At 58.6% G+C, this 49,958-nt stretch carries 52 protein-coding genes, 1 tRNA gene and 1 pseudogene; 18 read left to right on the plus strand and 36 right to left on the minus strand.

Annotated features, from left to right (window positions below):
- Nucleotides 1-562 (plus strand): IS66 family transposase (tnpC, locus tag F8N21_RS20660; protein ID WP_150642691.1); only part of this gene is annotated, 562 nt, incomplete at its 5' end.
- Between the two features lie 224 nt (nt 563-786).
- On the opposite strand, the gene F8N21_RS20665 is transcribed toward tnpC, so the two are convergent.
- The 11 genes from F8N21_RS20665 to F8N21_RS20720 form a co-directional block, all read right to left on the minus strand.
- On the minus strand, nt 787-1,008 hold the full coding sequence (locus F8N21_RS20665) for a hypothetical protein (protein ID WP_150643867.1): 222 nt from the start codon (nt 1,006-1,008) through the stop codon (nt 787-789).
- Between the two features lie 15 nt (nt 1,009-1,023).
- The gene (locus tag F8N21_RS20670) at nt 1,024-1,572 is read right to left on the minus strand and encodes a hypothetical protein (RefSeq protein WP_150643868.1); all 549 of its coding nucleotides are present in this window, start codon (nt 1,570-1,572) and stop codon (nt 1,024-1,026) included.
- Nucleotides 1,573-1,699: 127 nt separating this feature from the next.
- Nucleotides 1,700-1,978: a WYL domain-containing protein gene (locus F8N21_RS31520; RefSeq protein WP_224788261.1), complete on the minus strand. Its 279-nt coding sequence runs from the start codon at nt 1,976-1,978 to the stop codon at nt 1,700-1,702.
- Between the two features lie 904 nt (nt 1,979-2,882).
- Entirely contained in the window at nt 2,883-3,218 is a 336-nt protein-coding gene (locus F8N21_RS20685; RefSeq protein ID WP_150643871.1) for a hypothetical protein, read from the minus strand.
- A gap of 62 nt (nt 3,219-3,280) precedes the next feature.
- On the minus strand, nt 3,281-3,640 hold the full coding sequence (locus tag F8N21_RS20690) for a hypothetical protein (RefSeq protein ID WP_150643872.1): 360 nt from the start codon (nt 3,638-3,640) through the stop codon (nt 3,281-3,283).
- Between the two features lie 143 nt (nt 3,641-3,783).
- The gene (locus F8N21_RS20695; protein ID WP_150643873.1) at nt 3,784-4,083 is read right to left on the minus strand and encodes a hypothetical protein; all 300 of its coding nucleotides are present in this window, start codon (nt 4,081-4,083) and stop codon (nt 3,784-3,786) included.
- A 148-nt stretch (nt 4,084-4,231) separates the two neighbouring features.
- Complete coding sequence (locus F8N21_RS20700) at nt 4,232-4,555, minus strand: hypothetical protein (RefSeq protein ID WP_150643874.1); 324 nt, start codon at nt 4,553-4,555, stop codon at nt 4,232-4,234.
- Between the two features lie 66 nt (nt 4,556-4,621).
- Complete coding sequence (locus tag F8N21_RS20705; protein ID WP_224788260.1) at nt 4,622-5,422, minus strand: hypothetical protein; 801 nt, start codon at nt 5,420-5,422, stop codon at nt 4,622-4,624.
- A gap of 464 nt (nt 5,423-5,886) precedes the next feature.
- Nucleotides 5,887-6,123, minus strand: a complete 237-nt coding sequence (locus F8N21_RS20710) for a hypothetical protein (RefSeq protein WP_119737007.1) — start codon at nt 6,121-6,123, stop codon at nt 5,887-5,889.
- A gap of 20 nt (nt 6,124-6,143) precedes the next feature.
- A complete protein-coding gene (locus F8N21_RS20715; RefSeq protein WP_150643876.1) occupies nt 6,144-6,746 on the minus strand; it encodes a hypothetical protein in 603 nt (200 codons plus the stop codon).
- Nucleotides 6,747-6,930: 184 nt separating this feature from the next.
- Nucleotides 6,931-7,611 carry a site-specific integrase gene (locus F8N21_RS20720; RefSeq protein WP_150643877.1) on the minus strand — a complete coding sequence of 227 codons (681 nt, stop codon included), beginning with the start codon at nt 7,609-7,611 and terminating at the stop codon, nt 6,931-6,933.
- A 140-nt stretch (nt 7,612-7,751) separates the two neighbouring features.
- Here F8N21_RS20720 and F8N21_RS20725 point away from each other — a divergent pair, with 140 nt between their 5' ends.
- The 3 genes from F8N21_RS20725 (at nt 7,752) to F8N21_RS20735 (ending at nt 9,270) form a co-directional block, all read left to right on the plus strand.
- Nucleotides 7,752-7,991 (plus strand): hypothetical protein, encoded by a 240-nt coding sequence (locus tag F8N21_RS20725; RefSeq protein WP_150643878.1) that lies wholly within the window; start codon nt 7,752-7,754, stop codon nt 7,989-7,991.
- Between the two features lie 153 nt (nt 7,992-8,144).
- Nucleotides 8,145-8,408, plus strand: a complete 264-nt coding sequence (locus F8N21_RS20730) for a hypothetical protein (RefSeq protein WP_150643879.1) — start codon at nt 8,145-8,147, stop codon at nt 8,406-8,408.
- Nucleotides 8,409-8,781: 373 nt separating this feature from the next.
- On the plus strand, nt 8,782-9,270 hold the full coding sequence (locus F8N21_RS20735; protein WP_150643880.1) for a hypothetical protein: 489 nt from the start codon (nt 8,782-8,784) through the stop codon (nt 9,268-9,270).
- A 108-nt stretch (nt 9,271-9,378) separates the two neighbouring features.
- Here F8N21_RS20735 and F8N21_RS20740 read toward each other — a convergent pair.
- Nucleotides 9,379-9,455, minus strand: a tRNA-Arg gene (locus tag F8N21_RS20740).
- Nucleotides 9,456-9,749: 294 nt separating this feature from the next.
- Here F8N21_RS20740 and F8N21_RS20750 point away from each other — a divergent pair.
- Together F8N21_RS20750 and F8N21_RS20755 are read left to right on the plus strand one after the other, a co-directional pair.
- Nucleotides 9,750-9,986 carry a hypothetical protein gene (locus F8N21_RS20750; protein WP_150643881.1) on the plus strand — a complete coding sequence of 79 codons (237 nt, stop codon included), beginning with the start codon at nt 9,750-9,752 and terminating at the stop codon, nt 9,984-9,986.
- 22 nt (nt 9,987-10,008) lie between these two features.
- Nucleotides 10,009-10,188, plus strand: coding sequence for a PA3371 family protein (locus F8N21_RS20755; RefSeq protein ID WP_150643882.1), 180 nt, complete (start codon nt 10,009-10,011; stop codon nt 10,186-10,188).
- Here the strand turns inward: F8N21_RS20755 and phnN are convergent.
- Nucleotides 10,163-10,792 (minus strand): phosphonate metabolism protein/1,5-bisphosphokinase (PRPP-forming) PhnN, encoded by a 630-nt coding sequence (gene phnN / locus F8N21_RS20760; protein ID WP_150643883.1) that lies wholly within the window; start codon nt 10,790-10,792, stop codon nt 10,163-10,165. The two genes, F8N21_RS20755 and phnN, sit on opposite strands and share 26 nt — an antisense overlap.
- Before the next feature lie 339 nt (nt 10,793-11,131).
- On the opposite strand from phnN, the gene F8N21_RS20765 reads away from it, so the two are divergent.
- Nucleotides 11,132-11,458 (plus strand): Arc family DNA-binding protein, encoded by a 327-nt coding sequence (locus tag F8N21_RS20765; RefSeq protein WP_150643884.1) that lies wholly within the window; start codon nt 11,132-11,134, stop codon nt 11,456-11,458.
- Between the two features lie 145 nt (nt 11,459-11,603).
- On the opposite strand, the gene mgtE is transcribed toward F8N21_RS20765, so the two are convergent.
- The 3 genes from mgtE to fadD2 form a co-directional block, all read right to left on the minus strand.
- Complete coding sequence (gene mgtE, locus F8N21_RS20770) at nt 11,604-13,046, minus strand: magnesium transporter (protein ID WP_150643885.1); 1,443 nt, start codon at nt 13,044-13,046, stop codon at nt 11,604-11,606.
- A gap of 422 nt (nt 13,047-13,468) precedes the next feature.
- Nucleotides 13,469-15,160, minus strand: coding sequence for a long-chain-fatty-acid--CoA ligase FadD1 (gene fadD1 / locus F8N21_RS20775; protein ID WP_150643886.1), 1,692 nt, complete (start codon nt 15,158-15,160; stop codon nt 13,469-13,471).
- Nucleotides 15,161-15,559: 399 nt separating this feature from the next.
- Nucleotides 15,560-17,248, minus strand: a complete 1,689-nt coding sequence (gene fadD2 / locus F8N21_RS20780) for a long-chain-fatty-acid--CoA ligase FadD2 (protein WP_150643887.1) — start codon at nt 17,246-17,248, stop codon at nt 15,560-15,562.
- A 213-nt stretch (nt 17,249-17,461) separates the two neighbouring features.
- On the opposite strand from fadD2, the gene F8N21_RS20785 reads away from it, so the two are divergent.
- Nucleotides 17,462-18,406 carry an alpha/beta hydrolase gene (locus F8N21_RS20785; RefSeq protein ID WP_150643888.1) on the plus strand — a complete coding sequence of 315 codons (945 nt, stop codon included), beginning with the start codon at nt 17,462-17,464 and terminating at the stop codon, nt 18,404-18,406.
- 51 nt (nt 18,407-18,457) lie between these two features.
- A complete protein-coding gene (locus tag F8N21_RS20790) occupies nt 18,458-18,928 on the plus strand; it encodes a MaoC family dehydratase (RefSeq protein ID WP_150643889.1) in 471 nt (156 codons plus the stop codon).
- Nucleotides 18,929-19,165: 237 nt separating this feature from the next.
- Here the strand turns inward: F8N21_RS20790 and F8N21_RS20795 are convergent, their stop codons facing one another.
- From F8N21_RS20795 to F8N21_RS20810, 4 genes are all read right to left on the minus strand, one after another.
- Complete coding sequence (locus F8N21_RS20795) at nt 19,166-20,029, minus strand: HlyD family secretion protein (RefSeq protein WP_150643890.1); 864 nt, start codon at nt 20,027-20,029, stop codon at nt 19,166-19,168.
- Nucleotides 20,030-20,039: 10 nt separating this feature from the next.
- A complete protein-coding gene (locus F8N21_RS20800) occupies nt 20,040-20,246 on the minus strand; it encodes a DUF1656 domain-containing protein (protein WP_150643891.1) in 207 nt (68 codons plus the stop codon).
- Nucleotides 20,233-22,230, minus strand: coding sequence for an FUSC family protein (locus F8N21_RS20805; protein WP_150643892.1), 1,998 nt, complete (start codon nt 22,228-22,230; stop codon nt 20,233-20,235). Before F8N21_RS20805 ends, F8N21_RS20800 begins: the two co-directional genes overlap by 14 nt.
- Nucleotides 22,231-22,389: 159 nt before the next feature.
- Nucleotides 22,390-22,857, minus strand: coding sequence for a ferritin-like domain-containing protein (locus F8N21_RS20810; RefSeq protein ID WP_150643893.1), 468 nt, complete (start codon nt 22,855-22,857; stop codon nt 22,390-22,392).
- Between the two features lie 200 nt (nt 22,858-23,057).
- On the opposite strand from F8N21_RS20810, the gene F8N21_RS20815 reads away from it, so the two are divergent.
- Together F8N21_RS20815 and F8N21_RS20820 are read left to right on the plus strand one after the other, a co-directional pair.
- Nucleotides 23,058-23,294, plus strand: coding sequence for a DUF3820 family protein (locus tag F8N21_RS20815; protein ID WP_150643894.1), 237 nt, complete (start codon nt 23,058-23,060; stop codon nt 23,292-23,294).
- A gap of 11 nt (nt 23,295-23,305) precedes the next feature.
- On the plus strand, nt 23,306-24,487 hold the full coding sequence (locus tag F8N21_RS20820; RefSeq protein WP_150643895.1) for an aminotransferase class V-fold PLP-dependent enzyme: 1,182 nt from the start codon (nt 23,306-23,308) through the stop codon (nt 24,485-24,487).
- Between the two features lie 276 nt (nt 24,488-24,763).
- Here F8N21_RS20820 and F8N21_RS20825 read toward each other — a convergent pair whose 3' ends face one another.
- Genes F8N21_RS20825 through zwf form a run of 3 tightly spaced genes read right to left on the minus strand, consistent with a single transcriptional unit; the run spans nt 24,764 to nt 27,616 of the window.
- Entirely contained in the window at nt 24,764-25,429 is a 666-nt protein-coding gene (locus F8N21_RS20825) for a bifunctional 4-hydroxy-2-oxoglutarate aldolase/2-dehydro-3-deoxy-phosphogluconate aldolase (protein ID WP_150643896.1), read from the minus strand.
- A 17-nt stretch (nt 25,430-25,446) separates the two neighbouring features.
- The gene (gene pgl / locus F8N21_RS20830) at nt 25,447-26,160 is read right to left on the minus strand and encodes a 6-phosphogluconolactonase (protein WP_150643897.1); all 714 of its coding nucleotides are present in this window, start codon (nt 26,158-26,160) and stop codon (nt 25,447-25,449) included.
- Nucleotides 26,147-27,616 carry a glucose-6-phosphate dehydrogenase gene (gene zwf / locus F8N21_RS20835; RefSeq protein WP_150643898.1) on the minus strand — a complete coding sequence of 490 codons (1,470 nt, stop codon included), beginning with the start codon at nt 27,614-27,616 and terminating at the stop codon, nt 26,147-26,149. The genes pgl and zwf overlap by 14 nt, the downstream gene beginning before the upstream one ends.
- 206 nt (nt 27,617-27,822) lie before the next feature.
- On the opposite strand from zwf, the gene F8N21_RS20840 reads away from it, so the two are divergent.
- A complete protein-coding gene (locus F8N21_RS20840; RefSeq protein ID WP_191624367.1) occupies nt 27,823-28,683 on the plus strand; it encodes a MurR/RpiR family transcriptional regulator in 861 nt (286 codons plus the stop codon).
- A 98-nt stretch (nt 28,684-28,781) separates the two neighbouring features.
- Here the strand turns inward: F8N21_RS20840 and F8N21_RS20845 are convergent, their stop codons facing one another.
- From F8N21_RS20845 to edd, 11 genes are all read right to left on the minus strand, one after another.
- The gene (locus F8N21_RS20845) at nt 28,782-29,636 is read right to left on the minus strand and encodes a D-hexose-6-phosphate mutarotase (RefSeq protein WP_150643900.1); all 855 of its coding nucleotides are present in this window, start codon (nt 29,634-29,636) and stop codon (nt 28,782-28,784) included.
- Nucleotides 29,637-29,824: 188 nt separating this feature from the next.
- Nucleotides 29,825-31,171, minus strand: a complete 1,347-nt coding sequence (locus F8N21_RS20850) for a carbohydrate porin (RefSeq protein WP_150643901.1) — start codon at nt 31,169-31,171, stop codon at nt 29,825-29,827.
- A gap of 171 nt (nt 31,172-31,342) precedes the next feature.
- Nucleotides 31,343-32,503 (minus strand): ABC transporter ATP-binding protein, encoded by a 1,161-nt coding sequence (locus F8N21_RS20855; RefSeq protein ID WP_150643902.1) that lies wholly within the window; start codon nt 32,501-32,503, stop codon nt 31,343-31,345.
- Nucleotides 32,504-32,506: 3 nt separating this feature from the next.
- The gene (locus F8N21_RS20860; protein WP_150643903.1) at nt 32,507-33,352 is read right to left on the minus strand and encodes a carbohydrate ABC transporter permease; all 846 of its coding nucleotides are present in this window, start codon (nt 33,350-33,352) and stop codon (nt 32,507-32,509) included.
- Complete coding sequence (locus tag F8N21_RS20865) at nt 33,345-34,253, minus strand: carbohydrate ABC transporter permease (RefSeq protein WP_150643904.1); 909 nt, start codon at nt 34,251-34,253, stop codon at nt 33,345-33,347. The genes F8N21_RS20860 and F8N21_RS20865 overlap by 8 nt, the downstream gene beginning before the upstream one ends.
- A 124-nt stretch (nt 34,254-34,377) precedes the next feature.
- Entirely contained in the window at nt 34,378-35,658 is a 1,281-nt protein-coding gene (locus tag F8N21_RS20870) for an ABC transporter substrate-binding protein (RefSeq protein ID WP_150643905.1), read from the minus strand.
- 116 nt (nt 35,659-35,774) lie between these two features.
- Nucleotides 35,775-37,034, minus strand: coding sequence for an AGE family epimerase/isomerase (locus F8N21_RS20875; protein ID WP_150643906.1), 1,260 nt, complete (start codon nt 37,032-37,034; stop codon nt 35,775-35,777).
- 211 nt (nt 37,035-37,245) lie between these two features.
- On the minus strand, nt 37,246-38,673 hold the full coding sequence (locus F8N21_RS20880) for an ATP-binding protein (RefSeq protein ID WP_224788262.1): 1,428 nt from the start codon (nt 38,671-38,673) through the stop codon (nt 37,246-37,248).
- A 31-nt stretch (nt 38,674-38,704) separates the two neighbouring features.
- On the minus strand, nt 38,705-39,436 hold the full coding sequence (locus F8N21_RS20885) for a response regulator (RefSeq protein ID WP_150643908.1): 732 nt from the start codon (nt 39,434-39,436) through the stop codon (nt 38,705-38,707).
- A 259-nt stretch (nt 39,437-39,695) separates the two neighbouring features.
- On the minus strand, nt 39,696-40,652 hold the full coding sequence (locus F8N21_RS20895; RefSeq protein ID WP_150643909.1) for a glucokinase: 957 nt from the start codon (nt 40,650-40,652) through the stop codon (nt 39,696-39,698).
- On the minus strand, nt 40,649-42,475 hold the full coding sequence (edd, locus tag F8N21_RS20900; RefSeq protein ID WP_150643910.1) for a phosphogluconate dehydratase: 1,827 nt from the start codon (nt 42,473-42,475) through the stop codon (nt 40,649-40,651). Before edd ends, F8N21_RS20895 begins: the two co-directional genes overlap by 4 nt.
- A 222-nt stretch (nt 42,476-42,697) precedes the next feature.
- On the opposite strand from edd, the gene gap reads away from it, so the two are divergent.
- The 3 genes from gap (at nt 42,698) to F8N21_RS20915 (ending at nt 45,797) form a co-directional block, all read left to right on the plus strand.
- On the plus strand, nt 42,698-43,699 hold the full coding sequence (gene gap, locus F8N21_RS20905; protein WP_150643911.1) for a type I glyceraldehyde-3-phosphate dehydrogenase: 1,002 nt from the start codon (nt 42,698-42,700) through the stop codon (nt 43,697-43,699).
- 211 nt (nt 43,700-43,910) lie between these two features.
- Nucleotides 43,911-44,375 (plus strand): methylglyoxal synthase, encoded by a 465-nt coding sequence (locus F8N21_RS20910; protein ID WP_150643917.1) that lies wholly within the window; start codon nt 43,911-43,913, stop codon nt 44,373-44,375.
- Nucleotides 44,376-44,444: 69 nt separating this feature from the next.
- Nucleotides 44,445-45,797, plus strand: coding sequence for a CoA transferase (locus F8N21_RS20915; protein ID WP_150643912.1), 1,353 nt, complete (start codon nt 44,445-44,447; stop codon nt 45,795-45,797).
- A gap of 187 nt (nt 45,798-45,984) precedes the next feature.
- Here the strand turns inward: F8N21_RS20915 and F8N21_RS20920 are convergent, their stop codons facing one another.
- Both F8N21_RS20920 and F8N21_RS20925 read right to left on the minus strand, forming a co-directional pair.
- Nucleotides 45,985-46,881, minus strand: coding sequence for a DNA-3-methyladenine glycosylase family protein (locus F8N21_RS20920; RefSeq protein ID WP_150643918.1), 897 nt, complete (start codon nt 46,879-46,881; stop codon nt 45,985-45,987).
- A 119-nt stretch (nt 46,882-47,000) separates the two neighbouring features.
- Nucleotides 47,001-47,183, minus strand: a complete 183-nt coding sequence (locus F8N21_RS20925) for a hypothetical protein (RefSeq protein WP_150643913.1) — start codon at nt 47,181-47,183, stop codon at nt 47,001-47,003.
- Nucleotides 47,184-47,243: 60 nt separating this feature from the next.
- On the opposite strand from F8N21_RS20925, the pseudogene F8N21_RS20930 reads away from it, so the two are divergent.
- From F8N21_RS20930 to F8N21_RS20940, 3 genes and pseudogenes are all read left to right on the plus strand, one after another.
- Nucleotides 47,244-47,527: pseudogene (locus tag F8N21_RS20930) on the plus strand (carbamate kinase); the annotation flags it as partial.
- 65 nt (nt 47,528-47,592) lie between these two features.
- The gene (locus tag F8N21_RS20935; RefSeq protein ID WP_150643914.1) at nt 47,593-47,955 is read left to right on the plus strand and encodes a DUF5064 family protein; all 363 of its coding nucleotides are present in this window, start codon (nt 47,593-47,595) and stop codon (nt 47,953-47,955) included.
- Nucleotides 47,956-48,220: 265 nt separating this feature from the next.
- The gene (locus F8N21_RS20940; protein WP_150643915.1) at nt 48,221-49,729 is read left to right on the plus strand and encodes a sigma-54-dependent transcriptional regulator; all 1,509 of its coding nucleotides are present in this window, start codon (nt 48,221-48,223) and stop codon (nt 49,727-49,729) included.
- Nucleotides 49,730-49,958 lie beyond the last annotated feature (229 nt).

Here is a 49,958-nt window from a genome sequence, read left to right on the forward strand (position 1 = left end):
CATCACCGAGATCGGCTGCATGGCCCATGCTCGCCGCAAGTTCTTCGACCTGCACGCGACCAACAAGAGCCAAATCGCCGAAAAAGCGCTGCATTACATCGCCGCGCTTTACGAAATAGAGCGTGAAGTAAAAGAGCTAGAGCCGGACGTGCGGCACCGAATACGGCAGGAAAAAGCGGCACCGATAATCGATGCGTTGCACACCTGGATGATCGCCCAGCGCGAACTCGTGCCCGAAGGGTCGGCCATCGCCAAAGCCCTGGATTACAGCCTTAAACGCTGGACTGCGTTGACTCGATATCTTGAGGACGGCGCGGTACCTATAGACAATAACTGGTGTGAAAATCAAATCCGGCCATGGGCTCTCGGGCGTTCAAACTGGCTGTTCGCCGGGTCACTGCGCAGCGGCAAACGTGCGGCTGCGATCATGAGTTTGATCCAGTCGGCACGGCTTAACGGCCATGATCCGTATGCCTATCTGAAGGACGTACTCACGCGCCTGCCGACGCAGCGGGCGAGTGAAATTGACGAGTTGCTGCCGCATAGATGGAAGCCCGTTTAACCATGCAAGGTGTGTTGGGCGGACGCTTACGCTGAAGCCGCAAGCAACGACATTAAAAAGTCCCCGTGGAAAGTTTCGCCAGGATTTTCAGCCATTTCCTCATCTCATCATTCCTTCGATTGGTGGTTCGAGCGCCGCCCCTACTAACGCGGCCCCCTTTTTTCGGCGAGGCTTGGGAAGAACCTGGTGTGCTTTTCCTTTCACTCAATCGTCAGTAGCAGGGGTCAGTATTCTTCCCAAGGGTAGTCATCCCCTTTGGCGTCTAGCAGCAGATCACGTACTTGATCAAAAGTAGCGGACTCGTCTGCACCAATCGAAAAATTACCTTCATCGCATCTGACCCAGGTGTCGCCAACTACCCATAGAATAGATAGAGGAAACGCTCCCACCATCTGCATGACAGGTGCCAGTAACAATGGATGTTCATCCAAAACCGATGGGCTCATGCGATTTTTCCTTGATCATATGGAGACGTCGCTGGAAACTTGGAAAACCATCTGCATTGCTGCTTTTTGAGCAGACCGAGCATGCGCGGTTGCGTCTGCCAGTAGGTGCTCATGAAAGCGGCTCAAGGCATCAACGAACTCCGTCGTGAGCCAGTGGTAGTCCACAATCACGACTTGGCTGCGAGTGATACCATGCGCCGCCAGTACGGGATTGAGCATGCTTTCATCCGGTTGTGATTCGCCGACAACGTAATAGACCAGCTTCGCTCTACCGTCCCTGTAGAGATCGGACTCTGCTGCTCCGGTATGAAGGAGCCCGCATCTTGCCGCCCACAGGTCCTCAGCGTTGAAATCGAAAGTGTTGCCATTGAACAGAAAACGATTCACCCAATCCTTAAAACCTCGGCCGCCAGGTTCGCCTGCTGCGTTCAGCCAGGACATGTGGTCGATCGCCGAATAAATTAAGGCAATTGCATGGGTATGGTGCCCTGCCTCCATCAGCGTGGTGATTGCTGAAAGGTTGGAACTGAACGTGCTGAAAATTCTTCTATCAAGCTGGCTCATAGTCGTACTCATATGCGCATGGTCATAGCGGAGGATTCCTCTAGCTGGTGATCAGCCTGCGAACTTTTCCCTTAACTCAGTATCGATCATGCTGGAGCGATCAGCGCGCCCCATGCGAAGTGGCCGGTTAACGCTCTAGCCTCTCTGTGATGCTCAATATCTGGCGTAAGGTTCCGATCTCCCCCGTGGCCACGTCTTCAACCTTGTTTCGATAGCGGACTCGATCTAATCGGAACGTTCGCTCTTCTTTTCGCAGATGACATAGGCCGTAAAAGTACAGGTCATCATTCCAGCCCGAACCGGCGCTGTTTACTTGATACACGGTCACTTCGCGTGTCGTTGCTGATCCGTCTCCGCTGCGGTAAGCGAAGCGAATTCGCTTCTCCCCGTCCCAAAGCACGATCATATGATCAGCGCTTTCGGCGTCACTCAAAGGGAAAGGCTCATTTCTACTCAGGGTCGATTCGACCGTCCTGGGAGGCGCGTTGTCTCTCGCAGATGTCTTGATATCCGGCTTAATTGTTTGGCCTTTTTGCGGTGCCTGATGTACCTAATGGTTTCGAAAGCAGCCCATGCGAAGTAGATCATGGCAATCGCAGATCCCCAGCTTTGGCCAGGTGCAACGAGCGCAAGGAAAATGCTAAAACCCAAATAACCGCCCCACACATAAAGGGGACGGATGGGTGTCGAAAAGGGAAGGCTCATTAGATTTTTCCTTGATTCTGTCCGTAGTAATCAGGTTTGAAATCGGGCTCGTCCAGAAGCTCCAGCCAGCGCTCGCACTCTCTCGGTTGGTTGGAGAAGAGCTTTACAAGTCCAGGCGTCCACAGATCACCACGGTTTGGGTCTTCCTCTGTGATCGCGTCACACAAAAGCTTGAGTGAGTCGTGAAGGGCGATGTGCACATCTGCGTGCTGATTCTCGTCAAGATCAGTGAGAAGTAGGCGACAGATAGCCTTTACAGTGCTTGATGACTTCTCGTATCTCCAGTCAGGTGTTGGCATTAGGCATTATCTCAACTCAGCAGACGCGAAAGTCGCGCCTCTTCTAATGACTCAGCCCCGGTTTTTAGGCCTGGGCTTGGGGTGAGGGTGGATCTGAGCGATTTACCTACGAATTCACCTGATGGAACAGTTGCTGAAGAGACTCAGCCACAGTGGGTGTCGGTTCACCCTCCCACCAAACGCGGTGACCACATGGTTCCCCAGCCTGCGGCTGGCTTGGGCATCTTCAATGCCCGAATTTCTTCAGCCTGATCGTTGCAGTTTGGCTAACCTGGCCTGCTCACGTTGAGCTGCATTGTTTGGTGATCAAGTGTTTCTCAATGCACGTTCAATCCGATCCCTCATCCATGGATGGGTGACAAACTCAACGTGTTCATTATCAATGTACAGCCCACCCTCGACATTCGGCAGGGCGCACTCAGTTCCGAACAGTAGGTAAGCCTTGCTGGATAATTTTTCGAGCATCCATCCGGATCTTAAAAGGCGTGCAGACATCTGCTCGACTTCAAGTAAATCTTTTGAAAGAGCGAAGCCCTGCCGCTCAGTATCTCCATAGCCCGACAAGTAGTCATGCATGCTATCAATTGTCGCGAACTCACCTCCGATAGCGTCGTAGGCTTCGCGATATTCATCAGTGTCCATGTTCGGTCTCCCTGCACTTTGAGCGCGTGAAACTCACGCCTCATGTACGGCCTCGGATTTTCCTACGGCTTAACGCCATTAGCTAGTCGAGAAAACCGCGCCATTATTTCTGCGGCTTCACCTTGGGTCTGCATGTCACTAGCCTGCGCGGCAATCACCCATAGGCCAAACAAATCGGCTCCCAGCTTAGTTTCAGCATGATCTTGGAGCTGCGATAACCGAGTCAGGTATTGGCCTTGTTCGGACTTAGGTCGCTTGCAAAATTCAGATAGGTTTCCAAACTCCTCCATGAAGCCAGAATTGATTACGTCGACAATCAAACCTGCCTGGATTTGATCGGCTGGGTGAGCCTTAAGACATTGAGGCTTCAGCCTTCCGAGCGCTTTTTGCGTAAATGTTTTTCTCCTGAAAATGTCGAACATGGGTCCTTTTCCTTGAACTGATCAGATGAACCAGTAGCGAATACCTACAATCATGCAGCAGATCACTAAAGCGGCTAGCAAAGCCCACATAAGTGCTTCATTCCTGCGTCGTGCTTTCCGATCCACTGGTTTGGATATTGGGCTCACGGCTTCACCACGGTCAGGGTGGGCCTGGCGCGGGCACGCTCAGCTGCATGCTCGGCCAAGGCTATCTTGGCGGCATCGCCGCAGCCCTTGGCGATCGCATACAGCAGCGCCTGGGCATGCTCGGCACCGATACCGCCGGTCATTTCACCAGCCGCCGCAGCCATAAATCCAAACCATAGCTGAGCTTTATCAGCATCTGTGGTTATAAAGTTATCGGCGGCGGCTTGGTGAAACGTATCGGAAAATGCCAGCCACGCATCAGCGCCAAGCTGTATGTTTGGGGACTTCGCATGCATGACCGCACCCTTCTCGTCTGTTTTCGCGGACGCAAAAATGGGCGTCCTTCTACTGACCCAACCCCGCGTTTTAAGGCGAGGTTGGGTGTGTACCTGGGCGGAAAATTCCTAGATCAGATCGCGATTACTAAAGGGACGCTAATTCGGCCTATCCGCAACAATGCTCAACGGCGCTGTAGAGCCCCAGACCGGCGGCAATCCAGACTGGCAAAATTAGCCAACTCCAAGCATTGCCATCCATGAATGCAAATTCGTTTTTAGCTTGAGTGCCTCGAATACGGCGATAAAGCCTCGCTGCCAAAACACGAACTGAAATCAACAGAGCTATTGCTGCGATCGTGACGAAAATGCTCGGCACGATCAGGACATAAACCCTGAGTGATTGACTCATTCCGTGCCAGCCATCAAGGATCAAGAAAATCGAATACAGCAGGCTCGCTATCCCTAGCAGTGCACCAAACGCTTTCGCCATTGCCAATCTCCCAGGTTGCCATGCGTTTCCTAAATCAATTCATCAATTGCCATTCCGACATTGTCGTCAGAAATTTCCAGGAAGCGCTGCTTGCTGGCCCCATGCGTAGCATTCATCACCCAAAACGTCCTTTAAGAATTTATGGGTCGTATGAAACTTGATAGCCACGGGACTAGTGAAGTCTTGGATTGCCGCATATGACTCCGCTTTTACCCGAATGAATTTGAGAGCAAGAATGTCGTTGGGAAATTCAGGGGCGTCCCATTTTGAGTATGGCTTTTCGACCTCCCCCATCCCAGCGAGACCATACCAGCCACGTAGCTTGATCAACGGATTTAAGAGCAAAACCCCATCGGCCCTGCGCAGCCATACTTTTTCGCGCGCGAAAGCATCAATCATTCCCGGATTGGCAGCCTCGTAGGGCTCCCATGCGGAAGGTAGGACCGTTATCCCGATCCACTTCTCCTGTTGCTCTGCCTTGTAGGCTTCGATCAGTGCCTTACCGAAATACACCTGATGGCGGCCTGACGAGTCGAGCTCGACCTCAAATTCTCCGAACGATATTGCGCCTCGCGCGGCGATTCCTGCTGCTAGCATCGCGGACAAAACCATTGAGCCGATGGCGTAGACGTCCAAGAATGCCCAATTGCCATAGCCTTTGGGGTCTTGATAGAAAAGGAAGGTATCCGAAAAATAAATGGTCTTGAACAGGCCATTCAGCTTTTCCCACCGCCCGAACGCATTTAGTGCACTGTCGATGACATCGTAAATTTCTTTGGTAGGCCTGGTCTCTACTAGATCGCTGAAGCCAAGGATGTCGAGAAACAGGAGATAGCGGCCTTCATTCAAACTGTTACTTCTATTCATGTTCACCAACATGTCAGTTAGCTTGAAGCCCCATCAGAAATCTCGGAGCGCCGGTTTGATAATCAGGTCCATGATTCTTTTCCCTTAACAGATTGTTCGTTTTGCACTCAGTCTTCGCCGGGGCGCTACGGTGCGTCATACACCGGCACGACATTTAGCACCTTCAACGCCACCGACTATCTCTGCACCGGGTCCACCACCAACAGCCCGTGCTCCAATCGCGCCGCCAGGGCCTTAGCCACCATCTGCGGTACGTCCGGTACGTTCTTCAACTGGCCGTCCTCGATTTCCAGCGCTAACTGCCTCCTGGTACACCGACGCAATGTGTGTGAGATGGTATCGGTGCTTCGAGCAGCAGCGCTACCGGGCAATCACCTCAACCTGGTGACCGCCGCTATTGTGCTGTGGAACATGGTCTACCTGGACGTGCGACTCAGGGGCTGACTGACGCCGGTTTTCCTAGGTCAATCGTCCGCGCTGGAACTCAACGTCCAACCCGGAGCATACAAGATGGATTTTTCCTTCTCTTGATCGGCCGTTGTCTGCGAATCGAGAACGACTTCATCACGCTTTATTTTTTTCGGTTTGAAAGACGACTCCAAGCCCAAGCCAATTCTGCCTCCCTCTCCTTTGGTTTTCTTCTTGTACTGGCGGATCTGCTTCGCAAAGTCGCTCATTGCCTGATTTCGCTTTCTGCCCATGGGCCTTTTTTCCTATACGTTTAACCACCATTTTTCCCGGCGTCCCGACTCATATACTTAGCACGTAGCGCGAGCATCTCCTCTGACCTCCTCAGTGCAGGCTCAGCCTTCTCGGCAGATACGAAGCGCTGAAGGTCCTCCAATAAACGATCAATACGGTGATCATGCTCTGAAAGTTCTGCTTTCTTGCCCAACCTTTTTCGCTCGTACCATTCAAACGCTGTAATGACGAGTTTAACCGGCAACAATACCGTTAGCAGCGCAATAGCCAAGGCCAGAACACAGAGCGCCCGACCATAGACTAGAGCCCAATGGAACTCTCCTGCCCGGCCGAGGAATGTTACTTTCTGCACCCTCAGCCATGTTTTGAAAGCCTGCCTCCAAGAATAGTTATCATCAAGTCCGAGCACGTCTCGGAAGTACAATTCGGACTGCCCATTGCCAGCCAATGGGAAATCCGCATTGCGACTGAATCGCCCGAATGCACTTCTGTCCGAAAAGTGAGCGTGTAAATCACCTTCTGCTCCACCGGCATCACTCATCTGCCTGAACAAAAGCACCTCATCAATAAGGCGGTAATCCTGGTTTCCTCCATAGCTCATGCGCTCGTTTACCGAGGCCATTGCGGTGAAGCCAATCTTATAGAGTGGCCCATACGCAGATCTGATACGTACGTAGTAGAGGTTGCCAGCCTTCCCGTCCTGGCGGATACGGCTAAGACTGTTGTGCACCCGCCTGCTACCCATTGGATATGGCCATTGTGATTTCCATATTAATGCTGACTAGCGGATAGAGTCACCGATGTCACTATGCCAGTGCAAGCTCGAAAGCGCGGCGGATAACCTCGATGTCAACAGTTAGATACGGCTTGCTGTGGTCGAGACAGGCATGCCCGAGAATGATCTGAACTGTCTCAACGTCGCCGGTTGCGGCCAGGACTTTTGCAGCAAGCGAGCGTCTGCCGCTGTGGGATGATCCCAGCTTGATACCGGCCTGTCGGTAGAGCCTGCTGATGGTCTGTTGAAGCGAATCGCACGCCCGGTAAACCTCTGGCCCACTGTCCAGCTCCCGATGCTTGAAGGCCAGTTCAAAAGCCTGGCCCTTGTGTGTCGTGACCAGCTTCGATGCAGGCCGCAACCCTCGATACTCATCAGTGCCGGAAAGCCCCCAGCGGCGCCGAGATCGCACCGCTATCCAGTCATTCAGGGCGGCAAGGCATCGAGCATGGGTCAGGTACACGTTTCGCGGTCGGCAGCCCTTCGTGATATCGGCACGCAGGTAGACTTCGGGCTTAATGGTGCCACTCGGGTACATCACGTCTGCGACCTCCAGCAAGGCCAGTTCGGTCACGCGGATGCCGGTTGTATGAGTAAGCCAAAGTAAAAGCACGTCCCGCTCAGGCATTCGGCCCGTGACGGATGCAACGCGAATCAGGTGCCAAAATTGTCCAGGGCGAAGGGATGTGGCGCGGCGGATTGCGGTGACCATGGGTACTCTCTATCAGGATTGGCGGTGATTTGTGATTGATCCTGAGAGAGTCGGGCCATAGCCTCCTGAAAAGCATACCAGCAGGCCCGACAAGGTGTTCACAGAAAATCGTTCCCCACCTGGCCGGGCTGGCGGGCCGAATGCGCCTTACACACGATTATCCAAATAGCCCGAAGACTCTGCCGACCAAGCAGCCAAAAAAGCCACTGCTAAAGGACATGACCGAGCTGCGCCGCGCGCTGGACGAAGCTGTCATCGCCGGTAAGGTCACGGACACCGATGCCCGGGACATCTACCACCAGCTCCCCGCTAGCCAGGAGCTGCCGGATGACTTGACAGCCAAGCTAGCGTCAGCCCTCAAGAGCAAGCGCACGCTGTAAGTGCGTGAGCACGCTGTTAGCTCAGTCGTGATTTTAACGTGGTCACGCCCCCACAGCGTGATCACCGAGATATGACTTTTGAGCATCCCCAAAACCCCGAAGCAGCGCCAGACAAAGCGTCGAGACAGCCTGAAAACCGCAGGGATAACCCGAATGACCCTGTCCCTGGACAACGCCACCGCCAAGATCCTGCGATCGCTGGCAGTTGAGCACAAGGTGACCCAGCCCGAAGTACTTAAGATGGGCATGTTGCTGACCCGCAATGCCCTAATGGCGGCTGAGGAACACCAAGACACTCTTAGCACTTCACTCGCACCTGCGATCGCACTGGATGCCCAAGGCAATGATCTGCCGCCAATGCGCGCATCAGAAGCACGGGCCGTCAGGCTCGGCCTCGCTGTTGAGGCGTATCCGTGAGTACCGCGACTCAACCCATTGGGTGCCAGGCAAGAGACATTTCCGCTGCGAGAAGCTGAGCGCCACCATGAGCAGCGACGACTGCTCTGATCGGTACATACGGGCCGTAGCCGGTGATGAGCGGGCATCGGTTTGCCGCTTCTGCCCGATCGGAGCCGTGCACGCTGGCAAAGTCGATCCCCTCCAGACCGCATCGGCTTCTGCCAAGATAAAGATCACGAGACATCCGGATCAGGGCACCAGATGCACTCGCTGTGGCCGGTCCGATCTTCGACTCATTCATGCTAGTAGCGACATCTGTGTGAGCTGCTGGAACCGGCAGCGCGAGTGGAAGCTTGGCAGGAATGCCAGAGGGAAGGCTCCAAAGACATACGTGCCACTCCGTGCACGTCGCGTCGGCATTATCGTCAATGGCAAGCCTGATTATCGGTTAGTTGCTGAATCTCAGAATGACACCGAGGTGCTGGCCAGGTGCATTCGAGAGATGCCGGACGGCTTGGCCTTTCACGATGAGCAGCCGGGTATCACCGCCTGGAACGAACAGGCGCAGCGCTTCGAGTACCGTGATCGAAACGACTCACGTAACGTGATGCTTGAGCTGAAGCATGATGGTCTGATCCACTATGTCTCCGTAAAAGCGGACAGCCTACGCCCTGACGGAGGTCGCGGTACCGTGCATGTCCACGGTATGCATGAGCGTGCACAACGCAGCGACTTGGCTTGCGCTGGATCAGGATGGCAATGGCGCTGCAATCACCAGCGAATGGCGTCCGCAAGCGATCGTGTGCTCGGCCTGCGGCGTCGCTCAGATTCAAGCTCGGGCCATTGCCGGCCGCGTCGACTGCCGCTGCCCGGCTTGTGAGGCAAAATCACTCTTCACTTAGGATATCGATGCAGAGTGCCGCGCTAGCCCAGTGATAGCCAGCGAAGCAAAGGCAGAAGGCATAGAGTGGTAAGTGCTTGAATTATATGGTGTCCCAGGGCAGGTTCGAACTGCCAACCTTCCCCTTAGGAGGGGGATGCTCTATCCAATTGAGCTACTGAGACAAATGGCGACCGCTGTAAACTGTGCGGCGCAAGGGACGGCGAGCATGTTAACGGCCAGAGCTGCTTTTGTCATGTCGTCCTTGGGCTTTTTAAGTGTAGGCCAGCGGTAACGTGGACCACCCCATCGGCGATCGTGCAAATTGCATCACCCCAAAAGGCCATCATTGCAAAATGCAATGGCCAGATTTCCAATAAAACAAGCTAAGTCATTGTTTTTAAAGGGTTTAATAGTGGTTAAACTCTTGGCATAAGCGCTGCTTTACTACTTTCCCAAGAAACAGCGGAGATATCGCCATGAACAGCGCCCTATTATTGCTCCTGAATGCGCTCGCATTGGCTGTCGTGGTGGTTTTTCACTTTCAAACGGATGACAGCACGGTTCAGCTGGCCTCTACCACCCCACATTACATTCAACATCAAGCACCGAAACCGGCAGTGGTGAGCGACGACGCGGTTGAATCAGCCTGGATTGCGCGAGATACCCAGGTCGGGCAACCGAGCCAACAGTCTTCGCCCAGCTGGGTATTCTGAATCACTTCATCAGGAGCACCGCATGTCAAAACCAGCCGCAGTATTCTTGATTCTGGCCCTGCTCAGCGCTGCCATGACGCTCATCCTGACGGGGAAAGACGCCAGTCCTCTGCCGATGATTGCTTTCGGAGCATTTGCCGGTTTGTTCATTCTGGCGCTGATTGCCGGACGCAAAATCAAGTTCGATCCGGTTTTACGCTGATCCCCTGCTGCTCCAACAGCCCGAGGAAATGTTCGACAGTGACGGACAACTCCTCCGAGTTATCCAGGCGCAGGACTGCGCTTGCGTCACCCAAAGAGCCACTGGCGAGAAACAGCTCGTTGCGCCGCAGCCTCGCTTCAATTTCATCGGCACTTTCACGCCCGCGCCGCACCAGGCGCTGGCGCAAGACCTCGCTCTGCACTGTCAGCAAGACAGGTAACACGTTCGGGTAACGCTTACGCGCTTCGGGCAGATGCTCTCGGGAGCCATTGACCAGCACATGGCGCCCGCTGTCCAGCCACTGATCAATTTGCACCGGTATTCCGTAGTCCAGACTATTGGCGTGCCAGTGCAAGGCAAAACCTCCTTGTTCGCACAGTCGCTCGAATTCCGCCTGAGAGACCCCTGCGGCATCTTCCCCCACGGACTCGGCCGAGCGGGTGATGACCCGTCGCACCACCTCACAGCCGAGCCTGCGCAAAGGCTCGCGGGATGCGTCTATCAGGCTGTCCTTGCCTGCCCCTGACGGGCCCATCAAATAGATCAGTCTGCCCGGTGCTCCGGTAACGTCTCTTGTCGCTGGAATGCCTAGTAAATCGGCCATTTGCCACTATCCTATAAAAAGAAGGATAAACGATCGTATCCGCACAAAGTGCGCGCTCCAGGGGCATCAAACACCTCCTGGCGGGCAAGAGGAAGCGGTTAGAGGTGCGGGACGGGGCCAACTTTTCAAACCAGTCCGCATTTCTGATAATTGGTGCTGGCATAACGCCTTTAGCCAGTTCAATATTTGTCACAGAATTGACGCCAACGATCTGGCATTTGGAGGCATGATGCGGGCCTCCTAACAATTCAGGTTGAACATTTGGCAAGAAAGCTTGTCCTAACAGACATCTTGCGGCCAATTCCGAAAACCGCTCCCCTGAACTAACCGGTTAAATATATGCGCCCATTGAAACAGGCAATTTATTCCAGCCGTACGGCTGACAAGTTCGTCGTGCGTCTGCCCGATGGAATGCGTGAACGCATCGCCGAGGTGGCTCGCAATCATCATCGCAGCATGAACTCTGAAATCATCGCACGCATGGAGCAAAGTCTCATTCAGGAAGGCGCGTTGGGCGAAGAGTTGAGCATGCGTCTGGACAGCCCCGAGCTGTCGTTGCATGAACGCGAACTGCTTCAACGTTTCCGCCAGCTCTCCCACCGTCAGCAAAACGCATTGGTGTCGCTGATCGCTCATGACGCCGAAATGGCAACTGACGCTTCCTGATTCCATCCTGAAAGCTCAGCCAGCCCAGTGCTGGCTTTTTTTTGCCCGACATTTGACTCGGCGACAGCCTTGCCGAAGAGACATCAATCGAGGGTAGAAGGGAATTCGCGCAGCTCGCCAACTGGCCAGGCTGCGCAAAGAAGACTCAGAGCAGGAAAATCGTTGCCAGCCCGAGAAAGATAAAGAAACCGCCACTGTCGGTCACGGCGGTAATCATCACGCTCGCGCCCATCGCCGGATCTCGACCGACCCGTGCCAGGGTCATGGGGATCAAGACCCCCATCAATGCCGCCAGTAACAGATTGAGGGTCATCGCCGCGGTCATCACCACTCCCAGCGACCAGCTGCCGTACAGCAGATAAGCCACCACACCGATCACCCCACCCCAGACCAGGCCATTGATCAAGCCGACCGCCAACTCTTTGCGCATCAGCCGCGAAGTGTTGCCGGTGCTGACCTGATCCAGCGCCATGGCGCGCACGATCATGGTGATGGTCTGGTTACCGGAGTTGCCGCCAATCCCGGCAACAATCGGCATCAATGCGGCCAGGGCCACCAGTTTCTCGATGGAGCCTTCGAACAGCCCGATCACCCGGGAGGCAATAAACGCGGTAATCAGGTTGATCGCCAGCCAGGCCCAACGGTTGCGCAGGGATCTCCAGACAGAAGCAAAAATATCTTCCTCCTCACGCAGACCCGCCATGTTGAGGACTTCGTTTTCGCTCTCTTCACGAATCAGGTCGACCATTTCATCAATGGTCAGACGGCCGATCAGCTTGCCGTTCTTGTCGACTACCGGTGCCGAAATCAAGTCATAACGTTCGAACGCCTGGGCGGCATCGTACCCATCTTCGTCCGGGTGGAAGCTCACCGTATCGCTGGCCATCACCTCCGACACTTGCTTGTCCGGGTCATTGACCAGCAACCGCTTGATTGGCAGCACGCCCTTGAGCACGCCGTCGTAGTCGACCACGAACAGTTTGTCGGTATGGCTCGGCAGCTCCTTGAGCCGGCGCAGGTAACGCAATACCACTTCGAGACTGACATCCTCGCGGATCGTCACCATCTCGAAGTCCATCAATGCGCCGACTTGATCCTCGTCATAGGACAACGCCGAGCGAACCCGCTCACGTTGCTGGCTATCGAGGGTTTCCATCAGTTCATGGACGACGTCTCGCGGCAGCTCGGGCGCCAGGTCAGCGAGTTCGTCGGCATCCATTTCCTTGGCGGCCGCGAGGATCTCGTGATCCTCCATGTCGGCGATCAGGGTTTCCCGAACGGAGTCGGAGACCTCAAGAAGGATGTCGCCATCGCGCTCGGCCTTGACCAGTTGCCAGACCATCAGACGCTCTTCGAGCGGCAAGGCTTCAAGGATGTAGGCGATGTCGGCGGAGTGCAGGTCGTCGAGTTTGCGCTGCAACTCGACCAGGTTCTGCCGGTGGACCAGGTTCTCGACCCGGTCTTGATGATGACCTTCCTGACGATGAGTCAGGTCTTCGATCACTCGCTGGCGCTGCAGCAGGTCAACGACTTGAGCGAGGCGGTCTTGCAGGCTTTCTTGGGTTTTCTTTACTTCAACTTCAGACATAGGCGAACTCCACTCCCAGCAGCGGGGCACGCCGGAAGATCAATCAGTCAATTCATGATTGTAAAAACGAGGTACTGAGTAACTACTGGGTAAGTCCATGGAGGTATTCCACAAGCCCCGGCGGGGCTGACGGGCGCAATGATACACCGCTTGCCGTCTTTTAACGCTAAAAAATCTTGGCAAGAACAAGCGCTTGCGAGGCAAACCTGAGCGCTGTCCGAATGTGTAAAGCTGCGACGACTTATCCAGAAGAGAAAACACACCCAAGGTCAAAAAATCCCCGAATATCTATCTTCCACCCCATTGTTACGGCACCAGTACAGGTCGTAGTGCGCAAATCCTGTCCGACATATCAGACGCCAACCCCATCCGCCAGACAGCAAAAAGCCCGCACAGGGCGGGCTTGATGCTTACATCCGGTTTCACTTCATCGTGACGAGCTTCTTCAGCTCTTGATCGCGCAACTCACGGCGCAGGATCTTGCCGACGTTGGTGGTCGGCAGCGCGTCGCGGAACTCCACGGCTCTTGGCACTTTGTAACCGGTGACGTTGGCGCGCATGTGCTCCATGACCTGCTCCTTGGTCAAGGTCACGCCCGGCTTGGCGACGATGAAAATCTTGATCGCTTCGCCCGACTTCTCGTCCGGCACGCCGATCGCTGCGCACTGCAACACGCCGGGCAGAGTCGCCAGCACGTCTTCCAGTTCGTTCGGATAAACGTTGAAACCAGAGACCAGAATCATGTCTTTCTTGCGATCGACGATGCGCATGAAGCCGTCTGGCTGGATGAGCGCGATGTCGCCGGTCTTCAACCAGCCTTGGCTGTCGAGGATTTCGTCGGTGGCGTCCTGACGCTGCCAGTAGCCCTTCATGACTTGCGGGCCCTTGACGCACAGTTCGCCAATTTCGCCCAACGCCAGCTCGGCACCAGCGTCATCGATGACTTTGCAGACGGTCGAAGGCACTGGAATGCCGATGGTGCCGATCTGGATGTTCTGGATCGGATTGACCGTGGCCACCGGGCTGGTTTCGGTCATGCCGTAACCTTCGCAGATCGAGCAACCGGTTACCGCTTTCCAGCGCTCGGCAGCGGCCAGTTGCAGGGCCATGCCGCCAGACAGGGTGATTTTCAGCGCCGAGAAGTCCAGCTTGCGGAATGCCTCGTTGTTGCACAGCGCGACAAATAGGGTGTTCAGGCCGACAAAGCCGCTGAACTTCCAGTTGGACAGTTCCTTGACCATTGCTGTCAGGTCGCGCGGATTGCTGATCAGGATGTTGTGGTTGCCGATCAGCATCATTGCCATGCAATGAAAGGTGAAGGCATAGATGTGGTACAGCGGCAACGGGGTGATCAGAATCTCGCAGCCTTCATTGAGATTGGAGCCCATCAGCGCCTTGCATTGCAGCATGTTCGCCACCAGATTGCGGTGGGTGAGCATCGCGCCCTTGGCCACGCCGGTGGTACCGCCAGTGTATTGCAGCACCGCGACGTCGCTGCTGGCAGGGCTGGCATCGTTGACCGGGCGGCCATGGCCTTTGCTCAACACGTCGTTGAACTTGATGGCCTTGGGCAGGTGATAGGCCGGGACCATCTTCTTCACATACTTGATGACACTATTGACCAGCAGGCGTTTGAGCGGTGGCAGCAGGTCGCCTACTTCGGTAACGATCACATGCTTGACCGAGGTCCTGGGCACCACGGTTTGCGCCAGGTGCGCCATATTGGCCAGGCATACCAGCGCCTTGGCACCGGAATCGTTGAATTGGTGTTCCATTTCCCGCGCGGTGTACAGCGGGTTGGTATTGACCACGATCAACCCGGCGCGAATGGCACCAAACACGGCGATAGGGTATTGCAACAGGTTCGGCAGCTGCACGGCAATTCGATCGCCGGGTTGCAAGTCGGTATGCTGTTGCAGATAAGCGGCAAAAGCGCCTGACAGTTCGTACAGTTCACCATAGGTGAGCGTCTTGCCGAGGTTGCTAAAGGCCGGTTTGTCGGCAAAGCGTTGGCACGATTGCTTCAACACCGCCTGAATGTTCGGATACTCGTCTGGATTGATATCAGCAGCAATTCCAGCCGGGTACTTATCCTTCCAAAAGTTTTCGTTCATGGAAGCCCACTCCTCAGCAACGCGAATTCATCACCGCATTTGATGCGATTATTATTGGTGTGTGTTTTATTGGTGAATCTGGCTTTTACTTAGGCCGAGAAGTCACAAAAGCGGGCCGAGAGTAGCAGCTTTGCCAAGGGTCGACTAGAGCCAAAGAAGGCCTATACAGTCACATTGATGACCAAAGATAATTCAATGGTCACTTTTAGAGTAAAGATTCTATAAAGCCTTGAAACCTTCTGAAATGGGCCGTTAAGAGCAAAAGATCGCAGCCTGCGGCAGCTCCTACGGGATTTGTGTTCACCCTGAATGGGCGAGGTGAACCCGGTCGGCGTAGGAGCTGCCGCAGGCTGCGATCTTTTAAAGGCGCCGCGAAAATCCGATCTCAACAACACCTCATCAAGCGATACCGCGCAACTCCCGCCGCAATATCTTGCCCACCGGAGTCATCGGCAGCGAATCACGCAGCACGATATGTTTCGGCACTTTGTAACCGGTGAAGTTTTCCTTGCAGTAAGCCTTCAGCTCTTCAAGGCTGACACCCGATTCGCGCGCGACCACAAACAACTTCACCGCCTCCCCCGAACGATCGTCCGGCACACCGATGACTGCGCAGTTGGCGACTTTCGGGTGGGCCATGACCACATCTTCGATTTCATTCGGATACACATTGAAGCCCGAGACAATGATCATGTCTTTCTTGCGATCGACGATGCGCACAAATCCGTCCGGATCGATTACCGCAATGTCGCCGGACTTGAACCAGCCTTCGGCATCCAGGACCTGCGCCGTGGCTTCGGCTTGTTGCCAGTAACCCTTCATGATCTGCGGGCCCTTGATGCAGAGTTCGCCGCGCTCACCCATCGCCTGCTCGACGCCCTCATCGTCAATGACCTTCAAGGTCGTACCCGGCACTGGCAGCCCCACCGTGCCCAGCCGCGATTTGTCGCCGTAAGGATTGGTGCAGGCCACCGGCGAAGTTTCGGTCAGCCCGTAACCTTCGGTAATGCGGCAACCGGTCATGGCCAGCCAACGCTCTGCAGTCGCCTTGACCAGCGCAGTACCACCGGAGTTGGTGAGTTTCAGGCTGGAGAAGTCCAGGGTCTTGAAGTCCGGGTGATCCATCAGCGCGACAAACAAGGTGTTGAGCCCCAGCAACGCCGAGAATCGCCAGTTTTTCAGCTCCTTGATAAAGCCGCCGATGTCCCGCGGATTGGTGATCAGTACGTTGTGGTTACCGGTGACCATCATGCACATGCAATTCGCGGTGAAGGCATAGATATGGTACAGCGGCAGCGGCGCGATCATCACCTCGCGGCCTTCCTTGAGCAGCGGCTGGCCATCAGTCCCAAGCTGGGACAGGCACGCCCGCGCTTGCTGCATGTTCGCCACCAGGTTGCCATGGGTGAGCATCGCGCCCTTGGCCAGGCCAGTGGTGCCGCCGGTGTATTGCAGCACCGCGATATCGTCGAGGCTGACCTTCAGCGGCCTGATGCCCCGCCCTCGACCCAGACGTAGCGCGCTCCTGAAAGAAATGACCTGGGGCAGCTGGTAGGCCGGTACCATCTTTTTCACTTTTTCGACCATGGTGTCGACCAGCCAGCCCTTGGCGGCGGGCATCAGGTCGCCCATCTTCGCTTCGATCAGGTATTGGATATCGGTATCGGCCAGCACTTCCTGGACTTTCTGGCCGAACATATTCAGGTAGACCAGCGCCCGGGCGCCAGAATCCTTGAACTGGTGACGCATCTCGCGCGGGGTGTACAGCGGATTGGTGTTGACCACGATCAAGCCGGCACGCAAGGCTCCGAACACGGCAATCGGGTAATGCAGGACGTTGGGCATCTGCACCGCGATACGATCGCCAGCCACCAGATCGGTGTGCGCTTGCAGATAACCGGCGAACGCTGCGCTGTAGCGCTCCAGCTCAGCGTAGGTCAGGGTGACTCCCATATTGCTGAATGCCGGGCGGTCAGCGAATTTCTTGCAGGAACGCTCGAAAACCTCGATCACCGACTTGTAGGCACCCAGATCGATATCCAGGGGGACGCCGGCCGGGCGTTTGTCATTCCAGAAATCAGGTTGCATTATTTTTGTTCCTCTTTACCTGAGCGTGTCCGGGCCGCATCTCTGTCTCTTTGAAAGGCGGGGCTCTCCGGACGTTAGCAGCTATGGCGATTCAGGCAAATATGCCGAACAGCGTCATTGACCGTGTGAATCTTCCCGCCGTGGCGTGGCCTGATCAGACGTTAAGCAAAGGATGCGCTATACAATGCAGCGACCCCGTGCAAAGGAATCGCCATGATCCACGATACTTTCTGGCTGACCGCGAGTGACCGCTGTCGCCTTTTCGTCAACCAGTGGTTACCCGAAGGCCAACCCAAGGCATTGATCCTGCTGGCCCACGGCATGGCTGAACACAGTGGTCGTTATGCCCGTCTGGCCGAGGTGCTCTGCGCCAATGGCTACGGGCTGTACGCCATGGACCTGCGCGGTCACGGCAAAACCGCCGAGCACGGCATGCTGGGGTATTACGCGGACAAGGATGGCTGGCAAAAAGTGCTCGGTGACCTGGCCTGTCTCAACCAGCACATTGGCCAGCAGCATCCAGGAACACCTATTGTGCTGCTCGGCCACAGCATGGGCAGCTACCTCGCCCAGGCCTACCTGCTGCACCACAGTGCCAGCCTGCACGGGGCGATTCTCAGTGGTTCGAACTTTCAGCCCATTGCGCTCTACCGCGCTGCCCGTCTGATCGCGCGATTCGAACGCCTGCGCCAGGGTGCTACCGGCCGCAGTGCGCTGATCGAATGGTTGTCATTCGGATCGTTTAATAAAGCTTTCAAACCCAATCGGACACCTTTTGACTGGCTTAGTCGAGATCCCGACGAAGTCGATAAGTACGCCAAAGACCCGCTCTGCGGCTTCCGCTGCACGAATCAGCTATGGATCGACCTGCTAGGTGGCTTGCAGCAAATCAGCAAAGCGTCCAATCTCGCGCAGATCGATCCGGGCCTGCCCCTGTTGGTGATGGGTGGCGAATGTGATCCGGTAAGCAATGGCACACGTCTCAAGGACCTGGCCGCCGCATTGCGCGCGGCCGGGAGTCAATGCCTGCAACTGAATATCTACCCGCAGGCGCGGCATGAACTGTTCAATGAAAGCAACCGCGATGAAGTGATTGCCGACCTGCTGGCCTGGCTCGCGCAAGCGCTGAACAATCGCCGGCCAGCCAAAACCGAATAACTTTCAAAAATCGAAGCAAGTTAATTTAATTCGTCACAGGACTCGAGACAGATGACCCAGGTTACCAACACCCCTTACGAAGCCCTCGAAGTCGGGCAGACCGCCAGCTACAGTAAAACTGTCGAAGAGCGTGATATTCAGCTGTTTGCCGCGATGTCCGGCGATCACAACCCGGTGCACCTGGACGCCGAGTTCGCCGCAGCGACCATGTTCAAGGAGCGCATCGCTCACGGTATGTTCAGCGGCGCCCTGATCAGCGCTGCCGTTGCCTGCGAATTACCTGGGCCGGGCACTATCTATCTGAGTCAGCAAATGAGCTTCCAGAAACCGGTGAAGATCGGCGATATCCTGACTGTGCGCCTGGAAATCCTGGAGAAGCTGCCGAAATTCCGCGTGCGCATCGCCACCCGGGTATTCAACCAGCGTGATGAGTTGGTGGTGGATGGCGAGGCCGAGATCCTCGCGCCGCGCAAGCAGCAGGCCGTGACGTTGCCGACTTTGCCGACGATCAGTATCGGCTGATTTTTTGGGGGCAAGCGTCAATGCCGGTCAGTTAAGGAACTTGTGGCTTCGCACATTCCCCCGTAGCAGCTGCCGAAGGCTGCGTTCGGCTGCGAAGCAGTCGTAAATCTTGCGTCCACGGTTTGTCTGGAATACCACAGTGCCTGATTTTACGACTGCTGCGCAGCCGAACGCAGCCTTCGGCAGCTGCCACGTGCTGGGGCAAGCCCCCTCGCCACAACTGCCTCAGCGCGTCAACTACCTGCTCCCCTCCTGCACCTGCACACTCGCGGTCATCCCCGCGCTCAGGTTGATGCCTTCGGGCAGTTTGTCGAACTTGATCCGCACCGGAATCCGCTGCGCCAGACGTACCCAGTTAAAGGTCGGCTCCACCTCTGCCAGCAGTTGCGCGTCCGGCGTCGCGTTGCGGTCGGTGATGCCGCGGCTGACGCTTTCGACATGCCCTTGCAACGCTTCGCCGGCGCTCATCAGCCACACCTTGACCGGGTCACCGACCTGAATCCGCGGTAATTTTGTCTCTTCGAAATAGGCTTGCACGTAGAAGGTCGAATCATCGATCAAGGCCATCACCGGCTCCCCGGCATTCACGTAGTTGCCTTCAGCCAGACGCAGGTTGGTGATGTGCCCGCTGCGTGGGGCATGCACCTCACTGCGGGCCAGGTTGAGTTCGGCGACCTTGGCTTCAGCCTGGGCCTGGCGCAGTTCGCCACGGGCAATCCCGGCGTTGATCTGCGCGTTCTCCCGCAGTTCGGCACTGATCGCCTGCGGGCCGAGACTGGCGCGGCGACTCGCTTCATGCTCGCGCAAACTGAGTTGCTGTTGACGGGTCTGCACCACCGCCTGGGCTTTTTCCAAGGCCGCTTCGAAACGCTCGCGGTCGATGCTCAACAGTAAATCCCCGGCTTTTACCTGCTGGTTATCGTAGGCCTTGAGCTGGCGCACCCATCCAGAAACGTCCGGCGCGACAATCACTACGTCGGCACGAATCTTCGCATCCCGGGTCCAGGGCGTGAGCATGTAGTACTGCCACAGATGGAAGCCGGCGAACACCGCCACTGCCACCAGGCACAGGGTAATAGCGACACGTACCGATGTACGCATGGGCAACTCCTTATAAGGGTCCGAGGACGACGGTGACCAGGGTCAATATGCAGACGTACAAGGCACAATCGAACAGTGCTTCGTGCCAGATCCAGCGTCCCAACGGCGTGACGCGCAGCAACATGCGCAACGCTCCGGTCAGCAGCAAGGCCAGCACGACATAAATCAGAAACGGACTGAGCAAAACCCCGCCCAGCGACCATTCACGCAACCCCATGGTGTTCCTCCTGCTGGCGACACCAGCTGCGCCAACTGTTGTGCAATTGCAGCACCGCGCCTTCGGCCAGTTTCAGTGCATCGCTGGGCGGCAAGGCTTGCAGGGTTTTGAGCAACGCCGCAGTGGGTTGCGCGAGTGCATCGGCGCGGCTGACGGCCGGCCCTTGCTCCAGCACCTGTTCCAACTGCTGAAGATAGTTGCGCTGCTGTCTGCTGACCGGCACCTGCGCGACAGCCAGGCTCAAGCGCAAATGCAGCAGTTCATCGCCAATGTCCAACCCGAGCAAGCCATCATCCCAGTGGCTGCGGGCCCGCTGCGGCAATTCCGGATAATACCCCGCCAGTTGCAGCAGCCGATCGGCCATGCGCCCGCCAAACCAGCTTTCCGCGCCGCGCAGGTTGCGCCGGGTCAACCGCACCAGATCGTCGAGGGTCGCGGCCAGCAATCGGCGACCGTGCCACGCCGGGTCCCGCAGGATCAGCAAATGGAAGGCCAGCACTGCTGCGCCGACTCCGAGCACTATCGCCTGGGCGCTGTTGAGGAAGATCGCGACGTCAAACTTCATCGCGTTCAACGGCGACACCAGCACCACAAAGTGCAGACAAAAGGAGGTGGCCGTCGCGCCGATCTGTGGCTTGGCCATGCCCAGCGCGCCGAAGAACAACGGCACGCCCATGGCCATGCAGAGCATTGGAAAGCCGCTCCATTGCGGCAACAGGATTTCACCGACGACAAACGCCACGGGGATCGCCAGCAGGATCCCGCGCAAAAAACTCATGCCGATCTGCGCGCCATTTTCACGGCTGGCAAACAGACTGCAGACCACGCCGGTCAGCAGCATCGCCCCCGATGCAGCCGGCCAGGCGGTCGCCAGCCAGAAGCAGGCGACGGTTAAAAAGGCCAAGGCACTCCGAGCACCAAACACCAGCGCCAACCCGAGGTCGCGATGGGGGGCCAGGGTATTGGGTTGCTCACTCGGCCTGCTGCCCTCCTCCACCGAACGCAAGGCCAGCCCCGCCCCTAAAGCGGTATCCAGCAGCAGGGCCAGACGCGCCAGACAATAACTTTGTGCCGGGCTGAACTGCGGGTCATGGGCGGCGTCCTGCGCCCGCGGGCGCAAGGCTTGCAGAGCCGAGGCATCCGAGGCATCCGAGGCATCCAGCGCCTGCTGCACTTCATTCAACCAGGGCGCCAGTTGCGCGGCCTCGTGCTCGTCCAGTTGCCGCCATTGGCGGCGCGCCGAACGGGCAACCCGCAGCAGCATCAACAGTTTCTGACTCAAGCCGCTGATGGCCCGGGCGCGCAGACGACCCCGGCCACCCTCGAACCAGGCATGCTCGCGCTGAGCATCCACCGCGACGATCCGCCCGAGAATTTCCAGCAGTCCTTTACGCGCCTGAGCATGGCCGGCCAGCGTTGCACGAGCGGCGTGCAAGCCACTCTGCCAGGCGGTGCGCGCTTGGTCGGCCAGTTGCCGTTCGACTCGCATTGGCCAGAGCAAAGCACTGCTGGCGGTGGCGCAGACGATCCCGAGGCTGATTTCCGTGCAGCGCGCCACGGCCTGATCGAACACCGTCAGTGGATGAGTCAGTGCCGGCAAGGCAATGATCGCCACGGTGTATCCGGCCAGCACAAAAGAATAGGACCAGGCGCTGCGCAGCAAGGTCGAACTGGCCGTGCACAGCCCCAGCCACAGCGCCAGAGCCAGCAAGAACAACCAGGGAGTCTGGGCAAACAGGCCCATGAACACCACGGACATGAAAGTTCCCACCAGGGTGCCCACCAGCCGGGCCAGCCCCTTCTGCACCACCATGCCAGACAGCGGCTGCGCGACGATAATTGCCGTCATCAAAGCCCAGGCCGGTTGCTCCAGCCCCCAGCGCAATGCCAGCCACAGCGCCAGGCCAGCGCCGAGCACAGTCTTGATCGCGAATTGCAGCGCGGGAAGGTCGGGTGCAAGCAGAGCCTGCAAGGTCATACGCACGGAAGGAACCCTTGAAACGACAACGTAACGATAGTCGGGATAATGCGGGGGGATGAGCGGGGCAGAATTATTAGCTAGCTAACTAATATTAGTCCAGCGCTAAATCCGATTCATAAAAAAACGCCAGACTGGCTGGCGTTTTTGCTGGGCGAGCGGCGCTCAAGAACGGGCGCGCGCCTGATTGCGCAGGGCTTTTACCTGGTCGTGATTGCGTTGCACGCCATGGTATTGGCGTTCTACCAGATCACGAATACTCACCAGGTTATGCTTGTTGATGGTTTCCAGCGCGCTTTTATAAGCTTTCAACGCGTGGTCTTCACCGCGTTCGGCTTCATTCAGCACAGCTTCTTCGTCCTTGCCGGTGACCAGCGACTTGAGGTCAACCCAGCGACGGTGCAGATCCCCGCTGACGCTGGTAGACATTTCCGGATCGCCACCCATCGAACGCACCTCGGTCTGCAGCTCAGCTGCGGCAGCGGCGCAGTCGTCCGATCGTTTGATGAACAGTGCTTTGAGCTCAGGATGCTTGATGTCTTTTGCACAGGTCTTGAAACCTTCCTGTCCGTCCTTGCAAGTCTCGATCAAATCGTTCAGGACTGAGATCGCTTCTTTATTCAAGTCAGTCATTTTTCAATTCCTCCAGGTTGAGAGCGTTGCAATAGCTGTTGCACCTCGCATGCCAGTCTGGATCTGAAACATTATCGTTATTTTTCAAATAGTTAACTTTTAAAGGCAAATCTGTATCCGCGTTATTTGCATGATCTGTCATTTGGCCTGCATGCAGAATGCCTGTATTTTCCAGAACGAAGAATCAAGACGGCTGTGCCATGAATCCCGAAAAGCTCGAACTGCTGGTCACTCGCGAAATGCCCTTTGGCAAATACAAGGGCCGCATCATTGCCGACCTGCCCGGCCAATACCTCAACTGGTTCGCTCGCCAGGGTTTCCCTCACGGTGAATTAGGCGGATTGCTGGCGTTGATGCAGGAGATCGATCACAACGGGTTGTCCGACCTGCTCGACCCGTTGCGCGCCAAGCACGGCAAACCCAAACCGCGACACTGAGCGAGTCAACCATGCCCGAGAACTCTTACCACGCCTACGATGAAGCTTTTTGGCAGATGTTCGCCGACCGCTACGAAGTCGAGCCAGGCCCCATCAACCTGGAAAACGGTTACTTCGGCCGCATGAGCCGCACCGTGGTGGATGAATACGAGCGCAATATCGCCTTCATCAACCGCAGCAACTCGGTGTATGTGCGCCAGCATTTCGAACAAGTCGATAGTGTGCGGATTCGCGGGCAACTGGCCGATTTGTTGGGGGTCGACGCCAACGCAGTCGCCTTCACCCGTTGCGCCTCGGATGCCCTGCAATCGCTGATTCGTAACTACAACGGCTTGCAACCGGGCGATCAAGTGCTGCTCAGCGACCTGGAGTACGGCACGGTCAAAGGCGCGATGCGCTGGCTGGCGCGCCAGCGCGGGGTAGAAGTGATCGAGATCGAACATCCCCACCCCGCCAGCTTCGACAGCCTGCTGGCAAGCTACCGCGAGGCTTTTGTGCGCTACCCGCGCCTGAAGCTGATGGCACTGACCCACGTAACCCACCGCACCGGGCTGGTGATGCCGGTCCAGGCGATTGCCGCGGCGGCGCGGGGACATGGGGTCGATGTGATCCTCGACGGCGCCCACGCCCTCGGCCAAATCGAGTTCGACCTCGAAGAGCTGGGTATTTCCTTTGCCGGTTTCAATCTGCAGAAATGGATCGGCGCGCCGCTGACCCTGGGCTTTCTCTATATCGCCCCGCGGCGTCTGGCCGACATTGATCCGGACATGGGAGAAAGTCATTTCCCGATCACCGACATTCGCTCGCGCACGGCCCACAGCACGCCGAACATTCCGGCGCTGCTGACCTTGCCGCTGGTGTTTGAGGAGCATCGGGTCATGGGCGGTTCGGCCGCCAAAGGCGCGCGACTGAATTATTTGCGCAATCTGTGGGTGAACGAAGTTCAAAAACTGCCGGGCATCGAAGTGATGACCCCGGACGACCCGCGACTGTACTGCGGCATCACCTCGATGCGCTTCACCCGGCACGTCGATCAGCAGGTGATGGCCGAGCGGCTGCTCAACGACTACAACCTGTTTACCGTGGTGCGCAGTGGCTCGGCGTGCGGGCCGTGCATTCGGATTACCCCGGGGTTTACCACCAGCGCGGCGGATATGCGGTTATTGGCCAAGGCGCTGATTGAACTGAGCTGAGTCAGTAAAGGAATTTCTGGCTTCGCACATTCCCCCGTAACAGCTGCCGCAGGCTGCGTTCGGCTGCGAAGCAGTCGCAGATCCTGCCTCCACGGTTAACCTGAAAAACCGCGGTGCCTGATTTTACGACTGCTGCGCAGCCGAACGCAGCCTGCGGCAGCTGCTACGGATGGCAGTACATCAGGCATACCTGTTTCTTACAGGCAAAAAAAAACGGCGCACTGACCAAGTGCGCCGTAAAGCCGTAGAACAACAACGATTTTCAGTAAAATCAAATCAGTCCAGCAGAGCCAATGCCTCGGCGGTGCATTCCTGGATCCGGGCCCAGTCGCCATTTTTGATCCACTCCGGATCCAGCATCCAGCTGCCGCCGACGCACATCACATTCTTCAACGCCATGTAGCTCTTGATATTGGCCGGAGTGACGCCGCCAGTCGGGCAGAAACGCACTTCGCCGAACGGACCGCCAAGGGCTTTGATCGCCGCGACGCCGCCGCTGACTTCCGCCGGGAACAGCTTGAAGCGGCGGTAACCCAGTGCGTAGCCTTCCATGATCCCGGACGCATTGCTGATCCCTGGCAACAGCGGAATCGGGCTGTCGGCACTGGCTTCAAGCAAGTCGCGAGTAATGCCTGGAGTGACGATGAACTGCGAGCCGGCCGCTTCAGCAGCGGCAAGCATGCTGCGATCAAGCACGGTACCGGCACCGGTGACCAGCTCCGGGCGTTGTTCACGCAGCACACGAATCGCCTGCAGGCCAAACTGTGAACGCAGGGTCACTTCCAGGGCAGTCAAACCACCAGCGGCCAGCGCATCGGCCAGCGGCAGAATGTCTTGCTCGCGGGCGATGGTGATCACCGGCAGAATCCGCGCCTTGGCGCAGAGACTGTCGATCAGGGCAACTTTGTCCGCCATGGAAACGGTCGGGAGTGGATTTGTCATAGCGGCTGATCCTTGGCTCATGGGCACCAGTAAATCTCTAACGTAGGTTGCAAAAACGCGCGAATCGGCATTTCGGCGACAGAGTCGCCGGCCAGTGCGGCACTCAGGGTGGTCAGTTTGGACTGACCGGAAATCGACAGAACGGTGGTCTTGGCCGAGGCCAGTAGCGCACGGCTCATGCTCAGGCGCTGATGGGGCACGGTTGGCGCCAGCATTGGCCAGCAACGGCGCGAGCCATCGGCCTTGAGCGCTTCTTCAAGGTTCGGGCTCTTTGGAAATAGCGAGGCGGTATGCCCATCGTCGCCCATGCCCAAAATCAGTACGTCGATCGAAGGCAACTCAGCCAGCAGGCGATCGGCGTGCTCGGCAGCCCGTTCAATGTTGGCGGCAGCGCTGTAAAGGCTGAGGAACTGCGCGTTGGCCGCCGGGCCTTGCAACAGGTAGCGTTTGAGCAGGCCGGCATTGCTGTCGGGATGCTCCACCGGGACCCAGCGCTCATCAGCCAGGCTGACCACCACATTCGCCCAATCCAGCGTCTGCTTGGCCAGGTGCTGGAAAAAAGCCACCGGGCTACGCCCACCGGACACCACCAGCACCGCAGTGCCGCGCTCGCTGATAGCGTCGCTTAACTGCTTGGCCACTTTCAGGGCCAGGCCTTCGGCCAGCAGCACCGGGCTGCGGAACTCATGGGCGCTGACGCCCTGAGGCAGTTTCAATTCAGATATCGCCATACCACGACCTCCCATCTCGCGTAATCAGTGCAATCGAGCTCATCGGCCCCCAGGACCCGGCCGCGTACGGCTTGGGCGCATCACCGGATTTCTTCCAACCGGCGATCAACTGGTCACACCATTTCCACGCGGCTTCGATTTCATCTTTACGGACAAACAGGTTCTGATTGCCACGCATGACTTCCAGCAACAACCGCTCGTAGGCATCGGGAATCCGTGCGCTGCGGTAGGTATCGGAAAAATTCAGCTGCAACGGACCGCTGCGCAGCTGCATGCCCTTGTCCAGGCCTTGTTCCTTGGTCATCACCCGCAGGGAAATACCTTCGTCCGGTTGCAGGCGGATGATCAGCTTGTTGCTGATCTGCAGGCGCTGCTCGGGGGCGAAGATGTAGTGCGACGGTTCCTTGAAGTGGATGACGATTTGCGACAGTTTCTGCGGCATGCGCTTGCCGGTGCGCAGGTAAAACGGCACCCCGGCCCAACGCCAGTTGCGAATGTCGGCACGCAGCGCGACGAAGGTTTCGGTGTCGCTTTGGGTGTTGGAGTTTTCTTCCTCCAGATAACCCGGTACCGACTTGCCTTCGCTGTAACCGGCGATGTACTGGCCGCGCACCACTTGGGTGGTCAGGCCTTCCGGGCTGATCGGCGCCAGTGCCTTGAGCACCTTTACTTTTTCGTCACGGATGCTGTCGGCGGACAGGTCGGCCGGCGGGTCCATGGCGATCAGGCAGAGCAGCTGCAGCAGGTGATTCTGAATCATGTCCCGCAGCTGGCCAGCCTTGTCGAAGTAGCCCCAACGACCTTCGATACCGACCTTCTCGGCCACAGTGATTTCCACGTGGGAGATATAATTCTGGTTCCACTGGGTTTCGAACAGGCTGTTGGCAAAGCGCAGGGCGATCAGGTTCTGTACCGTCTCTTTGCCCAGGTAGTGGTCGATCCGGTAGGTGCGGTTTTCCGGAAAGTACTGCGCCACCGCATCGTTGACCTTGCGCGACGACTCGAGGTCGGAGCCGATGGGTTTTTCCAGCACCACACGGGTGTTCTCGGTCAGGCCGACCTTCGACAGGTTCTCGCAGATCGCACCGTAGACCGCCGCTGGCGTGGCGAAGTAGGCAATCACCCGCTGCTTGCTTCCGGCCTGCTCGGCCAGGGCGACATAATCGTCAGCCTTGAGGAAGTCGACATGCAGATAGCTCAGGCGCGCCAGGAAGCGTTCAGCCAGCGCTTCGTCGAACTCCTTGGCACCTACATAACGGCGCAGTTCGGTCGCGATAAAGGCCAGATGCTGCTGCTCGCTGCCAGGCTCACGGGCCAATGCGATAATTCGCGTGTCCTCGTGCAGCAGGCCAGCGCCATCGAGTTGATACAAAGCAGGAAACAACTTGCGAAGCGCCAGATCGCCAAGGGCGCCGAACAGGGCAAAGGTGCAAGGTTCAACCGTAATCGAAGGCATGATGTTTGTTCTTTTATCAAGTTAAGCTACAAATACCTTTTTCCAAGGCATCATTCAAGGGAAAATGTAGTAATAACCACAACATTTGCTCAAAATATAGATTCCGAGTGGTGGTAGGTCGAGGCCATCAGTAGGATAGGCCACCGCCACGGGCCGATTCAAAGGCCCAATTTGCATAGCCGACCAAGGAAATCCGAATGGACCGCGTGCGAAACCTTCTGGAAACGATCCAGAAACGCCTCGAAGAATTGAACAAGGCTGAACGTAAAGTCGCCGAAGTCATCCTGCTCAATCCGCAGCAAGCGACCCGCTTCAGCATCGCCGCCCTCGCCCAGGCCGCTTCGGTCAGCGAGCCGACGGTCAACCGTTTCTGTCGCTCGTTCGGCGTCAGCGGCTACCCGGAACTCAAGCTGCAGCTGGCCCAGAGCCTGGCCAGCGGCGCGGCCTATGTCAGCCGTGCGGTGGAGGCCGATGACAACCCCGAAGCCTATACCCAGAAGATTTTCGGCAGCGCCATCGCGTCCCTCGACAGCGCCTGCCAGGCGCTGGACCCGAACCTGATCAGCCGCGCCGTCGACCTGTTGATCCAGGCCCGGCAGATCCACTTCTTCGGTCTCGGCGCGTCGGCCCCGGTAGCCCTGGATGCCCAGCACAAGTTCTTCCGCTTCAACCTGGCCGTCACCGCCCATGCCGACGTGCTGATGCAGCGGATGATTGCTTCAGTGGCCCATACCGGCGAATTGTTCGTGATCATTTCCTACACCGGCCGCACCCGCGAACTGGTGGAAGTGGCGCGCATTGCCCGGGAGAACGGCGCTTCGGTACTCGGCCTGACCGCCGCCGGCTCGCCCCTGGCCAAGGCCAGCACCCTGAGCCTGAACATCCCGCTGCCGGAAGACACCGACATCTATATGCCGATGACCTCGCGGATCATCCAGCTTACGGTGCTCGACGTGCTTGCCACCGGCATGACCCTGCGCCGCGGCGTGGACTTCCAGCCGCACCTGCGCAAGATCAAGGAAAGCCTGAACGCCAGCCGGTATCCGATTGGGGATGAATTTAGTTAGGACGCTTCGCGTAAAAGATCGCAGCCTGCGGCAGCTCCTACAGGTGTACGCCGGTCCTTTGTAGGAGCTGCCGCAGGCTGCGATCTTTTGATCTTGCTTTACCCCCCGACCCGCGCCTGCAAACTCAAATGCGCCCTCTCCCCCGGCGCCAGGCTGAGGCTGTCGGTCCCGCCTCGGGCCGCTTCGACGCAAACGAAGCCGCAGACTTCACTCCCACTCACCCCCAACAACGGCCGCGGCCCGGGGTGCCAGACCACGGTGTCGGCGCTGTCCCCGGTATCGATGCACAACTCGCGCTGCCAGGCGTGATCAATCAGCTGCAATTCGCCGTCATGCTGGAATACCCGCTGGCAACCGCCCTCGACCCGCAACTCGCCCTGTTGTTGGCAAGCCTGACGACTCAATTGGTCATAACCCTGCACGCCATCGAGCCCAGACAGCGCTACCTCGCCAACATCACCAATACGCCAGTAGGCGTGCAATGCATGACTCAACTGGCACGGCAGGCTGTCCTGATGCTCGGTGCTCAGGCGCAAGTCCAGGCTTTCCCCCAAGTGCGCGTGCAGGTCCACTTGCCAGTCACACAGCTGCAATTGCCAGTGCAGGCGCACGCCGTCGTCGCGACTGCTGCTGTCGAGCAGCTTCCAGTCAATCAAGCGTGCCCAGCCATGGGAAGGCCAGGCGTTTTCGCTGGGATGACGGCCATACCAGGGCCAGCACACCGGCACGCCACCACGAATCGCCCCAACCTGCGGCCACTTCGCCGCACACCAGAGCCAGGGTTTCTGCCCGTGTGGCTGAAAGTGCAACAGTTGTGCGCCCTGACGGCTGAACACCGCCTGACACAGCGGATGATCGATCACCAGCACGTCACGCGCCTGATAACGCTCCCAGGCAAAGGTGGGGCGTTCGCGCAGGGCGGTGAAAAAGCGTTGTAGCGGGTGCTCATGCATGTGCCGCGGTCCTGAAAATCATTTGTCCTACCAGTTGAGATCATCGTGGCGAGGGAGCTTGCTCCCTCGCCACAAATATTGTGCTCCACTCGTGTTTCCACAGTGGCCGCACATCCCCCCCAAAAAAAACGGACAGCCTGGGCCATCCGCAAAATGCGCACATAGAGAGGGAGCTTATCGCAGCTGCGTTAGAACACCGACTGAATTTTCAGCCCGGCGACGATCGCGTCGTCGACTTGGTCCACTCCACCCGGGTGTTTGATGTATTGCAGGTTAGGCCGCACGGTCAGCCAGTTAGTGACATGGAAACCGTAGTTGATCTCGGCGTTGTACTCGGTGTCCCGCACAGGCATGAAGCTTGGGTTGTCGTAGTCGTCGATACCGTTGGCGGCGTTGATCAGCCTGGTGTTTTTCTGCACATCTTCATTGACGTGGATGCGCGCGATACCGATGCCCATGTCGTCTTTCGGACGGGCATTGAACGGCCCTTTGTAGACCAGCATCAGCTGCTGGTAGTTGTCGACGACGTTGGTGTCCTTGTCATGGAAGGTAGCATTGGCAGCAATGTTCAGGCCGCGGCTCTGGTCACCGTTGTGGTCGGTGAGTTGCTGCTGCGCCACGAACCAGTAGCCGGACTTGCTGCTGTGGCTGCGATAGGCATTGCCGCTCGTTGCCGCGTCCTGACCATTGGCGTCCTTCAACACATCATTGGCCTTGGCGGTGCTTTTGTAGTAACCAACGCGGTACTCGCCCGGCAGGCTGTTGACCTTGGGTGACCAAACCAGCTCGACCGGGATGATGGTGCCAGCGGTACCGCTGCCGCTGAGTTTGAAACCATTGCCGGTTTCCAGTTGCGACGGGTTCTGGTTATAGGCACCGATTTGTGCGTAGAACTCAGGTGTGATGTTGTACTTCACACGGATCGCCGCCTGGCTGACGGGCCAGTTGTACCAGATGTCGCCGACCCAGTTACCCACTTGCGAGCCGCAGAACGCCAGGTTCTGGAAGTCGCACGGGAAGGTGTTGAAGTCTTCGCCTTCACCGAAATAGCCGACCTTGATATCCAGCGCGCCGTCGAAGTACTTCTGCTTGACCCACAACTGAGTCAGACGCCAGGTCTGCCCACGGCCCCAGACTTCCTGCGAGGAACTGAGAGTGCCTGCACGCGGATCGCCGATACGGTCGTTGGAAATGTTGCGACCGCTACGCTCGGTTATCGCCAGTTTGAATTCGGCGTCGTTCCAGCCGAAGATCTTTTCCAGATCCAGTTTCGCGCCGATCGCGAACTGGTCACTGTAACGTGCGGTGGTGTCGTCGTTGTAACCACCCTTGAGGTTGGAACCGACTTCGCCCACGTACTCCAGGGTGAAATCGTAGCCCGCTTCGATCAACCTGGTCCGCTCGCCCCCCCAGTCACCTGTCATCCATTGCGACTCGGAGCTGAACGCCTCAGCAGCCTGCACGCTGCCTGCCAGACTCATCAACGCAATCGCTGACAACTGGCAGATAAGCTGAGCGTTGTTCTTCATCATCATCCCTACATCCTCGTTTTATTGTTATTAGCTGTTTTTATCTAACGCGGCTTACATCGGTTGCACATTCCCCTGTGGGAGCGAGCTTGCTCGCGATGGCGGTGTAGCAATCGACATTGATGTTGAATGTCAGTCCGCTATCGCGAGCAAGCTCGCTCCCACATTTTTTGATCTTCAGCGGCCTTTGAATTGTGCGACGTTGGCGGCTCGAGTCTCGGCTTTCGGTTGACCGGCAGCCCCCAGGCGTTCTCCGGTCTTGGCGTCGAACAGCAGCACTTTGGAAGGATCGAATTGCAGGGTCAGGGTCTCGCCGACAGCGGGCGCGACGTCCGGCGCCAGGCGGCAGCAGACCTTGGTTTCGTTGAGGTTGACGAACACCAGGGTGTCCGGCCCGGTGGGCTCGGTAACCTGGACTTCGGCGCGAATAGTCGGCAGACCATTGGGCTCGCTCGGCGCCAGCACGATCTGCTCCGGACGCATGCCGAGGATCACTTCGCGATCTTCGAGGCCGGCATCCTGCATACCCAGCGGCAGCTCGCAGCGCGCCTGACCGCTGTCGAGCAGAGCCAGCAGGCGGCCTTCCTTGCGTTGCAAGCGCAGCGGGATGAAGTTCATCGGCGGCGAACCGATGAAGCTCGCCACGAACAGGTTGGCCGGGTTGTTGTAGATATCTTTCGGCGTACCGAATTGCTGAATGATCCCGTCCTTCATCACCGCCACCTTGTCGCCCAGGGTCATGGCTTCGATCTGATCGTGGGTGACATAGACCGTGGTGGTTTTCAGGCGCTGGTGCATCAGTTTCATTTCGGTGCGCATCTCGACCCGCAGCTTGGCGTCGAGGTTGGACAGCGGTTCGTCGAACAGATAAATCTTCGGCCGCCGCGCCAGTGCGCGGCCCATGGCCACCCGCTGTTGCTGACCACCGGAAAGCTGGCCGGGCTTGCGCCCGAGCAGGTGTTCGATTTGCAGCAGCTTGGCGACGCGGGCGACTTCTTCTTCGATCTCGGCCGCCGGCATTTTGCGAATCTTCAAACCGAAGGCGATGTTGTCGCGCACGCTCATGGTCGGGTACAGCGCATAGGACTGAAAGACCATGGCGATGTCGCGATCTTTCGGGCTCATGCCGCTGATGTCGGAGTCGTCCACCAGGATCGAGCCGCCGCTGATGTTTTCCAGGCCGGCGATGCAATTCATCAAGGTCGACTTGCCACAGCCGGACGGGCCGACGAGGATCAGGAACTCACCGTCATCGATCTTCAGTTCGATGTTTTTCAGGGTGTCCGGCAAACCGCTGCCGTAGGTTTTGTTGACGTTGCGTAATTCGAGAGTTGCCATGTTCTACCCCTTGACCGCGCCGGACGTCAGCCCACGCAGGAAATACTTGCCAGCGAATATGTAGACCAGCAGTGTCGGTAACCCGGCGATCATCGCCGCTGCCATATCAACGTTGTATTCCTTGGCCCCGGTGCTGGTGTTGACCAGATTGTTCAGGGCCACGGTAATCGGCTGTGCATCGCCACTGGCGAACACCACCCCGAACAGAAAGTCGTTCCAGATCTGAGTGAACTGCCAGATCAGGCAGACCATGATGATCGGCACCGACATCGGCAGCAGGATCCGCCCGAAGATGGTGAAGAACCCCGCGCCATCCAGCCGCGCCGCCTTGACCAGTGCATCGGGGATGCTCACGTAGTAGTTACGGAAGAACAGCGTGGTGAACGCCAGGCCGTAAACCACGTGCACCAGCACCAGGCCCGTAGTGGTGTTCGCCAGGCCGAGCTTGCCGACGGTGAACGAGGCCGGCAGCAGCACGGTCTGGAACGGCAGGAAGCAACCGAACAGCAACAGCCCGAAGAACAGCTGCGAGCCACGGAAGCGCCACATCGACAACACGTAGCCGTTCATCGCGCCGATGAAGGTCGAGATCAACACCGCTGGAACGGTGATTTTCACCGAGTTCCAGAAGTAGCCGCCGACCGTGTCCCAGGCCTTGATCCAGCCAATGCCGTCGATCACCTGCGGCCAGCTCAGGAGGTTGCCGGTGCGGATGTCTTCGGGGCTCTTGAAGCTGGTCAGCAGCATCACCACCAGCGGGATCAGGTACACCGCGGCAGCCAGCAACAAGGTCGCGTAAATGGCCACGCGGCTCAGACTCAGGGCCGGTTTGCCAAGCTGATTACTCATGGCGCTTACCTCGCAATTCGGAGTACAGGTACGGCACCAGAATCGCCAGGATCGCGCCGAGCATCATCATTGCGCTGGCTGACCCGATGCCCATCTGGCCACGGCTGAAGGTGAAGGAATACATGAACATCGCCGGCAGATCGGAGGAGTAACCCGGACCGCCGGCGGTCATCGCCGCCACCAGGTCGAAACTCTTGATCGCGATATGCGCGAGGATCATGAACGCGCTGAAAAACACCGGGCGCAGGCTTGGCAGGACGATGCGCAGATAGATGGTCGGCAGGCTCGCACCGTCGACCTGGGCAGCGCGGATGATCGACTGATCGACCCCGCGCAGTCCCGCCAGGAACATCGCCATGACAAAGCCCGAGGCCTGCCAGACTGCGGCGATCACCAGGCAATACACGACCCGATCCTGATCCACCAGCCAGTCCAGACGGAAGCCCTCCCAGCCCCAGTCGCGCATCATCTTGTCCAGCCCCAGGCCGGGGTTGAGCAGCCATTTCCAGGCAGTACCGGTGACGATCATCGACAGCGCCATCGGGTACAGGTAGATGGTGCGAATGAAGCCTTCCTTGCGAATCCGCTGGTCCAGCAGCACCGCGAGAAACACCCCCAGCACCAGGCTGATACCGATAAACATCCCACCGAAGACCGCGAGGTTCTTGCTCGCGACCCACCAGCGATCGTTGTCCAGCAAGCGAATGTATTGCTGCAGGCCGACCCACTTGTAGCTCGGCATAAAGCTGGAGTTGGTGAAGGACAGAATGAATGTCCAGATTATGTAACCGTAGAAACCGACCAGCACGATCAGCATGCTTGGCGCCAGCACCAACTTGGGTAGCCAACGCTGCAGTGCATCGAACGGTGAGGTTTTGCGCATTACCGCCACAGAGCTCATCGGAAAAGTCCTGTTGAAGGAGTGAAATCCAGACCGAGCGCCTCCAGCAACATGGGCCGGGGCTCATGCCGTGCAGGCAACGGTGAGGGATTGGCCGCAGGCGTGCCTGCGGCGGGTGCAGCTGTTACCGGGCGGCTTTGATCGCCGAGGACATCTGCTTGCCGGCCTTGGCCGGGTCGGCATTCTTGTCGCTCATGAAGTTGGTCACCACGTCGAAAATCGCGCCCTGTACCGCCAGGCTCGTGGCCATGTTGTGGGCCATGCTCGGCTCCAGCTTGGCGTTTTTGTCCGCTTCGGCGAAGTCCTTCGCCGACGCCTGGCCACAGGCGTCGAACTTGCTCATGTCGAGGTCATTGCGCACCGGGATCGAGCCTTTGTTCTGGTTGAACACGTACTGGAATTCAGGCTCCAGAGCGATCTTCGCCACATCGTTTTGCGCCGCGATATTGCCCGGGGTGTTGTTCTTCGCCGACAGCTTGAACATCGCCAGGGAGTCGATGTTGTAGGTGTAGCTGCCTTGGGTGCCGGGGAACGGCACGCATTGGTAATCCTTGCCGGCGACCTTGTCGGCCGCGGTCCATTCGCTCTTGGCCCAATCGCCCATGATCTGCATGCCGGCCTTGCCATTGATGACTTCGGCAGCGGCAATGTTCCAGTCACGCCCGGCGCGGTTTTCGTCCATGTAGCCGCCGACTTTTTTCAGGGCAGTGAAGACTTCAACCATCTTCTCGCCGGTCAGGGTTTTCTCATCGAGGTCGATGAAGGCTTTCTTGTAGCCATCGGCACCCATGATGCTCAGCACCAGGTTTTCGAACACCGTGCTGTCCTGCCAAGGCTGACCACCATGAGCCAGCGGGATGAAACCGGCGGCCCTGAGCTTGTCGCCAGCGGCATAGAATTCTTCGAGGGTGGTCGGGGCTTTGTCGATGCCGGCTTTTTTGAAGACTTCAGGGTTGATCCACAGCCAGTTGACCCGGTGAATGTTCACCGGCACGGCGACGTAATGCCCGTCGTATTTCATGGTGTCGGAAACGGTCTTGGAGAGCAGCTTGTCCCAGTTGTTCTGGCTGGAGACTTCATCGAGGTTGGTCAGCAGACCCAGTGCGCCCCACTCTTGCAGGTCGGGGCCTTTGATCTGTGCGGCAGAAGGCGGGTTGCCAGAGACCGCGCGGGTTTTCAGCACGGTCATGGCCGCGGCACCGCCACCACCGGCGACAGCGCTGTCTTTCCACTCGTAGCCGTCTTTTTCAACGAGATTTTCCAGGACTTTGACCGCTTTGGCTTCGCCACCCGAGGTCCACCAGTGCACAACTTCCACCGTACCTTTGGCATCGGCAGCAAGGGCGCTGAAAGGAAACAACGAGGCGAGTGAAATGACAGTGGCGAGGCGAGTGATCGCATTCATATGAAGTACCTTTCTTGTTGTTATGCATGCAAGTCTGGTGCTTGCGCTGCATAGGATTTTAACCAGGACTTTGGCCTTCGCAGGTAACGAAGGGATGGGTAAATGTCACCACATGGTTACACAGCCGCGTTCCCGGATAACTGCGCCAACGCGGTGGCCATGCTCGGCGCCAGCGGCAAGCGGGGCAGCAGGACGGCTTGCCAGGCGTGATAGAGATCGGGTTTGCCAGCCCAGATATCGGCGCTGGGCCGGTTCTGCGGGTCCAGTTCGTGATGCCAGCTACCGTTGACCCGGTCGATCAACCGGCTCTCGCTGAACTCCCAGAAGCGCCGATACCAGGTTTCGTAACGTTGCTCCCCGGTGCGTTTGAGCAAGGCGCTGGCGGCGGCGCTGGCTTCGGCATGGGTCCAGTGCAAGCGCTGGCGAATCACCGGGCGCTTGTCCCAGTCCAGGGTGTAGACGATGCCCGGTGCGCCATCGACCTCCCAGCCGTGCAGACAATTGCTCTCGAACAGTTGTTGCGCGTCGATCAACAACCACTCAGGAGTCTGGAGCCCCAACCCATGGCGTGCCGCTTCAAGGTGCAGCACCAATCGCGCCCATTCGAAACCGTGACCGGGAGTGGTGCCGTAGGGACGGAAGCCGTCGGCAGGATTGTCCTGGTTGTATTCGCGTAGCGGCTGCCAGTGACGATCGAAATGCTCGATGACCATGAACTCGTTGGCCGCGGCATGGGTATGAATCACTCGCTCGACGATGCGCAAGGCGCGGTCCAGCCAGCGGTGGTCCTGAGTGACATCCGCCAGGGCCAGAAAGGCCTCGGTTGCGTGCATATTGCTGTTGGCGCCGCGATAAGCCTCCTCGGAGCGCCAGTCGCGATTGAAGGATTCGCCCATGGCGCCCTCCTCCTCGCGCCAGAAATGCTCGTCGATCACCTTGATCGCCTCCGCCAGCAAGACCTGTGCACCCGGGCGCCCGGCGACTACCGCGGAGCTGGCAGCCAGCGCGACAAAGGCATGCAGGTAGGCGGATTTGTCCGTGTTGCCGTCGCGGTGGAACGGCGCAGCAAACCAGCCAGCGTGTTCGGTGTCACGTAGCGGTCCGCTCAGGGCGGCGATGCCGTGGTCGATCAACCCGGCAAACCCGGGAATGCCCTGGATGTGCGCCATGGCAAAGCTGTGGGTCATGCGCGCGGTGTTCAGGGTGTCGGCTTGGGCATCGGCCGGCAGGCAGCCCAGATAGTCGAGATTGCCAAAGCCTTCGGCGACCTTCGAGGCCTTGGCAAATGCCAGCAGGCGCTGGCCTTCGGCGGCGAGCCAGGCGTGGTGGGCAGGTGCGTTCAGCCAACTGCCGGACGTTGCGGGAGTGGTGTCCATGGGGTGCCTTTTTTGTTGTTATGACTGACTGGAGTCTAAACAAGGCCTGTGAAGATGCAGGTAACGAAGGACCGGGGAAATGTCACCGATCAGTGACATAAGATCAAAAGATCGCAGCCTGCGGCAGCTCCTACATTGGATCGGCGTGCACCCCGTAGGAGCTGTCGAGCGAAGCGAGGCTGCGATCTTTTCGCCGCGCCGCGCTATCGCCTCAATCCACCGAACGCGGCAAATGCAAGGTCACCCGCAACCCGCCTTCGCGCAGATTCTGCAAGCTCACTTCGCCGCCATGGCTGTGGGCAATGTTGCGGGCGATGCCCAGTCCCAGGCCGTAACCCTGCTGTTGCCCTGCCAGACGAAAGTGCGGTTCGAAGCACTGTTCCAGACGCTGTTCCGGCACGCCGGGGCCTTCGTCATCCACATGCAGGATGAACGCGCTGTCATCGTCGTCGATGTGCAGATGGGCCTTGCGCCCATACTTCAGGGCGTTGTCGATCAGGTTGCCAATGCAGCGCTTGAGCGCCAGCGGCTTGCCGGGATAGGTGGCCAGCGCGCGCCCCTGCTGAGTCACCCGGCCATTACCGTTGGGTGCCAGATAGGGTTCGACCAGGCAATCGAGCACATGGTTGAGGTCCACCGGCTCGATGTTTTCATGAATATCGGTGTCCTTGACACATTGCAGCGCGCCCTTGACCAGCAACTCCAATTCATCGAGATCGCGACCGAACTTGGCTTGCAGCTGTTCATCTTCCAGCAATTCGACCCGCAGCCGCAGACGGGTAATCGGCGTGCGCAAGTCATGGGAAATAGCGCTGAACAACTGGCTGCGCTCGGTCAGGTAGCGGCTGATGCGCTCGCGCATGGCATTGAACGCGCGGCCGACCTCGACCACTTCGCTGCCGCCGCCTTCGGCTACCGGCTCGACTTCGGCGCCCAGCGACATGTCCCGTGCGGCCCGCGCCAAGCGCTTGAGCGGCCGGCTCTGCCAGTGCACCAGCAGGCCGATAAACAGCAGCAGAAAACTGCTGGTCAGGACAATGAACCACACCTGCTGCGACGGCAGCCCTTGCGCTTCGAGGCTGGTGTAGGGCTCGGGCAACAATGAGGCGATGTACAGCCATTCACCCGGGGCCAACTGGATTTGCGTCACCAGCACCGGCGGGTTCACCGGTTCCAGGGTCAACGCGTAATGGGCCCAGGAGCGCGGCAACTCATCGAGTTTCAAACCACCGTTGAAGATTCGCAGGTCCTCGGCGCTGACGAACTGCACCGAGATATCGGCCTCATTACCCAGGGACTGGCGCAGCACTTCTTCCACCGCCTTGAGCACCGCCTGCTTGCGCGGAGTCTGTGGCAAAACCTCCATGCCCAACGGCTTGTCGTTGAGGGTCACGACGAAACGCGTACCGCCCATGCTGCGCAGCTGGTCGAGGACCAAGGGTCGGTAAGCCACTGGCAAGGAGCGGAAGTAACTGACGCTGGCGGTCATTGAATGGGCCAGGCTACGGGCGCTGGTGACCAGGCCTTCCAGCTGGGTGGCACGCAGTTGCGAGACCCAGATCACACTCGACAGCGTCTGGGCGAACAGCACCGCGAGCAAGGTCAGCAGCAACATTCGCCCCAGCAACGAGCGCGGCATTGGCACGCGCCGGGCGATCCGGCTGAAGAACTCAGTGACCATTGCTGGCAACCACATTGGCGGCCAATTGATAACCGCTGCCGCGCACCGTGCGAATCAAGCGTGGCGGTTTGTCGGTGTCGCGCAAACGCTGGCGCAAGCGGCTGACCGCCATGTCGACGATCCGGTCCAGGGGCATCAGATCGCGGCCGCGAGTGGCGTTGCCGATGGTGTCGCGGTCGAGGATTTCCTGGGGGTGATCGAGGAACAGTTTCAGCAAGGCAAAATCGGCGCCGGACAAAATCACTTCTTCGCCGTCGTTATGAAACAGCCGATGACTGACCATATCCAGGCGCCACTCATCGAAAGACAACACCTCGCCGCCGGAGCGCTCCTGGCCGAACTGAGCCCGGCGCAGCAGTGCTTTGATCCGCGCCTGCAGTTCCCGAGGGCTGAAAGGTTTGCCAAGGTAGTCGTCGGCCCCCAGCTCCAGACCGATGACCCGGTCGGCTTCGTCGGAACTGGCGGTGAGCATGATGATCGGCACCTGGGACTGACGCGGGTGCTGGCGAATCCAGCGGCACAGGCTGAAGCCGTCTTCGTCCGGCAGCATCACGTCGAGGATCACCAGATCACTCGGTGCCTCGTTCAACGCCTGGCGAAACCCGGCACCGTCAGGCGTGGTCCGCACCTGGAAACCGGCGCGACTGAGGTAGGTGTCCAGCAACTCGCGTATCTCTTGATCGTCATCGACCAACAAAATCGACTTGTTGACTGCGCTCACGGGGGTCGTCCTTGTTGTTATGGATGGAACCGGAACTGAGGATTATGCCTGAGCGCAAATGTACGGCGAATGGGCTTCTGTGGCGAGGGGGCTTGTCGGAACGCCGCATCGCCCCGCTCGGCTGCGAAGCAGTCGTAAACTCTGCAACTGAGTTTTGTCAGATAAAACCCGATGGCAGGCTTTGGGACCGCTTCGCGCTCCAGCGGGGGCAAGCCCCCTCGCCACAGTAAGCCCGCTCGCCACAGGTGATCATTTTCAGCTAGATAACCGCCTGCTCCAGCGCCACGCCCGCGCCGGTCAATCCGGAGTACGGTGCCGTTACCAGCCACACCGGAATGCCCTTGAAGTAATCGCTCATGCAGCCCTTGTCGGCGAAGCAACGAGCAAAACCACTCTCCAGGAAGAACTCGGCAAACCGCGGAACAACCCCGCCGACGATGTACACCCCACCCCGCCCCCCGCAGGTCAACACATTGTTGCCGGCGACACGGCCGAGCCAGCAGCAGAACTGCTCCAGCACTTCCAGGGCAATCGGATCACCCGCCAGCCCGGCAGCGGTGATCTCTTGCGGGGTATCGAGCACCGGTTCATGCCCGTCCACCGCGCAAATCGCTCGATAGACCCGTGGCAAGCCGCTGCCGCTCAATGCTGTTTCAGCGCTGACATGCCCGATTTCACTGTAGATGTGTTGCCACAACTGGGTTTCCCGCAGGCTACTCAATGGCAGGTCGACGTGTCCGCCTTCACCCGGTAACGCCATCCAGCGACCTTCGCCCAGATCCAGCAACGTACCCACGCCAAGTCCGGTACCGGGACCGATCACCACCGCCGGGCGCAATGGCTCGGGAGTCCCTCCGCAGACCACGCGAAAATCGTCCGGCTGCAAGCGGGTCATGCCCAAGGCCATGGCCGAGAAGTCGTTGACCAGTAACAGCTGATCGACCTGCAAGGTCTGGCAGAAGGCTTTGCGACTCAGCCGCCAGTGATTGTTGGTGAAGCGAAACTCATCGCCACCCACGGGGCCTGCCACCGACAGGCATACCGACCCGATCGAACCGGGCGGCAAGCCCAGTCCGCTCAGATAGACACCAATCGCCGCTTCCGGGTTGGCGTAATCTGCCGTCGCCAGCACCTGGATCGACTCCAGGCGCTGATCTTTCCACAACGCAAAACGTGCATTGGTTCCGCCAATGTCACCGACCAGCGCTAACTTCACTTAAGGGTCTCCAGTGCAGAGGTAAAGGCGCTGGCGCCCTGCTCTGCCGAGCTGAAGGCCATGCGCATGAAACCGAACAATTCACGACCGCAGCCGATGCCGTTATCCAGCAAGCCCTTGGCCGGCTCACGGGCGGCAAATTCATCGGCGTCCACCATAAGCTGCAAGGTGCCTTCGACGCCATCGACGCGGATGATATCGCCATCGAGCACCCGCGCCAGCGCGCCGCCGACAAAGGCTTCGGGGCAGACGTGGATAGCTGCCGGGATCTTCCCGGAAGCGCCGGACATGCGCCCGTCGGTAACCAGTGCGACCTTGAAACCACGGTCCTGCAGCACGCCGAGGAACGGTGTCATCTTGTGCAGTTCCGGCATGCCGTTGGAACGCGGCCCCTGGAAGCGCATCACCGCGACAAAGTCCTTTTCCAACAGACCGGCCTTGAACGCATCGGCCAGGTCTTGTTGATCCTGGAACACCACCGCCGGCGCTTCGACGATCTGATGCTCAGGCGCAACCGCCGAGACCTTCATCACGCCGCGACCAAGGTTACCTTCCATCACCCGCAGGCCGCCCTCTGGCGAGAACGCCCGAGCCACCGGCCGCAAGATGTTTTCATCGAGGCTTTCGATCGGACCTTCACGCCAGACCAGTTCACCGTTCTCCAGGAACGGCTCCTGGATGTAGCGGCTCAGGCCATGGCCGGCCACGGTGTTGACGTTTTCGTGGAGCAGACCGGCTTCGAGCAGTTCGCGGATCAGGAACGACATCCCCCCGGCAGCCTGGAAGTGGTTGATGTCGGCCTTGCCGTTCGGGTAGACGTGGGACAGGGTCGGCACCACCTCGGAGAGGTCGGCCATGTCCTGCCAGGTCAGTTGAATGCCCGCCGCCATGGCAATCGCCGGCATGTGCAGGGTGTGGTTGGTCGAACCGCCGGTGGCATGCAGGGCAACGATCGAGTTGACCAGCGAGCGCTCGTCGACGATTTCGCCCAGCGGCATGAAATTGCCGCTCTGTTTGGTCAGACGGGTGATCTGATGCGCCGCTTCGCGGGTCAGGGCATCGCGCAATGGGGTGTTCGGATTGACGAAAGAGGCGCCCGGCAAGTGCAGGCCCATGACTTCCATCAGCAACTGGTTGGTGTTGGCGGTGCCGTAGAAGGTGCAGGTGCCGGGGCTGTGGTAGGACTTCATCTCCGTTTCCAGCAGCTCCTCGCGGCTGGCCTTGCCTTCGGCATAACGCTGGCGGACGTCGGCTTTTTCCTTGTTGGAAATCCCCGAGACCATCGGTCCGCCGGGGACAAAGATCGTGGGCAGATGACCGAAGCGCAGCGCGCCCATCATCAGGCCGGGAACGATCTTGTCGCAGATACCGAGCATTATCGCCGCATCGAACATGTTGTGGGACAGCGCCACGGCAGTCGACATCGCGATCACTTCGCGGCTGGCGATCCCCAGCTCCATCCCCGGTTCGCCCTGGGTAACGCCGTCACACATGGCCGGCACGCCACCGGCGAACTGACCGACCGAGCCGATCTCGCGCAGTGCGTGTTTAAGTTGTTCCGGGTAGTGCTCGTACGGCTGATGCGCCGAGAGCATGTCGTTATATGACGAAACAATGGCTACGTTGGCGGCGTTCATCATTCGCAGATTGTTTTTGTCTTCAGTGCCACAAGCGGCTACGCCGTGGGCGAAGTTGGCACATTGCAGTCTGGCGCGTTGCGGGCCATCGCTGGCGGCACCGCGAATCAGGGCAAGATAAGCCTCACGAGTAGCGCGACTGCGGGAAATAAGCCGTTCGGTGACCTCAAGGACGCGGGGATGCATGTGTAGAACTCCAGGCTAACGGATGTGGCGACCTGATTGTCTATGCTGACTGAAGGGGTCTGCGCTTGGCATTGCAGACGTGTTTTTCAATCATTCGGACCAGTTGATTCAGGTCACTCGTTGTAGATAAGATAAAATATTGCCACTAAAAAGGCTTGTTTTCTATTTTTTTACGAATAATCTTGTTATTCCAACAACAAAACGATGACAGGCGCTTTTCAAATGACTCTAAGAATTGCAATCAATGGTTTTGGCCGTATTGGCCGTAACGTCCTGCGAGCACTCTATACCCAAGGCTACCGCCAGGATCTGCAGATCGTCGCCATCAACGATCTGGGGGACAGCGCGATGAATGCCCACCTGCTCAAGTACGACACCGTCCACGGCACCTTTGATGCCGATGTACAGCACGATCGGGAAAGCCTGACCGTCAACGGTGACCGAATTGCCGTCAGCGCCATCCGCAACCCGGCCGAGCTGCCATGGGCTGCCGAGAAGATCGACGTCGTCTTCGAATGCACTGGCCTGTTCACCGACCGTGCCAAGGCCGCCGCGCATATTACTGCCGGGGCCCGCAAAGTGATTATCTCGGCACCGGCCAAAGGCGCCGACGCCACCGTGGTTTACGGGGTCAACCACGACATTCTGCGCCAGTCGCATCAGATCATCTCCAACGCCTCCTGCACCACCAACTGCCTGGCCCCCATCGCCCAGGTGCTGCACCGCGAGTTGGGTATCGAAAGCGGCTTGATGACCACCATTCACGCCTACACCAACGACCAGCACCTGACCGACGTCTATCATGTCGACCCGTATCGTGCGCGTTCGGCCACCCAGAATATGATCCCGAGCAAGACCGGCGCCGCCGAAGCGGTGGGTCTGGTGCTGCCGGAACTGGCGGGCAAACTGACCGGTATGTCGGTGCGCGTACCAGTGATCAACGTGTCGCTGGTGGACCTGACCGTGCAACTCAAGAGAGAAGCGAGCGCCGATCAGGTCAACGCGTTGCTCAAGGAAGCCAGCCAGCACTCGAAGATCCTCGGCTACAACACCCTGCCGCTGGTCTCCAGTGACTTCAACCACAACCCTCTGTCGTCGATTTTCGATGCCAACCACACCAAATCCAGCGGCAAGCTGCTCAAGGTGCTGGCCTGGTACGACAACGAATGGGGCTTCTCCAACCGCATGCTCGACAATTGCCTGGCGCTCTGCAACGCCGAATAGGCGGACCACCTTGGTCGCCCATCTCACCGAATCGTGTGTCACTACAATTTCACGGGTGTACCCGGTCGGCGTAGGAGCTGGCGCAGCCTGCGATCTTTTGGCGATTTTGGAGTTGGCCCCAGAGCAAGATCAAAGATCGCAGCCTGCGGCAGCTCCTACGAGTGCGCGTTGTCATTCAGAATAAGGCGGATCCCCTGTGGAACAGCAACCGATGATCGGTATCAGCTTCACCCAGAAAACCATGGCGGCGCGCAAGCGCATCGCCCTGGTCGCCCATGACCACTGCAAGGTGTTCCTGCTCGATTGGGCCGAGCGGCAACAGGACAAACTCGCCCAGCACGAACTGGTCGCCACCGGCACCACCGGCCTGCTGCTGAGCAAACGTCTGGGGCTGCCCGTGGAGAGCATGATCAGCGGCCCCCTGGGCGGCGATCAGCAGCTCGGCGCGCGGATCGCCGAGCAGCGGGTGGATATGCTGGTGTTTTTCTGGGACCCCTTCGAGCCACAACCCCACGACCCGGACATCAAGGCGCTATTGCGGGTCGCGGCGGTCTGGAACATCCCGGTGGCGTGCAATGAATGCAGCGCCGATTACCTGCTCGGCAGCCCGCTGATGGATCAGGCGCACTCGTATCGGATTCCTGATTACGAGGCGTATCTGCTGAGTCGCAAATAACCCTGGTAGGAGCTGCCGAAGGCTGCGATCTTTTGATCTATGCTGCCCTCTCTTCCCGGAGGGCCTTCGATGACCGATTTTCTGACGTCCATTCAAGCCGCACTCGGCTTGCCCCACACCCCGATCCAATTCACTTCCAGCGGCGCCCTGCCCTCGGCCTTTGCCGTGACCGATCTGGCCAGTGCCAGCATTGCTGCCGCCGGCCAGGCCGTCAGCGAGCTCTTGCACCAGCAAACCGGCCGTATGCCCAGCCTTGTAGTCGACCGGCGTCTGGCATCCTTCTGGTTTGCCACCTCGATCCGCCCGCAGGGCTGGAGCGTGCCACCGCTGTGGGACCCGGTGGCCGGCGACTACGCAACCAAAGACGGCTGGATCCGCCTGCACACCAACGCGCCGCATCACCGCGCCGCTGCCGAAGCGGTTCTCGGTCCTTGTACCGACCGCGCGGCAATGGCGATCAAGGTGGTGCAATGGGCCAAGAGTGCTCTGGAGCAAGCGGTTGTCGATGCCGGCGGTTGCGCGGCCGAAATGCGTTCGTGGGAGCAGTGGCAGGCCCATCCGCAGGGAATGGCGGTCAACGCCGAACCACTGATGCATTTCGCCGCCAACCCCGACCGGAACGCGAAGCCATGGCAGGGTTCGGTGGCGCAGCCGCTGGCCGGAATCAAGGTACTGGATCTGACCCGAGTCCTCGCCGGCCCGATTGCCAGCCGCTTCCTCGCCGGACTCGGTGCCGATGTGCTGCGTGTCGATCCGCCAGACTGGAACGAGCCGGGTGTGGTCCCCGAAGTGACTCTGGGCAAACGCTGCACCCGGCTGAACCTGCATGACAAGGCTGATCGCACGGTGTTTGAAGCGCTGCTCAAAGACGCCGACATCCTGCTGCATGGCTACCGGGCCGATGCGCTGGAACGTCTTGGTTATGGACAGATTGAACGGCAGAACATCGCACCGGGGCTGATCGATGTCTGTCTCAACGCTTACGGCTGGAGCGGCCCGTGGCAGAACCGCCGGGGGTTCGACAGCCTGGTGCAGATGAGCAGCGGGATTGCCGAGGCCGGCATGCGCTGGAAAAAAACCGACAATCCCACGCCGCTGCCGGTCCAGGCACTGGACCATGGCACGGGTTACCTGATGGCCGCGAGTGCGATTCGGGCGCTGACGGAGCGTTTGAGCCACGGCCATGGGAGTTCGGCGCGCCTGTCATTGGCACGGACCGCGAAGTTGTTGGTCGAGCATGGCCAAGTGGGTAAGCAGGCGCCCTTGCGGGCAGAAGACTCAGAGGATCAGGGCCTGCTGGTCGAACAGACTTCCTGGGGGCCGGCGTATCGTTTACAAGTGCCACTGAAAATCACCGGCACACCGCTGCAATGGTCTATCCCGGCCGGGGAATTGGGTTCCCATCGGCCGCAGTGGTGGTGAGCTGCACATTGCTTGCGCGAGCAAGCCCTAATGCCAGTTGGTTAAGGCGGTACGCGAACCGTAGCAGCTGGCGAAGCCTGCGTTCGACTGCGCAGCAGTCGTAAAATCAAGCGCCGCGGTATTCCCGACACACCGTGGAAGCAGGATTTACGACTGCTGCGCAGTCGAACGCAGCCTTCGGCAGCTGCTACGAGGAATGTGCGTAGCCAGAAATTCCTCTCAACGAAGTCCAAAGCTGCTGCGCCGCATACGCCCGCCACGGGCGCCAGGCTTCGGCTCTGTGCAACAACTGGCGAGCAGTGACCGGCCCACCCTCAAGCGCCGCCAAGGCATTGATCAAACCCACATCCCCGGAAGGGAACGCATCGACCTCCCGCATCTGGCGGATCGCGATGTACTGCGCCGTCCAGTCACCAATCCCGTGCAGTTCCAGCAACCGTGCAATGCCTTCGTTCAGATTCGCTTTCGGTTCGAATACCGAGGGATCATCCAACAGCGCCTGCGCGACCCCGGACGACGTCCTGCCACGGCTTTTGGGCATGCCCAGGGTCGCCAGATCAGCCCCGGCCAATACCGCTGGTTCAGGAAAGACATGGGTCAATCCTGGCAGCTGCGGATCCGCTGAACGTAACGGCTCGCCATACTGAGCCACTAATTTTCCCGCCAGTCTGATGGCCGCACCCACTGTGATCTGCTGCCCCAACACCGCGCGGATCGCCAACTCGAAACCATCCCAGGTACCGGGCACCCGCAGACCTGGACGGGTAGCCGTCAACCGGGCCATCAACGGGTCCAGCGCCAGTTGCCGGTTGATCGTGTGTGGATCCGCCGCCAGATCGAACATCCGCTGCAAGCGCAGCAGGATCTGCGGTATTGAAGCCGGATCGGCACCGCGCACCGTTACCTCAAGCGCATCACCCACTCCCGGCCTCACCGAAAGCACTCCATGAACACCCTTCAAATTGATGCTGCGCCAATACACCCCATCGACCACGCATTCCATTCCGGTTATAGCCCGTGCCGACAAGAAACCCAGCAGCGCCGGCCAGTCAAAGGGCGGCCGATATTCCAGCAACAGCTTCATAACGACAGCATGCCACTGGACAAACCGCGGACCGACGAAAAAACCATGTAACCCCCGATTGTTCACTGCCAAAGCGATCAGCGCGCTGAGTCGCAGCTTTTGCGCTGGTTGAGACATCCTTACTCTTGGTTCAAGTTATTCAAGTCAGAACGGACAGGATCAAGGCGATCCTGGTGTCGGCGCTGGCGGATATTTAAAAGCTGATGCAAACCACTGTAGGAGCGAGCTTGCTCGCGATGGTCGCCAACGATAACGCGGGGCACCAGGAACACCTCGGCGTTTTTTAAGTTCATCGCGAGCAAGCTCGCTCCTACAAGGGACCGAGTCAAGCCGATCCATTTCCGAATTTAGAAGGACTGCATCAGCTGGGCAGTGATTTTCTGGTGATCGCCACCAACGTCAACGCAGCCTATATCGATTTTAGCAACCGACCCAGAAGGCCATCGCCCAGGCCCACCCGGACGAGCTAGAACTTCTGAGCTTCGCCGCCGGCTCCATGGGGCCGAAGGTCCAGGCCGCTTGCGGGTTCGTCCGCAACACTGGAAAAATCGCGGTGATCAGTTCACTCTCCGACATCGAGGCGATCGTCCAGGGCACGGCCGGCACCCGCATCCACACGGTGAAACCTGGCATCACCTACGTATAAGAAAGAAACTCCGGGGGCAGATATAGGGTCTGCCCTTCTCCAATGCCTTCGAAGGAAACACGCCAATGGCAACGTTCGAGCCCGGTCATCTGCACATGGAGCGCCACGCGCTGAACAAGGACGATGTCAGCTACAGCGTGTATATCGACTATGAAGTCACCGAGGATCCCAAGGAGGGTAAAGGGATGCTGTTCACGATGCATGGCAGCATCCAGGGCAAGGATCTGAAAGAATCATTCTTCCTGCCCAAGGATCATGCCTACAACTTCGCCAGCAACATCACGAAAATCGTAGAGAAGCACGGCATTCCCAAGGCGCTGAGCAGCATCGGTTCGGTGCACAAGCACTACGACGAGATGTTCGAAGACGTGCGCAAGCAACTGAACGTCAAGTCCGGGGACCCGGTGAAGCCTGAACATCTGGAGTGAATCCGAAGGCCACCCCTAACCCTCTCCCCAGGGGGGAGAGGGGACCGACCGAGGGGTTCTTTGGATGTACTGCGACCAGCAATTTCGAGTCGAACTCAGGCATTGAAAGCGCTAGAGATCTGCTCCCTTTCCCCCTCTCCCCTATGGGGAGAGGGCTGGGGTGAGGGGTGGATCTCGCAGCCAACATCAATCTCAAGATTTCACCTCCAGCCCTCCTCCAAGGCATACTTGCCACCCTCCGCACTCCAGAATCAAAAACCGCCCCATGCGTATCCACGTCAGTTTCATCGACCGCGTTGGCATTACCCAGGAAGTCCTGGCGCTGCTGGGTGGGCGCAATCTCAATCTGGATGCGGTGGAAATGGTTCCACCCAACGTTTACATCGATGCCCCGACCTTGAGCCCGCAGGTGCTGGAAGAGTTGCGCGATGCGCTGTTCAGCGTGCACGGCGTACAAGCGGTGCGGGTGGTCGACATCCTTCCCGGCCAGCGCCGTCATCTGCAACTCGACGCATTGCTCGCGGCGATGACCGACCCGGTGCTGGCCCTGGACAGCGCCGGTAAAGTCCTGCTGGCCAACCCGGCGCTGATTGCCTTGTACGGTCGCGAACCGGCTGGCGAGAGCGTCGCCGAACTGTTTGCCGATCCGGCGCTGCTGGATACCTTGCTCGAGCATGGTTTCCGCTTGCCATTGCGCGAGATCACCGTCAACGGCCAGACCCTGCTCCTCGACGCCACACCGATCACCGATGCCGGCGCCTTGCTGACGCTGTACCAGCCGAACCGCATTGGTGAACGCCTGTCGGCGCTGCACCACGACCATGCCGAAGGTTTCGACGCGCTACTCGGCGACTCCCCGGCAATTCGTACCCTCAAGGCCCGTGCGCAACGGGTGGCGACCCTCGACGCACCGCTGCTGATCCAGGGTGAAACCGGCACCGGCAAAGAGTTGGTGGCCCGCGCCTGTCATGCCGCCAGTGCTCGCCACAGCTCACCGTTTCTCGCACTGAACTGCGCCGCGCTGCCGGAAAACCTCGCCGAAAGCGAACTGTTCGGCTACGCACCCGGCGCCTTCACCGGCGCCCAGCGCGGTGGCAAGCCGGGATTGATGGAGCTGGCCAACCAGGGCACGGTATTCCTCGATGAAATCGGCGAGATGTCGCCGTATCTGCAAGCCAAGCTCCTGCGCTTTCTCAACGACGGCAGCTTCAGGCGTGTGGGCGGTGATCGCGAGGTCAAGGTCAACGTGCGGATCCTCAGCGCGACCCACCGCGACCTGGAAAAAATGGTCAGCGAAGGCAGCTTCCGTGAAGACCTGTTCTACCGCTTGAACGTGCTCAACGTCGAAGTCCCGCCCCTGCGCGAGCGCGGCCAGGATATCCTGCTGCTGGCGCGCTACTTCATGCAGCAAGCCTGCGCACAGATCCAGCGCCCGGTCTGTCGCCTGGCCCCGGGGACCTATCCGGCATTGCTGGGCAACCGCTGGCCGGGCAACGTGCGGCAATTGCAGAACGTGATCTTCCGCGCCGCCGCGATTTGCGAAAGCAGCCTGGTGGACATCGGCGACCTGGACATTGCCGGCACCTCGGTAGCGCGTCAGAGCGACACTGAAGTCGACAGCCTGGAACAGGCCGTGGAGGAGTTCGAGAAAACCCTGCTGGAAAAACTCTACGTCAACTACCCCTCGACCCGACAACTGGCCAGCCGCCTGCAAACCTCCCACACCGCCATCGCCCATCGATTGCGCAAGTATGGGATTCCGGGCAAAACCTGATCACACGCCTGCCACGCCGACCGCATATGCCTGCAATGTTGCGGGCATATCCAATCCGACTGTAGGAGCTGCCGCAGGCTGCGATCTTTTGACTTTGCATTTGTAGTGCCTGCGACAAGATCGCAATCCCCCACCGTACGCTCCCCCCCGTAGGAGCTGCCGCAGGCTGCGATCTTTTGACTTTGCATTTGTAGTGCCTGCGACAAGATCGCAATCCCCCACCGTACGC

The sequence above is a fragment of the Pseudomonas fluorescens genome, from assembly GCF_902497895.1.
GTDB classification, from domain to species: Bacteria; Pseudomonadota; Gammaproteobacteria; order Pseudomonadales; family Pseudomonadaceae; genus Aquipseudomonas; species Aquipseudomonas fluorescens_BP.

Bases quoted from the DNA above. Each gene is read 5' to 3' on its own strand.
- phnN (WP_150643883.1), bottom strand. From the start codon at position 10,792: ATGGCCGATTTACTAGGCATTCCAGCGACAAGAGACGTTACCGGAGCA.
- F8N21_RS20755 (WP_150643882.1), top strand. From the start codon at position 10,009: ATGTCAAAACCAGCCGCAGTATTCTTGATTCTGGCCCTGCTCAGCGCT.
- fadD1 (WP_150643886.1), bottom strand. From the start codon at position 15,160: ATGAACGAAAACTTTTGGAAGGATAAGTACCCGGCTGGAATTGCTGCT.
- F8N21_RS20860 (WP_150643903.1), bottom strand. From the start codon at position 33,352: ATGAGTAATCAGCTTGGCAAACCGGCCCTGAGTCTGAGCCGCGTGGCC.
- F8N21_RS20695 (WP_150643873.1), bottom strand. From the start codon at position 4,083: ATGCATGCGAAGTCCCCAAACATACAGCTTGGCGCTGATGCGTGGCTG.
- F8N21_RS20845 (WP_150643900.1), bottom strand. From the start codon at position 29,636: ATGCATGAGCACCCGCTACAACGCTTTTTCACCGCCCTGCGCGAACGC.
- F8N21_RS20820 (WP_150643895.1), top strand. From the start codon at position 23,306: ATGCCCGAGAACTCTTACCACGCCTACGATGAAGCTTTTTGGCAGATG.
- F8N21_RS20940 (WP_150643915.1), top strand. From the start codon at position 48,221: ATGCGTATCCACGTCAGTTTCATCGACCGCGTTGGCATTACCCAGGAA.
- F8N21_RS20880 (WP_224788262.1), bottom strand. From the start codon at position 38,673: ATGCCGCGCTCGTTGCTGGGGCGAATGTTGCTGCTGACCTTGCTCGCG.
- F8N21_RS20685 (WP_150643871.1), bottom strand. From the start codon at position 3,218: ATGGACACTGATGAATATCGCGAAGCCTACGACGCTATCGGAGGTGAG.
- F8N21_RS20750 (WP_150643881.1), top strand. From the start codon at position 9,750: ATGAACAGCGCCCTATTATTGCTCCTGAATGCGCTCGCATTGGCTGTC.
- F8N21_RS20935 (WP_150643914.1), top strand. From the start codon at position 47,593: ATGGCAACGTTCGAGCCCGGTCATCTGCACATGGAGCGCCACGCGCTG.
- F8N21_RS20765 (WP_150643884.1), top strand. From the start codon at position 11,132: ATGCGCCCATTGAAACAGGCAATTTATTCCAGCCGTACGGCTGACAAG.
- F8N21_RS20825 (WP_150643896.1), bottom strand. From the start codon at position 25,429: ATGACAAATCCACTCCCGACCGTTTCCATGGCGGACAAAGTTGCCCTG.
- pgl (WP_150643897.1), bottom strand. From the start codon at position 26,160: ATGGCGATATCTGAATTGAAACTGCCTCAGGGCGTCAGCGCCCATGAG.
- F8N21_RS20800 (WP_150643891.1), bottom strand. From the start codon at position 20,246: ATGGGGTTGCGTGAATGGTCGCTGGGCGGGGTTTTGCTCAGTCCGTTT.
- F8N21_RS20855 (WP_150643902.1), bottom strand. From the start codon at position 32,503: ATGGCAACTCTCGAATTACGCAACGTCAACAAAACCTACGGCAGCGGT.
- F8N21_RS31520 (WP_224788261.1), bottom strand. From the start codon at position 1,978: ATGATCGTGCTTTGGGACGGGGAGAAGCGAATTCGCTTCGCTTACCGC.
- F8N21_RS20865 (WP_150643904.1), bottom strand. From the start codon at position 34,253: ATGAGCTCTGTGGCGGTAATGCGCAAAACCTCACCGTTCGATGCACTG.
- F8N21_RS20710 (WP_119737007.1), bottom strand. From the start codon at position 6,123: ATGGGCAGAAAGCGAAATCAGGCAATGAGCGACTTTGCGAAGCAGATC.
- F8N21_RS20910 (WP_150643917.1), top strand. From the start codon at position 43,911: ATGATCGGTATCAGCTTCACCCAGAAAACCATGGCGGCGCGCAAGCGC.
- F8N21_RS20815 (WP_150643894.1), top strand. From the start codon at position 23,058: ATGAATCCCGAAAAGCTCGAACTGCTGGTCACTCGCGAAATGCCCTTT.
- F8N21_RS20810 (WP_150643893.1), bottom strand. From the start codon at position 22,857: ATGACTGACTTGAATAAAGAAGCGATCTCAGTCCTGAACGATTTGATC.
- mgtE (WP_150643885.1), bottom strand. From the start codon at position 13,046: ATGTCTGAAGTTGAAGTAAAGAAAACCCAAGAAAGCCTGCAAGACCGC.
- F8N21_RS20785 (WP_150643888.1), top strand. From the start codon at position 17,462: ATGATCCACGATACTTTCTGGCTGACCGCGAGTGACCGCTGTCGCCTT.
- F8N21_RS20690 (WP_150643872.1), bottom strand. From the start codon at position 3,640: ATGTTCGACATTTTCAGGAGAAAAACATTTACGCAAAAAGCGCTCGGA.
- F8N21_RS20790 (WP_150643889.1), top strand. From the start codon at position 18,458: ATGACCCAGGTTACCAACACCCCTTACGAAGCCCTCGAAGTCGGGCAG.
- F8N21_RS20730 (WP_150643879.1), top strand. From the start codon at position 8,145: ATGACCCTGTCCCTGGACAACGCCACCGCCAAGATCCTGCGATCGCTG.
- F8N21_RS20670 (WP_150643868.1), bottom strand. From the start codon at position 1,572: ATGAGCCAGCTTGATAGAAGAATTTTCAGCACGTTCAGTTCCAACCTT.
- fadD2 (WP_150643887.1), bottom strand. From the start codon at position 17,248: ATGCAACCTGATTTCTGGAATGACAAACGCCCGGCCGGCGTCCCCCTG.
- F8N21_RS20700 (WP_150643874.1), bottom strand. From the start codon at position 4,555: ATGGCGAAAGCGTTTGGTGCACTGCTAGGGATAGCGAGCCTGCTGTAT.
- F8N21_RS20705 (WP_224788260.1), bottom strand. From the start codon at position 5,422: ATGAATAGAAGTAACAGTTTGAATGAAGGCCGCTATCTCCTGTTTCTC.
- F8N21_RS20870 (WP_150643905.1), bottom strand. From the start codon at position 35,658: ATGAATGCGATCACTCGCCTCGCCACTGTCATTTCACTCGCCTCGTTG.
- edd (WP_150643910.1), bottom strand. From the start codon at position 42,475: ATGCATCCCCGCGTCCTTGAGGTCACCGAACGGCTTATTTCCCGCAGT.
- F8N21_RS20720 (WP_150643877.1), bottom strand. From the start codon at position 7,611: ATGGTCACCGCAATCCGCCGCGCCACATCCCTTCGCCCTGGACAATTT.
- gap (WP_150643911.1), top strand. From the start codon at position 42,698: ATGACTCTAAGAATTGCAATCAATGGTTTTGGCCGTATTGGCCGTAAC.
- F8N21_RS20915 (WP_150643912.1), top strand. From the start codon at position 44,445: ATGACCGATTTTCTGACGTCCATTCAAGCCGCACTCGGCTTGCCCCAC.
- F8N21_RS20665 (WP_150643867.1), bottom strand. From the start codon at position 1,008: ATGAGCCCATCGGTTTTGGATGAACATCCATTGTTACTGGCACCTGTC.
- F8N21_RS20920 (WP_150643918.1), bottom strand. From the start codon at position 46,881: ATGAAGCTGTTGCTGGAATATCGGCCGCCCTTTGACTGGCCGGCGCTG.
- F8N21_RS20875 (WP_150643906.1), bottom strand. From the start codon at position 37,034: ATGGACACCACTCCCGCAACGTCCGGCAGTTGGCTGAACGCACCTGCC.
- F8N21_RS20725 (WP_150643878.1), top strand. From the start codon at position 7,752: ATGCGCCTTACACACGATTATCCAAATAGCCCGAAGACTCTGCCGACC.
- F8N21_RS20850 (WP_150643901.1), bottom strand. From the start codon at position 31,171: ATGATGATGAAGAACAACGCTCAGCTTATCTGCCAGTTGTCAGCGATT.
- F8N21_RS20795 (WP_150643890.1), bottom strand. From the start codon at position 20,029: ATGCGTACATCGGTACGTGTCGCTATTACCCTGTGCCTGGTGGCAGTG.
- zwf (WP_150643898.1), bottom strand. From the start codon at position 27,616: ATGCCTTCGATTACGGTTGAACCTTGCACCTTTGCCCTGTTCGGCGCC.
- F8N21_RS20715 (WP_150643876.1), bottom strand. From the start codon at position 6,746: ATGGCCTCGGTAAACGAGCGCATGAGCTATGGAGGAAACCAGGATTAC.